At 74.6% G+C, this 55,142-nt stretch carries 52 protein-coding genes and 1 pseudogene (2 of these 53 only partly in view); 25 read left to right on the top strand and 28 right to left on the bottom strand.

Annotated features, from left to right (window positions below; all coding sequences use genetic code 11):
* A protein-coding gene (locus AB0E62_RS00900) for an alpha/beta fold hydrolase (RefSeq protein WP_362186036.1) crosses the window boundary here: on the top strand, positions 1–969 show its 3' portion. It extends 330 nt beyond the left edge of the window; only the last 969 of its 1,299 coding nucleotides appear in the window; the start codon falls outside the window, past its left edge; the stop codon is at positions 967–969.
* A 35-nt stretch (positions 970–1,004) separates the two neighbouring features.
* Positions 1,005–1,853, top strand: a complete 849-nt coding sequence (locus AB0E62_RS00905; RefSeq protein WP_362186039.1) for a pentapeptide repeat-containing protein — start codon at positions 1,005–1,007, stop codon at positions 1,851–1,853.
* Here the strand turns inward: AB0E62_RS00905 and AB0E62_RS00910 are convergent.
* Positions 1,815–3,374, bottom strand: coding sequence for a cytochrome P450 (locus AB0E62_RS00910; RefSeq protein ID WP_362186042.1), 1,560 nt, complete (start codon positions 3,372–3,374; stop codon positions 1,815–1,817). The two genes, AB0E62_RS00905 and AB0E62_RS00910, sit on opposite strands and share 39 nt — an antisense overlap.
* Positions 3,375–3,493: 119 nt before the next feature.
* Between AB0E62_RS00910 and AB0E62_RS00915 the strand changes: the two genes are divergently transcribed.
* Together AB0E62_RS00915 and AB0E62_RS00920 are read left to right on the top strand one after the other, a co-directional pair.
* Entirely contained in the window at positions 3,494–4,108 is a 615-nt protein-coding gene (locus AB0E62_RS00915) for a TetR/AcrR family transcriptional regulator (protein WP_362186045.1), read from the top strand.
* 84 nt (positions 4,109–4,192) lie between these two features.
* Entirely contained in the window at positions 4,193–4,918 is a 726-nt protein-coding gene (locus tag AB0E62_RS00920) for a DUF2470 domain-containing protein (RefSeq protein WP_362186048.1), read from the top strand.
* On the opposite strand, the gene AB0E62_RS00925 is transcribed toward AB0E62_RS00920, so the two are convergent.
* From AB0E62_RS00925 to AB0E62_RS00940, 4 genes are all read right to left on the bottom strand, one after another.
* Positions 4,886–6,103 (bottom strand): lactonase family protein, encoded by a 1,218-nt coding sequence (locus tag AB0E62_RS00925; RefSeq protein WP_362186051.1) that lies wholly within the window; start codon positions 6,101–6,103, stop codon positions 4,886–4,888. The two genes, AB0E62_RS00920 and AB0E62_RS00925, sit on opposite strands and share 33 nt — an antisense overlap.
* 85 nt (positions 6,104–6,188) lie before the next feature.
* Positions 6,189–7,439: an FUSC family protein gene (locus AB0E62_RS00930; protein ID WP_362186054.1), complete on the bottom strand. Its 1,251-nt coding sequence runs from the start codon at positions 7,437–7,439 to the stop codon at positions 6,189–6,191.
* Between the two features lie 93 nt (positions 7,440–7,532).
* Positions 7,533–8,027, bottom strand: coding sequence for an FBP domain-containing protein (locus AB0E62_RS00935; protein WP_362186057.1), 495 nt, complete (start codon positions 8,025–8,027; stop codon positions 7,533–7,535).
* Positions 8,028–8,140: 113 nt separating this feature from the next.
* The gene (locus AB0E62_RS00940; RefSeq protein WP_362186907.1) at positions 8,141–8,779 is read right to left on the bottom strand and encodes a PAS domain-containing protein; all 639 of its coding nucleotides are present in this window, start codon (positions 8,777–8,779) and stop codon (positions 8,141–8,143) included.
* Positions 8,780–9,743: 964 nt separating this feature from the next.
* Between AB0E62_RS00940 and AB0E62_RS00945 the strand changes: the two genes are divergently transcribed.
* Positions 9,744–12,923 (top strand): cytochrome P450, encoded by a 3,180-nt coding sequence (locus AB0E62_RS00945; RefSeq protein WP_362186060.1) that lies wholly within the window; start codon positions 9,744–9,746, stop codon positions 12,921–12,923.
* Between the two features lie 218 nt (positions 12,924–13,141).
* Positions 13,142–14,431 carry an ROK family transcriptional regulator gene (locus tag AB0E62_RS00950; protein WP_362186063.1) on the top strand — a complete coding sequence of 430 codons (1,290 nt, stop codon included), beginning with the start codon at positions 13,142–13,144 and terminating at the stop codon, positions 14,429–14,431.
* A 61-nt stretch (positions 14,432–14,492) separates the two neighbouring features.
* Here AB0E62_RS00950 and AB0E62_RS00955 read toward each other — a convergent pair whose 3' ends face one another.
* Both AB0E62_RS00955 and AB0E62_RS00960 read right to left on the bottom strand, forming a co-directional pair.
* The gene (locus AB0E62_RS00955) at positions 14,493–14,771 is read right to left on the bottom strand and encodes a hypothetical protein (RefSeq protein WP_362186066.1); all 279 of its coding nucleotides are present in this window, start codon (positions 14,769–14,771) and stop codon (positions 14,493–14,495) included.
* Positions 14,772–14,809: 38 nt separating this feature from the next.
* Positions 14,810–15,841 (bottom strand): SDR family oxidoreductase, encoded by a 1,032-nt coding sequence (locus AB0E62_RS00960; protein WP_362186068.1) that lies wholly within the window; start codon positions 15,839–15,841, stop codon positions 14,810–14,812.
* 215 nt (positions 15,842–16,056) lie between these two features.
* Here AB0E62_RS00960 and AB0E62_RS00965 point away from each other — a divergent pair, with 215 nt between their 5' ends.
* Positions 16,057–16,392 (top strand): hypothetical protein, encoded by a 336-nt coding sequence (locus AB0E62_RS00965; protein ID WP_362186910.1) that lies wholly within the window; start codon positions 16,057–16,059, stop codon positions 16,390–16,392.
* A gap of 97 nt (positions 16,393–16,489) precedes the next feature.
* Here AB0E62_RS00965 and AB0E62_RS00970 read toward each other — a convergent pair whose 3' ends face one another.
* The 6 genes from AB0E62_RS00970 to AB0E62_RS00995 all read right to left on the bottom strand — a co-directional run bounded on the left by AB0E62_RS00970 (position 16,490) and on the right by AB0E62_RS00995 (position 23,949).
* Complete coding sequence (locus AB0E62_RS00970) at positions 16,490–16,678, bottom strand: hypothetical protein (protein ID WP_362186071.1); 189 nt, start codon at positions 16,676–16,678, stop codon at positions 16,490–16,492.
* A 30-nt stretch (positions 16,679–16,708) separates the two neighbouring features.
* A complete protein-coding gene (gene grpE / locus AB0E62_RS00975) occupies positions 16,709–17,290 on the bottom strand; it encodes a nucleotide exchange factor GrpE (RefSeq protein ID WP_362186074.1) in 582 nt (193 codons plus the stop codon).
* The gene (dnaK, locus tag AB0E62_RS00980) at positions 17,287–19,185 is read right to left on the bottom strand and encodes a molecular chaperone DnaK (RefSeq protein WP_362186077.1); all 1,899 of its coding nucleotides are present in this window, start codon (positions 19,183–19,185) and stop codon (positions 17,287–17,289) included. The genes grpE and dnaK overlap by 4 nt, the downstream gene beginning before the upstream one ends.
* A gap of 437 nt (positions 19,186–19,622) precedes the next feature.
* Complete coding sequence (locus AB0E62_RS00985; protein ID WP_362186912.1) at positions 19,623–20,438, bottom strand: VOC family protein; 816 nt, start codon at positions 20,436–20,438, stop codon at positions 19,623–19,625.
* Positions 20,439–20,650: 212 nt separating this feature from the next.
* Positions 20,651–23,137, bottom strand: a complete 2,487-nt coding sequence (locus AB0E62_RS00990) for an FtsX-like permease family protein (RefSeq protein ID WP_362186080.1) — start codon at positions 23,135–23,137, stop codon at positions 20,651–20,653.
* Positions 23,134–23,949 carry an ABC transporter ATP-binding protein gene (locus tag AB0E62_RS00995; protein WP_362186083.1) on the bottom strand — a complete coding sequence of 272 codons (816 nt, stop codon included), beginning with the start codon at positions 23,947–23,949 and terminating at the stop codon, positions 23,134–23,136. The genes AB0E62_RS00990 and AB0E62_RS00995 overlap by 4 nt, the downstream gene beginning before the upstream one ends.
* A gap of 404 nt (positions 23,950–24,353) precedes the next feature.
* Between AB0E62_RS00995 and AB0E62_RS01000 the strand changes: the two genes are divergently transcribed.
* A complete protein-coding gene (locus tag AB0E62_RS01000) occupies positions 24,354–25,547 on the top strand; it encodes a PP2C family protein-serine/threonine phosphatase (RefSeq protein WP_362186086.1) in 1,194 nt (397 codons plus the stop codon).
* Positions 25,548–25,662: 115 nt separating this feature from the next.
* Here the strand turns inward: AB0E62_RS01000 and AB0E62_RS01005 are convergent, their stop codons facing one another.
* Positions 25,663–26,370: a phenylalanine--tRNA ligase beta subunit-related protein gene (locus AB0E62_RS01005; RefSeq protein WP_362186915.1), complete on the bottom strand. Its 708-nt coding sequence runs from the start codon at positions 26,368–26,370 to the stop codon at positions 25,663–25,665.
* 55 nt (positions 26,371–26,425) lie between these two features.
* On the bottom strand, positions 26,426–27,073 hold the full coding sequence (locus AB0E62_RS01010) for an FMN-binding negative transcriptional regulator (protein ID WP_362186089.1): 648 nt from the start codon (positions 27,071–27,073) through the stop codon (positions 26,426–26,428).
* 189 nt (positions 27,074–27,262) lie between these two features.
* Between AB0E62_RS01010 and AB0E62_RS01015 the strand changes: the two genes are divergently transcribed.
* Positions 27,263–27,847: an XRE family transcriptional regulator gene (locus AB0E62_RS01015; RefSeq protein WP_362186092.1), complete on the top strand. Its 585-nt coding sequence runs from the start codon at positions 27,263–27,265 to the stop codon at positions 27,845–27,847.
* Positions 27,848–28,115: 268 nt separating this feature from the next.
* Here AB0E62_RS01015 and AB0E62_RS01020 read toward each other — a convergent pair whose 3' ends face one another.
* Together AB0E62_RS01020 and AB0E62_RS01025 are read right to left on the bottom strand one after the other, a co-directional pair.
* On the bottom strand, positions 28,116–28,772 hold the full coding sequence (locus AB0E62_RS01020) for an HAD family hydrolase (RefSeq protein ID WP_362186095.1): 657 nt from the start codon (positions 28,770–28,772) through the stop codon (positions 28,116–28,118).
* A gap of 24 nt (positions 28,773–28,796) precedes the next feature.
* Entirely contained in the window at positions 28,797–29,861 is a 1,065-nt protein-coding gene (locus AB0E62_RS01025; protein WP_362186098.1) for a PHP domain-containing protein, read from the bottom strand.
* 376 nt (positions 29,862–30,237) lie between these two features.
* Between AB0E62_RS01025 and AB0E62_RS01030 the strand changes: the two genes are divergently transcribed.
* Positions 30,238–31,026 carry an SDR family oxidoreductase gene (locus tag AB0E62_RS01030; RefSeq protein WP_362186101.1) on the top strand — a complete coding sequence of 263 codons (789 nt, stop codon included), beginning with the start codon at positions 30,238–30,240 and terminating at the stop codon, positions 31,024–31,026.
* A gap of 53 nt (positions 31,027–31,079) precedes the next feature.
* A complete protein-coding gene (locus tag AB0E62_RS01035; RefSeq protein WP_362186104.1) occupies positions 31,080–31,325 on the top strand; it encodes a hypothetical protein in 246 nt (81 codons plus the stop codon).
* A 9-nt stretch (positions 31,326–31,334) separates the two neighbouring features.
* Here AB0E62_RS01035 and AB0E62_RS01040 read toward each other — a convergent pair whose 3' ends face one another.
* On the bottom strand, positions 31,335–32,567 hold the full coding sequence (locus AB0E62_RS01040) for a family 16 glycosylhydrolase (RefSeq protein ID WP_362186107.1): 1,233 nt from the start codon (positions 32,565–32,567) through the stop codon (positions 31,335–31,337).
* 369 nt (positions 32,568–32,936) lie between these two features.
* Between AB0E62_RS01040 and AB0E62_RS01045 the strand changes: the two genes are divergently transcribed.
* From AB0E62_RS01045 to AB0E62_RS01070, 6 genes are read left to right on the top strand one after another with little or no spacing between them, the layout of a single operon-like run.
* Positions 32,937–33,131, top strand: coding sequence for a hypothetical protein (locus AB0E62_RS01045; protein ID WP_362186110.1), 195 nt, complete (start codon positions 32,937–32,939; stop codon positions 33,129–33,131).
* Complete coding sequence (locus AB0E62_RS01050) at positions 33,128–33,580, top strand: MrpF/PhaF family protein (protein ID WP_362186113.1); 453 nt, start codon at positions 33,128–33,130, stop codon at positions 33,578–33,580. The genes AB0E62_RS01045 and AB0E62_RS01050 overlap by 4 nt, the downstream gene beginning before the upstream one ends.
* Positions 33,573–33,833, top strand: a complete 261-nt coding sequence (locus AB0E62_RS01055; RefSeq protein ID WP_362186116.1) for a hydrogenase subunit MbhD domain-containing protein — start codon at positions 33,573–33,575, stop codon at positions 33,831–33,833. The genes AB0E62_RS01050 and AB0E62_RS01055 overlap by 8 nt, the downstream gene beginning before the upstream one ends.
* The gene (locus tag AB0E62_RS01060) at positions 33,830–34,567 is read left to right on the top strand and encodes an MnhB domain-containing protein (protein ID WP_362186119.1); all 738 of its coding nucleotides are present in this window, start codon (positions 33,830–33,832) and stop codon (positions 34,565–34,567) included. The genes AB0E62_RS01055 and AB0E62_RS01060 overlap by 4 nt, the downstream gene beginning before the upstream one ends.
* 34 nt (positions 34,568–34,601) lie before the next feature.
* Positions 34,602–34,949: a sodium:proton antiporter gene (locus AB0E62_RS01065; RefSeq protein WP_362186918.1), complete on the top strand. Its 348-nt coding sequence runs from the start codon at positions 34,602–34,604 to the stop codon at positions 34,947–34,949.
* The gene (locus AB0E62_RS01070; protein WP_362186122.1) at positions 34,949–36,718 is read left to right on the top strand and encodes a complex I subunit 5 family protein; all 1,770 of its coding nucleotides are present in this window, start codon (positions 34,949–34,951) and stop codon (positions 36,716–36,718) included. Before AB0E62_RS01065 ends, AB0E62_RS01070 begins: the two co-directional genes overlap by 1 nt.
* A gap of 15 nt (positions 36,719–36,733) precedes the next feature.
* Here AB0E62_RS01070 and AB0E62_RS01075 read toward each other — a convergent pair whose 3' ends face one another.
* Both AB0E62_RS01075 and AB0E62_RS01080 read right to left on the bottom strand, forming a co-directional pair.
* Positions 36,734–37,117: an anti-sigma factor antagonist gene (locus AB0E62_RS01075; RefSeq protein WP_362186125.1), complete on the bottom strand. Its 384-nt coding sequence runs from the start codon at positions 37,115–37,117 to the stop codon at positions 36,734–36,736.
* 130 nt (positions 37,118–37,247) lie between these two features.
* Positions 37,248–37,619: pseudogene (locus AB0E62_RS01080) on the bottom strand (zinc-binding dehydrogenase); the annotation flags it as partial.
* Between the two features lie 176 nt (positions 37,620–37,795).
* On the opposite strand from AB0E62_RS01080, the gene AB0E62_RS01085 reads away from it, so the two are divergent.
* Complete coding sequence (locus AB0E62_RS01085) at positions 37,796–38,260, top strand: pyridoxamine 5'-phosphate oxidase family protein (protein ID WP_362186128.1); 465 nt, start codon at positions 37,796–37,798, stop codon at positions 38,258–38,260.
* Positions 38,261–38,836: 576 nt separating this feature from the next.
* Here AB0E62_RS01085 and AB0E62_RS01090 read toward each other — a convergent pair.
* Positions 38,837–39,148, bottom strand: coding sequence for a DUF4235 domain-containing protein (locus AB0E62_RS01090; protein WP_362186131.1), 312 nt, complete (start codon positions 39,146–39,148; stop codon positions 38,837–38,839).
* 28 nt (positions 39,149–39,176) lie between these two features.
* Entirely contained in the window at positions 39,177–40,193 is a 1,017-nt protein-coding gene (locus AB0E62_RS01095; RefSeq protein WP_362186133.1) for a glutathione S-transferase C-terminal domain-containing protein, read from the bottom strand.
* Between the two features lie 98 nt (positions 40,194–40,291).
* Here AB0E62_RS01095 and AB0E62_RS01100 point away from each other — a divergent pair, with 98 nt between their 5' ends.
* A complete protein-coding gene (locus AB0E62_RS01100; protein WP_362186136.1) occupies positions 40,292–41,554 on the top strand; it encodes a cation diffusion facilitator family transporter in 1,263 nt (420 codons plus the stop codon).
* 80 nt (positions 41,555–41,634) lie between these two features.
* On the opposite strand, the gene AB0E62_RS01105 is transcribed toward AB0E62_RS01100, so the two are convergent.
* The gene (locus AB0E62_RS01105) at positions 41,635–42,099 is read right to left on the bottom strand and encodes a nitroreductase family deazaflavin-dependent oxidoreductase (protein ID WP_362186138.1); all 465 of its coding nucleotides are present in this window, start codon (positions 42,097–42,099) and stop codon (positions 41,635–41,637) included.
* A gap of 268 nt (positions 42,100–42,367) precedes the next feature.
* Between AB0E62_RS01105 and AB0E62_RS01110 the strand changes: the two genes are divergently transcribed.
* The gene (locus AB0E62_RS01110) at positions 42,368–43,597 is read left to right on the top strand and encodes a cytochrome P450 (protein WP_362186141.1); all 1,230 of its coding nucleotides are present in this window, start codon (positions 42,368–42,370) and stop codon (positions 43,595–43,597) included.
* A gap of 12 nt (positions 43,598–43,609) precedes the next feature.
* Positions 43,610–43,816 carry a ferredoxin gene (locus tag AB0E62_RS01115; RefSeq protein ID WP_362186144.1) on the top strand — a complete coding sequence of 69 codons (207 nt, stop codon included), beginning with the start codon at positions 43,610–43,612 and terminating at the stop codon, positions 43,814–43,816.
* A 48-nt stretch (positions 43,817–43,864) separates the two neighbouring features.
* Here the strand turns inward: AB0E62_RS01115 and AB0E62_RS01120 are convergent, their stop codons facing one another.
* On the bottom strand, positions 43,865–44,707 hold the full coding sequence (locus AB0E62_RS01120; protein WP_362186147.1) for an endo alpha-1,4 polygalactosaminidase: 843 nt from the start codon (positions 44,705–44,707) through the stop codon (positions 43,865–43,867).
* Between the two features lie 149 nt (positions 44,708–44,856).
* Here AB0E62_RS01120 and AB0E62_RS01125 point away from each other — a divergent pair, with 149 nt between their 5' ends.
* Positions 44,857–45,825 (top strand): aldo/keto reductase, encoded by a 969-nt coding sequence (locus AB0E62_RS01125; protein WP_362186150.1) that lies wholly within the window; start codon positions 44,857–44,859, stop codon positions 45,823–45,825.
* A gap of 67 nt (positions 45,826–45,892) precedes the next feature.
* On the opposite strand, the gene AB0E62_RS01130 is transcribed toward AB0E62_RS01125, so the two are convergent.
* The 4 genes from AB0E62_RS01130 to AB0E62_RS01145 form a co-directional block, all read right to left on the bottom strand.
* Positions 45,893–46,414 carry a universal stress protein gene (locus AB0E62_RS01130; protein WP_362186153.1) on the bottom strand — a complete coding sequence of 174 codons (522 nt, stop codon included), beginning with the start codon at positions 46,412–46,414 and terminating at the stop codon, positions 45,893–45,895.
* A gap of 64 nt (positions 46,415–46,478) precedes the next feature.
* Entirely contained in the window at positions 46,479–47,756 is a 1,278-nt protein-coding gene (locus AB0E62_RS01135; protein ID WP_362186156.1) for an SLC13 family permease, read from the bottom strand.
* A gap of 67 nt (positions 47,757–47,823) precedes the next feature.
* Positions 47,824–48,525: a DUF4232 domain-containing protein gene (locus AB0E62_RS01140; RefSeq protein WP_362186159.1), complete on the bottom strand. Its 702-nt coding sequence runs from the start codon at positions 48,523–48,525 to the stop codon at positions 47,824–47,826.
* Positions 48,526–48,764: 239 nt separating this feature from the next.
* Positions 48,765–51,161, bottom strand: coding sequence for a SpoIIE family protein phosphatase (locus AB0E62_RS01145; RefSeq protein ID WP_362186162.1), 2,397 nt, complete (start codon positions 51,159–51,161; stop codon positions 48,765–48,767).
* 270 nt (positions 51,162–51,431) lie between these two features.
* Here AB0E62_RS01145 and AB0E62_RS01150 point away from each other — a divergent pair, with 270 nt between their 5' ends.
* The 3 genes from AB0E62_RS01150 to AB0E62_RS01160 form a co-directional block, all read left to right on the top strand.
* Complete coding sequence (locus AB0E62_RS01150; RefSeq protein WP_362186165.1) at positions 51,432–54,533, top strand: glycoside hydrolase family 2 TIM barrel-domain containing protein; 3,102 nt, start codon at positions 51,432–51,434, stop codon at positions 54,531–54,533.
* Between the two features lie 77 nt (positions 54,534–54,610).
* A complete protein-coding gene (locus tag AB0E62_RS01155) occupies positions 54,611–54,850 on the top strand; it encodes a hypothetical protein (RefSeq protein WP_344348827.1) in 240 nt (79 codons plus the stop codon).
* A 3-nt stretch (positions 54,851–54,853) separates the two neighbouring features.
* Positions 54,854–55,142 carry the 5' portion of a toxin Doc gene (locus AB0E62_RS01160; protein WP_189988967.1) on the top strand. It continues 89 nt past the right edge of the window, so only the first 289 of its 378 coding nucleotides appear in the window; its start codon is at positions 54,854–54,856; its stop codon lies off the right edge, out of view.

Below are 55,142 nucleotides of genomic sequence, written 5' to 3' on the forward strand. Positions count from 1 at the left end.
GACCACCTCACCCGCTTCCGCGCCGACTCCATCGTCCGCGACTGCGAGGCCATCCGCCCCCGCCTCACCGGCGGCGCCCCGTGGACCGTGCTCGGCCAGAGCTACGGCGGCTTCTGCACGGTGTCGTACCTCTCCCTCGCCCCCGAGGGCGTGCACACCGCGCTCATCACCGGCGGCCTGCCCTCCCTGCACGCCCACGCCGACGACGTCTACCGGGCCGCCTACCCGCGCATCGAGCGCAAGGTCGCCGCCCACTACGACCGCTACCCGCAGGACGTGGCGGCGGCCCGCCGGATCGCCGAACACCTCCTCACCCACGACGTGGTCCTCCCGAACGGCTACCGCTTCACCGTGGAGGCATTCCAGTCCCTCGGCCTGATGCTCGGCACGGGCGACGGCAGCCACCGGTTGCACCTGCTGCTGGAGGACGCCTTCGTGCGCACGCCGTCCGGCCGGGAGCTGTCCGACGCCTTCCAGGAGCAGGCGCAGTCCCTGCTGTCGTACGCCTCGCACCCCCTGTACGCCCTCGTCCACGAGTCGATCTACGGCCAGGACGCCCGCCCCACCGCCTGGGCCGCCGAACGCGTCCGCGCCGAGTTCCCGCAGTTCGACGCGGCCGAGGCGCTCGCCGGGGACGGGCCGGTGCTCTTCACCGGCGAGACCGTCCACCCCTGGATGTTCGAGACCGACCCGGCCCTGCGGCCCCTGCGCGAGACCGCCGGGCTGCTCGCCGCCCGCACCGACTGGTACCCGCTGTACGACCCGGCCCGCCTCGCCGCCAACGAGGTCCCCGTCGCCGCCGCCGTCTACCACGACGACATGTTCGTCGACGCCACCCACTCCCTGGAGACCGCCGCCGCGATCCGCGGCCTGCGCCCCTGGGTCACCAACGAGTACGAGCACGACGGCCTGCGCACGGCACCCCGGGTGCTGGACCGGCTGCTGTCCCTGGTCCGCGACGAGCTGTGAACGAGGGAGCTTCCGCAGGTCAGTAGGCTGTCCCCATGCCGGAGAAGACAACCGACCCCGCCGACCTGCGGGGCGACTGCGCACAGTGCTTCGGACTGTGCTGCGTCGCCCTGCCCTTCGCCCGCTCCGCCGACTTCCCGGTGAACAAGGCCGCGGGCACCCCCTGCTCGAACCTCCAGGAGGACCACCGCTGCGGCATCCACGCCCGCCTGCGGCAGCGGGGGTTCACCGGCTGCACGGTCTACGACTGCTTCGGCGCCGGCCAGAAGGTGTCCCAGGTCACCTTCGGCGGGCAGGGCTGGCGCGGGGCACCGAAGGAACACGCGCGCCGCATGTTCGAGGTGTTCCCGGTCGTCCGGCACCTGCACGAGCTGCTGTGGTACCTCACCGAGGCGCTGGGCCTGCCCGCCGCCGCGCCCGTCCACCCCGGGCTGCGGCAGGCGCTGGAGGAGACCGAACGGCTCACCCGGCTCGGCCCCGAGGAGCTGGCCGCGCTGGACGTGGCCGCGTACCGGCAGGAGGTCAACGTGCTGCTGCTGCGCACCAGCGAGCTGGTCCGGGCCGGCGCCACCGGCAAGGGCAAGGGGAAGGCGAAGGGCAAGGACCGGCGGGGCGCGGACCTGATCGGCGCCCGGCTGCGGGGCGCCGATCTGCGCGGGGCGAGCCTGCGCGGCGCGTACCTCATCGCCGCCGACCTCACCGGGGCCGACCTGCGCGACGCGGACCTGATCGGCGCGGACCTGCGGGACGCCGACCTCACCGACGCGGACCTGACCGGGGCCTTCTTCCTCACCCAGCCGCAGGTGAACGCCGCGCGGGGCAGCGCCGGGACCCGGCTGCCCGGGTCAGTCGCCCGGCCGGTGCACTGGGCAACGGCTCGCTGACCGGGACCGTGCCGGGTGCTCCGGCCGGCCGGCCGCGGATTCCTCCCGGGCCGGGCGCGCGCCTTCGGGGCCCTGCCGTCGCCTCTCCAGCCGCAGCCGCAGCCCCTCCGGCATCAGCGTCAGGCGTTCGGTCACCGTCAGGCGGTAGCCGGGGTCGGCGTGCAGCTCGTAGCGGCGCAGCAGCAGGCCGAGGACCAGGGTCGCCTCGTGCAGGGCGAACTGCCGGCCGATGCAGGCGCGGGCCCCGGTGCCGAACGGCTTGAAGGTGTGCTGCGGACGGGCGCGTACGGCGGCCGGGGCGAAGCGGTCCGGGTCGAACCGCTCGGGGTCCGGGCCCCACACCTCCGGCGCGCGGTGCAGCATCGGCGTCAGCACCAGGGCCCACGCGCCCCGGCGCATCGGATGCTCGCCGGCGAGGACCGTGTCCTCGCGGGCCTCGCGGGCGAAGGCGGGCGCGGTCGGCCACAGCCTGAGCGACTCGTCCAGCACCCGGCGGACATAGCGCAGCCGGGCCACCTGGTCGTAGCGCGGACGCGGGTCGTCGCCCCAGACGCGGTCCACCTCGGCCCGGGCCCGGGCGGCGATCTCCGGATGCCGGGCGAGGTAGTACAGCGCGAAGGAGAGCGCGCCCGAGGTGGTCTCGTGGCCCGCCACCAGGAACGTTATGACCTGCTTGCGGACGTTCTCGGCGGACAGCCGCTCCCCGGTCACCGGGTGCGCGGTGGCCAGCATGCGGTCCAGCAGGTCCCCCTCGCCGTCCCCCGAGCGGCGCCGGGCCGCCACCAGCTCGTCCACCGTGCGGTTCAGGCAGGCCATGTCGGCCGCGTTGCGCCGGGCCGCGGTGCGCAGCAGCAGCGGGGCCAGCGGCGCGGGGACGCTGTTGAGCCGCTGGGCGTAGCCGAGGGTGCCGACCATCGCGGTGACGAAGGGGTGCGGGCGGTCGCGTTCGAAGGAGCCGAAGTCGTGCCCGAAGCCGGTCCGCGCGATGGTCTCCAGGGTCAGCCGCGTCATGTCGCCGGGCACGTCCACCGTGCGCCCGGCCGCGAGCCGCCGGTCCCAGTGGTCGGTGAGCCGGCCGGCCACGGACAGCATCATCCCGTGGTAGCCCTCCATGGCCTCCCGGCTGAACCCGGGTGCCAGGACGTCGTGCGCCAGCTGCCAGTTCGGCTCGTGGTTGTAGGCGGTGAACAGGCCGTCCCCGGCCACCGGACGCAGATTGGCCACGCCCAGCCCGACGTGCTTGGCGAACCGCGACTCGTCGGCGAGGTCGGCGACCAGCCGGGCCCCCCATACGAGCACGAACTCGTTGCCGAAGACCCGCCGCCGGAAGATCGGGCCCAGCGCGCGGGCGTGCCGCAGGGAGTCCTGGAGCGGGCGGTGCCGGTCGATGCCGAGCACATCGCCGAGCAGCGGCAGCCGGCGCGGCGGGTGCGGTATGCGATGCAGCTCGGGCCAGCCCCGCTCGGCGCTCCGGAAGCCCTTCGGCGGCCGGTTCCCCCTGGTCTTCGTCGTCTCCGCCATGCGTGATCCCCCTTGATCCAGCGGATGGTTGACGCCGCCCCCGCACGTGTTGGACGTGGGTTCAACAACGCGTTTCAGTGTGGTGCCCTATTAGAACCGACGTCAAGTAGAGTGACGCCATGCCCGCGAACGAGGGGGAGCGCGCCCGGCGCCGGCTCAGTACCGAAGAGCGCCGTGAGCAGCTGCTGTCGGTCGGCGCGCAGCTGTTCTCGGAGAGCGCCTACGACGATGTGTGGGTGGAGCGGGTGGCCGAGATCGCGGGAGTTTCGCGGGGGCTGCTCTATCACTACTTCCCCACCAAGCGGGACTTCTTCGCGGCGGTCGTGGAGCGCGAGAGCGAGCGGATGCTGCGGATGACGGCGGCCGTGCCCGGGGTGCCGGTGCGCGAGCAGCTGACGGCCGGTCTCGACGCCTATCTCGGCTATGTCGAGGACCACGCGCAGGGCTTCCGCGCCTTCCATCGCGCCGACGCGGCGGGCGACCCGGCCGTGCGCCGCGTCTACCAGCGGGCGCTGGCCGCGCAGGAGCGGCAGATCCTGGCCGCGTTCGCCGCCGATCCCGAGTTCGGGCCGATCGTCGAGGCCGCTCCCGAAGTGTGTCTGGCGGTGCGCGGCTGGCTCGCCTTCACCACCGCCGTCTGTCTGGAATGGCTGGGCGGAGAGGGCATGTTGTGCCGCGAGCGGGTGCGCGACCTGTGCGCCCGCGCGCTGCTGGGCGTCCTCGCGCAACCCTGACGACTCCGTGCGCCGGTGGGATGCGGTTGGCGCACGCCCCGGACTCAGATGAGTTAGGCAAGGCTTACCTAAGGAGGTCTCGGGATGGGTGACACACAGGACTGGACGGCCGCCCCCGGCGCGGCGGAACGGGCACGGTCGGTACTGTCCGTCGCGTGGTCGTGCGCGGTGACCGCGGACGGCATGCGCGAGGAGTACGCCGGAGCGCACACCGTGACCGAGGACGGCCGGGTGCGACTGACGGTGCCCGACGACAGCGCCCTGTTCGCCGCGGCCCTGTGCGCCCCGCGCCAGGAGCCCTCCGCCCTGCTGGAGTTCGCCGACGTCGCCCCCGTACCGGTGCGCCACCGCGTGCGCGCCCGGCTCTGGCTCTCCGGCCGGCTCGCCCTCGCGGAGGGCGACCTGATCTTCCACCCCGCCCGGGTGGTGCTCCGGCAGTCCTCCGGCCCGGTGGTCGTCGCCCTCGACGAGTTCGCCGCCGCCCGGCCCGACCCCCTCGCCGAGGCCGAGTCCCGGCTGCTCACCCACCTCGCCGACGCCCACCCCGACGCCGTCGAGCGGCTCAGCCGCCTGGTACGGCCGGAGAGCCTGCACGCCGCGACCCGGGTGGCACCGCTCGCCGTCGACCGGCACGGACTGACCCTGCGCATCGAACGCACCCGCGCCCACGGCGACGTACGGCTGCCCTTCCACACGCCCGCCGACGACGTGCCCCAGCTCACCGAGCGGATGCACGCCCTGCTGGCCCAGGCCGCCGCGACCGCCTGCCCCCGGGCGCTACAGCGGCAGCGCGCAGACGGCGACGGGTGACGCGAACGGCTCGCCGGCCGGGCTGAGACCGCCCCCGTCGGCGTCGACGTGGAAGACGGTGACCGTGCCGGAGCGCTGGTTCGCCGCGAACAGCAGCCGGCCGTCCGGGGAGAACGCGATCTGCCGGGGGAAGTCCCCGCCCACCGGCACCGTGCCCAGCAGCCGCAGCCGGGCCCCGGCCGACTCCACCGCGTACCGGGCCAGGCTGTTGTGCCCCCGGTTGGCCAGGAACGCGAACCGGCCGTTCGCCGTCACCAGGAGCTGCGCCGGATAGTTGGTGCCGCCGTCCGCTCCCGTCGGCTGCGGCGGGCCGACGCGCAGCCGGCCGGAGCGGGGATCGTAGGCGCAGACGGCCACCGTGTCGTCCACCTCGTTGGCGAGGTAGGCGTACCGGCCGCCGGGATGGAAGGTCAGATGACGGGGCCCCGCGCCGGGCCGGGTCTGCGCCCGGGCGACCTCCGTCAGTGTCCCGCGCACCGGGTCGAGACGGTAGGTGTAGACGGTGTCGGTGCCCAGGTCCACGGCGAGGACGTGCCGTCCGTCGGGACTGGTGACGAACTGGTGGGCGTGCGGCCCCTGTTGCCCCGGCCCGGGCGGCGGGGAGGTGTGCGTGACCCGGTCGGTGCGCTCGGCGAGGGCGCCCGAGGCGTCGATCGGGTGCACCGAGACGCTGCCCGAGCCGTAGTCCGCGCTCAGCAGCCAGCGGCCGGTGGGATGCACCGAGAGATGGCAGGGCCCCGCGCCGCCGGTGCTCCGGCTGCCGAGCACCCGCCGGTCCGCGAGGCGTACGGCCGTCACCGCGCCGTCCTGCCGCTCGGCCACCGCGTACAGCGTACGGCCGTCCGGGTGCACGGCGAGGTACGACGGGTCGGGTACCCCGGTGAGCGTCCCCGCCCCGGTGATCCGGCCCGACCGGGGATCGTACGACGCGACGCCGATGCCGGTGCCGCCGCCCGCCACGGAGGTGTAGGTGCCCACGTACAGGGGGCGCGGCCCGGACGGCGCACGCGGCGGGGCGGCGGGCTCCGGCGCCCTCCGGGTGTCCGGGGCGTCCGGTGACGGGACCACCCGGGCCGTGCACGCGGTGACCGCCGCCGTGCCGGCCACCGCCCCGACGAACCGGCGCCTGGTCCACCCGTCCCCGTGCTCCCGGCTGTGCGGGGAGGTCCGTGACTGCGTCTGCATGCCCCACCTCAGGTCGTCGGCCGGCCCGCTCCTGACAGGACACCTTGGCCCGCACCCGCCTTCGGGGGCAAGCCCGGGGCGCGCCTCACCGGGACCGGCTGCCGAGGCCCGCGCGGTTGCGCCACAGCTCCTCCTGGACGCCGAGCCAGTCGCGCAGCCGGGCCGGCCGGGGGAGCTTCGCCCGGTGCTCGCGGGACACCCGGTCCAGCTCCTCCAGCAGCCGCCGGGTGCGGTGCTCGGTGTTCAGCTCGTCGATGATCCTGGTCGTCTCGGTCAGTACCGCGCCCAGCAGCTGCCAGTCCGTCCAGTCCTCGGCGATCTCCTCCCGGAGCAGTTCGGCCAGCCGGTCCCGGGTGCCGGCCGCCGTGTGCAGCTCGGCCGACAGCCGGGCTTCGGCCGACTCGGCGTCCTCGCTCAGATCCGTGGTCACCAGCACCGCGAAGCTGACCACCGCGTCGGCGATCTCCGACAGCAGCTGCTCCACGGTCGCACCCACCCGGGGCGGGAACAGGTCCTTTCCGCCCCGGGCCTTCGCCAGGTCGGTGAACGAGCGGGCCAGGACCCGCAGCACCACCGTGCAGATCTCCAGCGTGTCCAGACCGGTGCGCAGCACCACCCGGTGCAGCAGCCCCTCCTTGACGCGCGGATTGAGCCGCAGACTGTCCTCCGCCTGCCGCAGCGCCGCGTCCACCCCCGTGATGTCGTGGTCCAGCCGGCGCGCCTCGTGCAGCCGCTCGGCCGCCTGCTGCCAGGGGACGCGGCCCGCCGCCTCCTCGCCCATCCGCAGCATCAGCTGGCGCACCCGCCGGGCCAGGCCCTCGATGGACCGGCCCGCCTCGTCCACCCACACGGGCGGTGGCAGCAGCAGGTTGCAGGCGGTGCCGACGGCCGCGCCGATCAGCGTCTCCACGATCCGCGCCCACGCGGTGTACCCCACCGTGGCGCCGAGCACCAGCATCGCGCTGATCGCCACCTCGGCCACGTACTCGTCCACCCGCACCAGCCGTCCCACGGCCAGCGCGGCGATGATGAGCAGCGCCAGGCTCCACCAGGTCAGCCCCACCAGCACACTGAACGCGATGGCGACCAGCACCCCGGCGACCACCGCGTTCACCCGGCGGATGCCGTTGGTCAGCGTCGCGTAGAACGTCACCTGGACGACCAGCAGCGCGGTCAGCGGCGCGGTGAGCGGGGCCGGCTCCGGACTCAGCCGGAGCGCGATGACGTAGGCGACCGACGCCGCGGCGGCGGACCGCAGCGTCTGGACGACCACCGGTTCCCGGCGACGCCTCAGCACACGCTGCAGTCCCGAGGTCCACTTCCGTACGTTGATCATCCTTTGGCCTGTTCCCGTTCCTCGGGCAGGTCGAACGTGGCCGTTCGCGGGCTGTTTCCGGCCACGGTCGTCACGGGGTGGGCCGGGCGGCCTTCACGCGTCCAGCTTGTCCAGGAACGCGAAGAGGTTGCCCCGGGTCCGGGCGATCTGCTCCTCCAGGGTCAGGCTCTCCTCGAACCGCACCCCGGACTCCGGTACCTTCCGGCCGCGCACGTACAGCGAACACGCCAGGTCGGTGCACATGTACAGCCCGACCGAGTTCCCCTCCCGGCCGGCCGTGCCCGCCTTCCGCGCGGTCATCAGCGACACCCCGCCGCCGGGATGCGTGGTCAGGCACACCGAGCACAGGCTGCGGTGCAGGAAGCCGCGCTGCGAGGACGGGAAGCGCAGGGTCACACCGACGAGCCGGCCGTCGCGTTCCGTGACCAGATAACTGCGGTCCGGAGCCCCGGAATCGCGCCAGCCGAGGAAGTCCAGGTCGCCCCACGGACGTTCACCGAGATCGCGCGGCACGGCCAGACGCTTGGCCTCGCCCTTGGAGCAGTTGACGAAGGAGGCGCGGATGTCCTGCTCGGTGAGCGGTCTCATGGGTGGTCCTTCCGGATGACGACGACGGCGTATCTGCCTAGGAACCCTAGGCAGATGACTATCGTATGTAGCCTCACAGGGGTGGGCTAATGGTTTTCCGGCAGGGCCGAGGGCTACTCGAAGTCCCCGGGCCGCGCCCGCGGCGGCCAAACCCCGGGCAGCAGCACGCCCAAGGCATAGGCCCGGGCGACCAGTTCGGTGCGGTTGGCGGCGCCCCAGCGGGCCGACAGCCGGCGCAGGTGATAGCTGACCCCGTCCCTGCTCAGACCCAGCTCACGGGCGGCCCGGTCGGTGGTGGCACCGCCGGCCAGCAGCGCCAGCACCTGCCGCTCGACCTCCGTGGTCCGCGCCGGCTCCGGCCCCGGCGCCCGCTCGCCCAGCACCCGGAGCATCACCAGCAGGGCCGGTGTCTCCTCGGCGCTGTCGCTCACCGGATCCGCGGTCAGCTCCCCGTACCGCTCCGCCCCGCCGGGCGCTTGCCAGCACACCGACACCTGGTAACGGGAGCGGTGCCGCAGCCGCAGTGCCTCCGCGATCCGCTCCACCTGGCCGGCCTCCTGGGGCCGGAACAGCTCCAGCACCTGCCGGCCGCGCAGCCCGCCCGGGGTCGTACCGCACTCCGTGGCCATCGCCGGATTCGCCAGCACCACCCGGCCGTACACATCGCACACCGCCACCGGTACCGACACGCGGTCGAACACCAGCAGCGCGCGGTTGCGCCACGTCACCGCGTCGGCCCGTCCCGCCTCCATCGCACCTCCCGGTCCGCCGGCCGCCCGCCCATCAAAGAGGAAGAGGCAGGTCAGCGGCAACTCGGGGAGCGACGGGGGCGGCAAGGCGCCCTCGGCCCCGAACGCCTCGATCACCAGCGCCACGGAGGCCGCGAGCGCGGCGGCCGGACCCGCCGCCCAGCAGGTCCCCGCCGGGTTCCGTGCCCACCCCCTCGATCGTCCGGCCGCCGCCCGGCTGGCACACCCTGGGCTCCTCGCCGCCTCCGGCAGCCGACGGTGACCGGGATCGGCCGCCGGTGGGGGCGGGTGTCTTCGGCAGGCGATCGGCCGGCGGTGGCTGGCTGCGGTTGTGGGCGGGGTGGTGTGTCGCTGGGCGGGCGGGGGTGGGTGGTGTCCTCGGCAGGCGATCGGCCGGCGGTGACCGGCTCCGGCCGCCGGTGGGGGCGGGTGTCTTCGGCGGGCGGCGGCCGGCGGTGGCTGGCTGCGGTTGTGGGCGGGGTGGTGTGTCGCTGGGCGGGCGGGGGTGGGTGGTGCCGGTTCCGGTTGTCGGCGGGGGTGGTGCCCGGGCGGGTGACTGGCGGGTGGCGGGTGGCGGTTGGCCTCGGTTGTCGGCGGGGGGCGGGGGTGGTGTCTTCGGCAGGCGGCGGGCGGCGGTGGCTGGCTGCGGCTGTGGGCGGGGGAGCGGTGTGCCGCCGGGCAGGCGGACGGCGGGTGGTGACCGGTTCCGGTCGCCGGCGGGGGGCGATGGCCGGGCGGGCGGCGGTCGGTGGTGATCGGCGCGGACGGCCGGCGGACTCGGCACGCGGTAGGTGACGGCCGGCTGCGGTCGGACACCGGGTGGGGCGGCCCGGTCACACAATGGTGGCGCAAGGGCCGTCTACGACTTTCCACTACACGATCGTGTAGTGCCGTGGCACGGGTCCGGGCCGCCCGTCGACCACCCTGGACCGCAGGAGTCCGTTCTCGCGAAAGGCAGTTGTCGCGCATGCCCCCCACCACACTGCACTCCGAGCCCGCCGCAGCCCTGCCCGGCGTCCCCCTCGTCGACATCACCGCCACCGGCCCCGGCCGCACCCCCATCCAGCAGCTGATGGAGCTGATGGGGGAGCACGGCCCGGTGCTGGTGCGCCGGCTGCACGGCCGGGACGCCCTGTTCGTCGCCGACGCGGACCTGGTCGCCGACCTCGCCGACGAGGAGCGGTTCGCCAAGCACGTCGGACCCGCCCTGGAGAACGTCCGCGAGTTCGCCGCCGACGGCCTGTTCACGGCGTACAACGACGAGCCCAACTGGGCCAAGGCGCACGACATCCTGATGCCCGCCTTCGCGCTCGGCTCGATGCGCACCTACCACCCGGTGATGCTGAAGGTGGCCCGCCGCCTCATCGACTCCTGGGACCGGGCCGCCCGGGACGGCCGGCCCGTCGACGTGCCCGACGACATGACCCGCATGACGCTCGACACCATCGGACTGGCCGGCTTCGACTACGACTTCGGCTCCTTCGAACGCGCCGAGCCGCACCCCTTCGTGGAGTCGATGGTCCGCTGCCTGGAGTGGAGCATGACCCGCCTGGCCCGCACCCCCGACGGCGACCACACGGCCGCCGACGCCGCCTTCCGGGCCGACGCCGGCTACCTCGCCCAGGTCGTGGACGACGTGATCGCCGCCCGCACCGGCACCGACCAGAGCGGCGCCGAGGACCTGCTCGGGCTGATGCTCAGCGCCCCGCACCCCGCCGACGGCACCACCCTGGACCTCGCCAACATCCGCAACCAGGTCATCACCTTCCTGATCGCCGGCCACGAGACCACCTCCGGCGCCATGTCCTTCGCCCTGTACTACCTCGCCAAGCACCCCGCCGTGCTCCGGCTCGTCCAGCGCGAGGCCGACGCGCTGTGGGGCAGCGACCCCGACCCCGAGCCGACGTACGACGACATCGGCCGGCTCGCCTACACCCGGCAGGTCCTGGGCGAGGCGCTGCGGCTGTGGCCGACGGCCGCCGCGTTCAGCCGGCACGCCCGCGAGGACACCCTGCTCGGCGGCCGGATCCCGCTGCGCGCCGGCCAGGCCGTCACCGTCCTCACACCGATGCTGCACCGCCAGGCCGTGTGGGGCGACAACCCCGAGCTGTTCGACCCCGAGCGATTCACCCCCGAGGCCGAGGCGGCCCGCCCGGTGCACGCCTACAAGCCGTTCGGCACCGGTGAACGCGCCTGCATCGGGCGACAGTTCGCGCTGCACGAGGCGACCATGCTGCTCGCCCTGCTGGTCCACCGCTACCGGCTGCACGACCACACCGGCTACCGGCTCACCGTGAAGGAGACCCTCACCCTCAAGCCCGAGGGCTTCACCCTCACCCTCACCCCGCGCACCGCCGCCGACCGGGCGCACGCCCCGCTGCCCGGCACCGCCCCCGCGCCCGCCCAGGACTCCCCGGCCGCGGACACCCTCCCGGCCCGGGTCCGCCCCGGCACCCGCGCCCTGTTCCTGCACGGCAGCAACTACGGCACCTGCCGCGACTTCGCCGCCCGGCTCGCCGACGAGGCCGCCGCCGTCGGCTGCGCCACCGAGGTCGCCGCGCTCGACGCCTACGCGGACGGCCTGCCCACCGACCGGCCCGTGATCATCACCGCCGCCTCCTACAACGGCCGCCCCACCGACGACGCCACCGCCTTCACCGCCTGGCTCGACGGCACCCCTGACCTGACCGGCGTGACCTACGCCGTCCTCGGCGTCGGCGACCGCAACTGGGCCGCCACCTACCAGCAGGTCCCCACCCGCGTCGACGCCCGCCTCGCCGAACTCGGCGCCACCCGGCTCACCGAGCGCACCGCCGCCGACGCCTCCGGCGATCTCACCGGCGCCGTACGGGAGTTCACGGACCGGCTGCGCACCGCGCTGCTCGCGCGGTACGGCGACCCGGACGCCGGGCCCGGCACCCCGGAGGAGCCCGCCCACGCCTACGCGGTGCGCACCCTGACCGGCGGCCCGCTGGACGCCCTCGCCGAACGGCACGGCCTGGTCCCGATGACCGTCACCGAGGCACACGACCTCACCGCGCCCGGCCACCCCCGCACCAAGCGGTTCCTGCGCATCGCCCTGCCCGAGGGCGTCACCTACCGCACCGCCGACCATCTGACCGTGCTGCCCGCCAACGCCCCCGGACTGGTGGACCGCGCGGTCGCCGCGTTCGGCCTCGACCCCGACGCGGTCCTGGACATCCGGGCCACCCGCCCGCGCCGCGACAGCCTCGCCGTCGACCGGCCGCTGACGGTACGCGAACTCCTCACCCATCACGTCGAGTTGCAGGAGCGGCCGACGGACCGGCAGCGGGCCCTGCTCGCCGAGGCCAACCCGTGCCCGCCCGAGCGCGCCGCCCTCGCCGCCCTGACCGGCGACGACCCGCGCACCCTGGTGGAGCTGGCCGAGGACCACCCCGCGCTGCGCGGCGCCCTCGACTGGGCCGTGCTGCTCGACCTGCTCACCCCGCTGCGCCCCCGGCACTACTCCATCTCCTCCGCGCCCGCGGCCGACGCCCGCCACGCCGACCTCATGGTCTCCGTGCTCGACGCCCCGGCACGCTCCGGCAGGGGTCGCTACCGGGGCACCGGCTCCGGCCATCTCGCCGCCCTGCGGCCCGGGGACACCGTGTACGCCCGGGTCCAGCCCTGCCGCGAGGCGTTCCGGATCGACGGCTCGACGCCGGTCGTGATGATCGCCGCGGGCACCGGCCTCGCGCCGTTCCGGGGTGCCGTCGCCGACCGGCTGGCCGCCCTCCGCTCGGGTGCCGAACTGCCGCCCGCGCTGCTGTACTTCGGCTGTGACGCGCCCGACGCCGACTATCTGCACGCCGACGAACTGCGGGCCGCCGAGCGGGCCGGCGCGGTCGCGCTGCGGCCGGCCTTCAGCGCCGCCCCCGTGCACGGCGCCGCCTTCGTCCAGCACCGCATCGCCGCCGAAGCGGGCGAGGTGTGGCGGCTGCTGGGCGCCGGGGCACGGGTGTACGTGTGCGGCGACGGCGCCCGCATGGCACCCGGAGTCCGTGCGGCGTTCCGTACCCTGTACCGGGAACACACCCCCGGCGCCGACGCGGCAGCGGCCGAGCGGTGGCTCGACGCGCTGATGGCGGACGGACGGTACGTGGAGGACGTGTACGCGGCCGGCTGAGCCCGACCACGGGGGAGGGGCACGGTGGCAGACGCCGGAGCGGGTACCGGAGGGCTCGCCGGACCGGGCCCCGGCGCCCGGCTTCCTCCCCCGGCCCTGCTGGAAGACATCCCGCGTTCCGCTTAGCTCATAGCGTGAACTAAGGCGTGGGGTAATGTCGCGCCCCGCTGCCCGAAGGGGTATGTTGCAGGTCGGGCACGGTTCGTGAAGGGAGCCACATGGCGGGGCGCAACGGGCGCACGGTACGCGACCTGAGACGAGGCAACCGCACGGCGGTGCTCCAGCGACTGTACTTCGACGGCCCGCTCAGCCGATTCGAGCTGGGCCCGGCCACCGGCCTCAGCTCCGGCTCGGTCAGCAACGTGGTCGCGGACCTGATCGCGGACGGCCTGGTCGAGGAGGCCGGCAGCGTCGACTCCGACGGCGGCCGGCCCCGCACCCTGCTGCGGGTCGCCCCGCACAGCGGACAGATGATCGGCGTCGACGTCGGCGAAACCCGTGTACGCGTCGAGCTGTTCGACCTCGCGCTGAGCGAACTGGCCCGGGTGGAACGGCCGCTGACTCCGCAGGGCTACGACGTCGACGTCATCGCCGGTCACATCCGCGACGGCGTCGCCGAGGTCCTCACCGCCGGACAGGCCGCCCCCGAACGGCTGCTGGGCGTCGGCGTCGGCGTCCCCGGCATCGTCGAGCACACCCCGGACCGGGGCGCCGTCGTCCACGGCCAGACCATCGGCTGGGACGCCGTCCCGCTGGAGCGGCTGCTGCGCTCCGCCTCCCCGCTCCCCGAAGGGGTGCCGTACCTCATCGACAACGGCGCCAAGACCCTCGGCCAGGCCGAGATGTGGTTCGGCGCCGGGCGCGGCGCCCGCAACGCCGTGGTCGTCCTCTTCGGCTCCGGTGTCGGCGCCTGCCTGGTCACCCCCGAGGTGGAACACGGGCGGGCCGTGGAGTGGGGCCATCTGACGGTACGGGTGCGCGGCCGGCGCTGCCGCTGCGGTGCCCCCGGCTGCCTGGAGGCGTACGCCGGCGCCGAGTCGCTGCTGGCCCGCTGGCGCGAGGAGGGCGGCCGGCCGCCCGAGGACACGGACGAGGAGACCGCGCTCACCGCGATGCTCGCCGCCGCGTACCCGCCCGAGGGCACCGCGCCGGACCCGGTCGCGCTGGCCGTCCTGGAGGAGACCGCCGAGTATCTCGGCGCCGGCCTGTCCGACCTGATCAACCTCTTCCAGCCCGAGCGGATCCTGATCGGCGGCTGGGCGGGCCTCCAGCTGGGCACCCGCTTCCTGCCCGCCGTCCGTCGGCACGCCGCGACGTACGCCCTGCGGCACCCGGGCGACCAGGTGACCATCGACCTGGGGCGGCTCGGCCCGGACGCGGTCACCGTCGGCGCCGCGATCCTCCCGCTGGCCGACTTCTTCGCCAGCGGCGGCCGCCGCCCGGAACCGGCCACCGAAACGCCGCCGCCCGCCTGGCACACGGCCCTGCGGGGGCGCGCCCCGCACTGACGGGGGGCAGTCGGTTCACGTGGCCGGGGCCGCGCCCGGCAGCACCTGCCCGGGCCTGCCCCTACCCCGGTGACTCGTCCGGGCCGGGATGTTCCGGGTGCACCGCGCCGGTCCGGGGCGCTCCCCGGCGGCCCGTGCCGGCCTCGTCCGTGTCCGGCACGGTCGTGTCCGGCGCGGCGTCCTGACCGCCCTCGCCGGGCGTCTCGCCGGGCGTCTCGTCGGCGGGCCGCTCCGGGGTGGCGACGTCCCACCGGCCGTCCTCGGCGCCGGTCTGCTGGTCGGGCATTTCCCTGGGCACCGGCCGCTGCCCGTCGTCGGACCCTGGTTCCCGCACTGCCATGACGTGTCTCCGCTCCTCCGGCGGGCCCGGAAGCCCGCTCAGCCGACCTTCCGTCCCCGCATCGGCTCGGTCTCCATCCCGCCGCCCTGCCGCAGGCCCGCCAGGAACTCCTGGATCACCTCGGTCGCCGTACGCCGGGGACGCCAGCCCAGTTCCGTGTGGGCCCGGGCGCAGTCCATCAACGGCAGCCGCAGCACGGCGTCGAACAGGTGCGGGGAGGCGGGCAGCAGGTGCAGCCCCCAGGCGGCGGCGATCGCCGAGCGGGCCGCCGTACGCGGCAGCCGGAACGGCCGGGAGCCGAGCAGCTCGGCGAGGACGCCGGCGTCCAGCGGGGGATCGGCGGCCAGGTTGAAGGCGCCCCGGGCGTTGTCCGAGCGCACCGCGAGCCGGTAGGCCTCGGCCGCGTCGTCGGTGTGCAGGGCCTGCACCCGCAGTCCCGGGATGTCGGGCAGGAACGGCAGCGACTCCGGCCGGGCCAGCGGACCGGGCAGGAACCGCCCCCCGAAGATCCGCCGCTGCTCGCTCGCCGACTGCCACTTGAACAGGAACGCCGGGCGCATGCGCACCACCCGTATCTCGGGGTGGTCCCGCTCGAACACGTCCAGCGTGCGCTCCAGATAGGCCTTCTCCCGGCAGTACGCGGCGTCCGGCCAGCCGTGGGTGGGCCAGGACTCGTCCACCGCGCGGTCCTTCGGCCCCGGCGAGTAGGCGCCGACGGAGGAGGCGTGCACCAGCACCGGCACCCGGGCCGCGGCAACCGCCTCGAACACCCGGATGCTGCCCAGCACATTGGTCCGCCAGGTGCTGACCGGGTCGTGCGTCGGCTGGAACGCCCAGGCGAGATGGATCACGGCGTCCGCGCCCTCGAACCGCTCGGCGAGGTCCTCCCGGTCCGAGCCCAGGTCGACGGCGGACCACTCGGTCTTCGGCGGCGCCCACTCGGGCGTCCGCCGGGCCAGCCCGTGCACCGATCCGACCTCGGGGTCCTCGGAGAGCAGGCGCACCACACTGGTCCCGACATTGCCGGTGGCACCGGTCACGACCACCCTGCTGCCCGCTGAACTGCTCACCCTGGGCTCCTCTCCTCGACACGGCGGGGCTGCGACGAGCGCCCGGGTACCCGGACACCCGGCACGCACACGCGGCGCGGCGGCGGCCTCCTCGCCCCGGCTTCCCGCCGTTCCGGCAGGTGGGCCCCTTATCGCGTTGTGGCCCCGAGGAGCACGGACATAGGGTCACCGGCATGTCCCTACGTCTTCGTATGCGTCAGGCCCTGCCGGAAGCGATGCGTGCCCGTGACAAGGCCGCCGTGAGCGCCCTGCGCGCGACCCTCGCCGCGCTGGACAACGCCGAGGCGGTGCCCGTGGACGAAGCCGCACCGCGGGGCGTGGCCATCGAGCAGTCGCCGGTCGGCGCCGGCACCACCGAAGCCGAACGGCGCGAGCTGAGCGAGCCCGACGTGATCGACGCCGTGCGCGCCGAAGCCGCCGAACGACTGGCGGCGGCCGAGCAGTTGACGGCACCGGCACACGCGGACCGGGCCGCGCGGCTGCGCGCGGAGGCCGCCGTACTGCTCGGGTTCCTCGACGGCCCCGAACCCGCGAGGACCGCACCGCGGTGACGTCCCGGCCGAAGCGTTCCACGTCGGGAACCGGCCCCGCAAGACGAACTCGCGTCACCACCGGGGCCGGGTCGGCCCGCCCCTCCTCGTGCCACGGTCACCGGCGGCGGAACCGACGCCACAGGGACGCGCACCGCGTGGTGGGGGCCGGCCGGGTGCGCACGGAGGGCCGGGCCGGGGGCAGCGGCAGCCGGGTCCGGCGGACGTAGGCCTTCCAGTCCTCGTACACGCCGGGCGCGAGGACGACGGCGAGCAGTATCACGGGGATCACGACGGCGGACAGCACGGCGACGACTCCTTCCTCGCGGCCAGCGGCTCACAGACGGTCCGGTTCCGCCACCTCCACCTGGGCCGGCCGCAGGAGCTGATCGCCGACCCGGTAGCCGGGGCGCAGGACGACGGCGCAGACGGGCCGGGGGACGTGGGGGGAGCGGGCGCAGGAGACGGCCTCGTGCAGGGCCGGGTCGAACGGATCGCCCGGCGCGCCGAACGAGCGCAGTCCCAGGGCCGCGAGCCGGCTCTCCAGCACCTCGGTCACCCGCTGGAAATCACCGGTGACCTCTCCCCGCGCACGGGCCTGGCCGATGGCGTCGAGGACGGGGAGGAGCCCGGTGAGCACGTTGGCCACGGCTATCTCGCGGACCGCCAGGCGGTCGCGGCCGACCCGCGCGCGGTAGTGGTCGTACTCGGACGTCACGCGGTGCAGCTCCGCCGCGCACTCGCGCAGCCGGGTGCGCAGCAGGGCGGACTCGTCACCGGCCGGGGCCGACCGCGGGGCGGGCTCCACGTCGCCGCGGCGGCGGGGCTCCAGACTGCTTCCCGGACCGGACCGCCGGGTGTCGCCGACGACCGACAGCGAAGGCCTGCCCCGGCGGTCGGTGCCGCTCGGACCGGTCATCCGGCACCGTCCTGCCGCTTGTCCTCGTCGACGATCTCGGCGTCGACCACGTCGTCGTCCGGGCCGCCCGCACCGGACCCGCCACCGCCCGCGGCGCCGGCGCCCGCACCGCCGCCGGCCGCCTGCGCGCCCTGCGCCTGCTGCGCCTGGGCGTACATGGCGGTGCCCACCTTCTGGGCGGCGGCGGTGACCTTGTCCGTGGCCTCCCGCAGGGCCGAGCCGTCCGCCGGCTCCGCCTTCAGCGCCTGCTTCAGCTCCGCCAGGGCGCCCTCGACCTCGCCCCTGATGTCGGCGGGGATCTTGTCGGCGTTGTCGGTCAGGAGCCGCTCGGTCTGGTAGGCGACCTGCTCGGCCCGGTTGCGGGTCTCGGCGGTCTCGCGCCGCAGCCGGTCCTCCTCGGCGTGCTGCTCCGCCTCCCGCATCATGCGGTCGATGTCGTCCTTCGGGAGCGAGGAGCCGCCGGTGACGGTCATCTTCTGCTCCCTGCCGGTGCCGAGGTCCTTCGCCGCGACGTGCATGATGCCGTTGGCGTCGATGTCGAAGGAGACCTCGATCTGCGGCACGCCGCGCGGCGCCGGCGGCAGACCGGTCAGCTCGAACATGCCCAGCCTCTTGTTGTACGCCGCGATCTCCCGCTCGCCCTGGAAGACCTGGATCTGCACCGACGGCTGGTTGTCCTCCGCCGTGGTGAAGATCTCCGAGCGCTTGGTCGGGATCGTGGTGTTGCGCTCGATCAGCTTGGTCATGATGCCGCCCTTGGTCTCGATGCCGAGGGACAACGGGGTGACGTCGAGCAGCAGGACGTCCTTGACCTCGCCCTTGAGGACACCGGCCTGCAGAGCCGCGCCGACGGCCACGACCTCATCGGGGTTGACGCCCTTGTGCGGGTCCTTCCCGGTCAGCTCCCGTACGAGACCGGTCACCGCCGGCATCCGGGTCGACCCGCCGACCAGGATGACGTGGTCGATGTCGGACACCTTGATCCCGGCGTCCTTGACCGCGTTGTGGAACGGGCCCTTGCACCGCTCCAGCAGATCGGCGGTCAACTGCTCGAACTGGGCGCGGGTGAGCTTCTCGTCCAGGTGCAGCGGGCCCTCGGCGGACGCCGTGATGTACGGCAGGTTGACCGAGGTCTCCGAGGACGACGACAGCTCGATCTTCGCCCGCTCCGCCGCCTCCCGCAGCCGCTGCACCGCCATCTTGTCCTTGGCCAGGTCGACGCCGTACTGGTTCTTGAACCGCTGGACCAGATGGTCGACGACCCGCTGGTCCCAGTCGTCGCCGCCGAGCCGGGTGTCGCCGTTGGTGGCCTTGACCTCGACCACGCCGTCGCCGATCTCCAGCAGGGACACGTCGAAGGTGCCGCCGCCGAGGTCGAAGACGAGCACCGTCTGGTCGTTCTCCTTGTCCAGGCCGTAGGCCAGGGCGGCGGACGTGGGCTCGTTGATGATCCGCAGCACCTTCAGGCCGGCGATCTCCCCGGCCTCCTTGGTCGCGGTGCGCTGGGAGTCGTTGAAGTACGCCGGTACGGTGATGACCGCGTCCGTGACGTCCTCGCCGAGGTACGCCTCCGCGTCCCGCTTCAGCTTCTGCAGCACCCGCGCGGAGATCTCCTGCGCCGTGTACCGCTTGCCGTCGACGCTCCCGGTCTCCGGGAACCTCCACTGGGCGTCACCCACGTGCCGCTTGACCGAGCGCACGGTGCGCTCCACGTTCGTCACGGCCTGGCGCTTGGCGACCTCGCCGACCAGCACCTCGCCGTTCTTGGCGAACGCCACCACCGACGGGGTGGTGCGGGCACCCTCCGTGTTCGTGATGACGGTCGGCTCGCCGCCCTCCAGGACCGACACCACCGAGTTCGTCGTGCCGAGGTCGATTCCTACCGCGCGTGCCATGCCCTCCTCCTCCCTCCGAGGTCCAGACCCGGCGCGGACACACGTCACTGGGAGCCTGGACGCAGTCCCTCGTCCAGGTTGTCAAGAAATGCGGGTTTCCACCTCTTCGCAGGCTTTTACGGAGGGCGGTGACCGGGGAGGCGGGCCAGGCCGGAAGGAGGAGAGCCGGTCCTCCTGCGAACCCGGGGGCGCCCCGGCCTGCCCGCCCGCTGTGCGGCCCCCGCTGGGCGGGCCGTCTCGCCGCCCGCGGGCCCGACCCCGTCTCGCCCGGCCCGGCCGCGGCTCACCACGCCCCGTGAGCGCTGCCGCGCCGACCGGCATGCCGCACCGCCGCTGGACGCGGACACCCGCGAGCGGCCCCGGGACAGCCCGGCGGGCGCCGCGCCCCCGGCGAGTCCTGCACCCGCCGGACCACCACCGTGCGCCCCGCGGCCCGCTCAGCCGGCCTGCGGCAGCCCGGTGGTCGAGGCCACGGTGAACCGGGCGCCGTCGGGGTCGCGCAGGACGGCCTCGTGCGCGCCCTCCTCGAGGACGCTGCCGCCGTGCCGCTCCGCGGCCCGTGCGCAGCCCGGCACGTCGGCCACCAGGAAGGTGACCTGCCAGTGCGGCCGTACCGAGGGGTCGGGAGCCGTGTCCGACTCGCCCGATTCGACGCGCGCGACGACCAGGCCCTGGCTGCGCAGCAGCACCTCGTCGGCCTCGTACTCGACCTCGCAGCTGCCGGGGCGGCCCGAGGCCCAGTCGAGGACGCCGCCGTAGAACAGGGCGGCGTCGAAGGCGTCCCGGGTGTGCAGGGTGAGGACGGTCGGTGCCGCGCGCCGCCAGGCGTCCCAGCGGCCGAACAGCTCACCCTCCCAGATGCCGAAGGTGGCCCCGTGCCGGTCGGACAGGAGCGCCGCGCGCCCGGGCGGCAGCCGCAGCGGGCCGACGCCCGCCGTGCCGCCGCGCTCCCGGGCCCGCGCCGCGGCCACGTCCGCGTCGGGGACGGCGAAGTACGGCGTCCAGGCCACCCCGGTCTGCCGCAGCGCGGGCAGGACGGCGATCCCGGCGACCGGCACCGTGTCCGCCAGCGCGATGCGGAAGTGTTCGCCCACGGTGGCCGGGCGCCACCGCCAGCCGAGCACCGCGCCGTAGAAGCGCTGGGCCGCCTCCAGGTCGTGGCTGGTCAGGCTGACCCAGCAGGGTGCCCCGCACACGGAGGCCGTGGAGAGGGCATCCGTGGCCCCGGGGGACTGTGTGTTGCCGTGATCCATGGCCATCGCGCCCGGCCTCCTGTGTCCCAACCGCCAGCGCTCCGAGACCGATGTCCGACGGGAATGCGAAACCTGAAGCGTCAGCGTACCCACAGCACCCTCCCGGAAACGGCCCCCCGCGCCCCGTTCGGCGGGTCGCCCGGGCCGACGGCGGCGCGGAGGACCGCAGGACCCCCCGGGGAACGCGGAGTGGTCCGGGCGGCCGGGGCGGCTCAGCGGCGCAGCGCCGCCCGCCCCGGCAGGGTCACCGCCAGCAGCCCCAGTCCCACCGCGCCCGCGACGAAACCCGCGTACACCGGCGACGGCACGTACGGGTCCGCACCGAACAGGCCGTGCGTCATCGGGATCAGCGTGGCCGCGGCGATGGCCGTGCCGAGGACGACGCCGGCCACCGCCACCAGCAGCCCTTCCCAGCGCAGCATCGCCATCACCTGGCGCCGGGTGGCGCCGACGAGGCGGAGCACGCCGAGTTCCCGGCGGCGGTCGAGGACGGTCATCACCAGGGTGTTGACGGCCGCCACGGCGGCGAAGCCGCCCAGGACCGCGGCCATCGTGTAGTTGGCCCAGGCGTTCAGCTCCCGGCCGGCGTCCTGCCCGGCCGCGTAGCCGGCCGCGCCGGTGACCCGGCCCAGCGGGGCGAGGTCCCGCGCGTGCCCGCCCCGTACCAGCAGCGTGCCGGAGAAGCCCGAGGTGACGTGGGCGGCCAGGGACGCGCGGTCCATGGTCACGGCCGGGAGGCCGAGCCCGCGGCCGTAGACGGCGACGACCTCGGGGCGGACCGCGGTGCCGTCGGGGAGGTGCATCGGCAGCTTTTCGCCGACCGCGACCCCCGCCGACGCGGCGAGCGTCGCGTCGACCGCGATCCGGCCCCGGCCGATCCGGTCCACGCTGCCGCCGCGCACCTGAAGGTCCTGCACCTCGGCGAGCTGCGCGCCGGAGCCGGAGACGCCCTGGGCCGCCGCCTCCTCCAGCCAGCGGTCGCCCCCCGACCCGACCGGTACCAGCACCCGCGTGTCGAGCAGGGCCACGGCCGCCCGGACGCCGGGGGCGCGGGCGGCGCGGCCGACGGCGTCGGCGGGCAGCCCGGCGGGGTGGGTGACGACGTGGTCCGCGACGATCCCGGCCCGCGCCTGCCGGCCGGCGACATGGCTCTCGCTGGTGTGCAGGAAGGTGAGCGTCGAGGCGAAGGCCATGGCCAGCACGATCGGGGTGATCGCGGAGGCCAGTCGGCGGGCGTTCGTACGGGAGTTGGCGGCGGCGAGCGAGGCCGCGGCACCGAGAGGGCGCAGCAACGCCCCGGACAGGGCCGCGCAGAGCCGCGCCACCAGCGGGCCGAGCAGCGCCACCGCGAGCATGAACAGCATGACGACGCCGAGGGCCGCGTCGGCCGCGTCCTCCCCGGACGAACGGGCGGCGAGGACGGTGAGGGACCCGCCGCCGGCCACCGCGCCCAGCCCCAGCACGGTACGGATCACGCCCGGCCGGCGCCGCTCCAGCGACGCCTCGGTGAGCGCCTGCCCCGGCTTGGTCCTCGCGGGCCGGCGCCCGGCCGCCCAGCCCGCGACGAGCGCCGTCAGCAGCCCCGTACCGACGGCGACGACGAGCGGGATCCACGAGATGTGCAGGCCCACGGCCTCCGGGACGGCCCCGCGGTCCTTCAGCTGCCCGAACCACCAGTGCGCGAGCGCGGAGCCGGGCAGAGTGCCGGCCAGCCCGGCGACGGGCGCGACGAGCAGCGCCTCGGCGGCGACCGCGCGGCGGATCTGCCGCGGCGTGGCGCCGACGGCGCGCAGCAGCGCGAACTCCCGGGCGCGCTGGGCGACGGACAGGGCGACCGTGCCGGCGGCGGTGAAGACGGCCACCATGGCGGCGATCCCGCCGAAGGAACCGCCGAGCCCGGTGAGCGTCTCCCGGGCGTAGGCGACCCCGCGGTTCTCCACGGCGCCGCGGTCGTCACCGGTGTACACCGTGGCGCCGGAGCCGGCGAGCGCCTTCCTCACCCCGGCGGCGACCGCGCCGGTGTCCGCCCCGTCGTCCACCAGCACGGCGAGGGCGTCGGCCTGCCCGGGATGCCCGGCGAGCACGGGGGCCTGGGCGTCGGCGAACCAGCCCGTGGCGCCCCGGGCCCCCTCGCCGGAACCGGCCCGCGCCAGCCCGGAGACGCGGAAGCGGGCGCGTCCGGCGGCGGTCTCCAGCGTGACGGTGTCGCCGGCGCGGGCGCGCGCGGCCCGGGCGGCCGCGGCGTCCAGCACGACCTCGCCGGTGCGGGGCGCGGTCCCGGAGGTGAGCGCGGCTCCGGTGAAGGCGTGCGATCCCCAGCCGTGGCCCGTCAGCGCGCGGTCGCCCCGGAGCACGGGGAACGTGAAGTCGGGTACGGCCGCCCGGACGCCGGGGGCGCGGGCCGCCCGGCGGGCCGGCGCGAGCCCCACGCGGGCGGTGTCCGGCAGCGGGGTCGCCGACTCCGACCGGCTGTCCCCGCTGCCCGTGACGAGGCGGGCGTACTGGTCCGCCGCCGCGACGACCGGCGCCTTCGCGTACCGCGTGGGCGGGACCGAGGCGCGCACGCCCGTCTCCAGGAGGATGCCGCAGGCGGAGACGATCAGCGAGGCCATCATCAGCGCGACGAAGGTCCCGGCGAACGAGGCGGGCCTGCAGCGCACGGCCGCGCGGGCGAGGCCGTTGGGGGCGAAGCTCCTCACGCGGCGGCCACCGCCGTCGCGCCCGTGCGGGAGGTGAGGACGGCCATGCGCGCCGCGATCTGCTGCGCCGTGCCCCGGTCGAGGCCGTCGGCGAAGCGGCCGTCGGCGAGGAACAGCACCCGGTCGGCCCAGGCGGCGGCGGCCGGGTCGTGGGTGACCATGACGACGGTGGCGCCGAGGGAGTCCACGGCCTGCCGGAGCAGGCCGAGGATCTCGGCGGCGGTACCGGTGTCGAGGGCGCCCGTGGGCTCGTCGGCGAACACCACGTCCGGGTCGGTGACCAGGGCGCGGGCGACGGCCACGCGTTGCTGCTGGCCGCCGGAGAGTTCGCCGGGCCGGCGCCGGGCCTTGTCGGCGAGGCCGACGCGCGCGAGCATCGCCTCCGCCCGCCGGCGGTCCTGGCGCTGCCCGGCCAGGCGCATCGGGAGCAGGACGTTCTGCTCCACGGTGAGGGAGGGCAGCAGGTTGAAGGCCTGGAAGACGAAGCCGAGGCGGCTGCGGCGCAACTCGGTGAGCTCGTTCTCCCGCATACCGGTGATCTCCGTACCGCCGAGGCGCACGGAGCCGGCCGTCGGCCGGTCGAGGCCGGCCGCGCACTGCAGGAAGGTGGACTTGCCGGAGCCGGACGGACCCATGACGGCCGTGAACGTGCCGCGGGGCAGGGCGAGGTCGATGCCCGCGAGGGCGCGCACGGCTCCGGAGCCGCGGCCGTACTCGCGCCGTACGCCGCGCAGTTCGACGGCGGGACCGGGCGTGCCCGGGGGCTCCGGCCGGTCGTCCGCCTTCTTCCGCTTGCCGCCCCGCAGCCTCATGGTCCGTCCTCTCGCGAGCTTCTCCAGCCGACGACCCGACGCTACGGATCACGCTCCTCGCGGGACATGGAGGCTCCCGGCGGATCGGGGGTGGGGATATCCCGAGGACGTCGATCGGGGCGGCCCGGCAGGGGGGTGCCGCCATGCCCTTCGTCGAGCGCGGCCCGGTGCGTCCGCCCGGACGGCGCTTCCTGCCGCCCGTCACGGCCGGGGGTAGGCTGACCTCACCGAGAGCTTTTCGGGTGTACGGCCATGGCGGCGCCGTTCCCGGCGACGGACGCCGGCAGCCGCGAACCGCCGGAAGGCCGCGTGTCCCGGCCCGCTCCCACCGGACCCGGGGGAGGCGGAAGGAGGACACGGACTCAGGCGAGGACCCGACTCCGCGGATCATGGCGGGAGAACGGATGACGTCCGAACGGCGTGCGGACCGCTCCGAGAGCTTCGGGGAAGCGTTGCTGGGAGAGGTTCTCGACCGCGCGCACGAGCTGCCTCCCCATCTCATCGGGCCCCTGGTCACCGCGGTGGTGGCGCGACTGGGCGGCCGGCGTCCGCAGGTGCTGCTGCAGGACTACGGTCAGCAGGTCCTCGTCCCCCTGACCGGTGACGGCCTCGTCCACGGGGCACCGCACGGGATCGACGACTCCCCGGCGGGCCGCTGCTTCCTCGACGCCGTCCCCGTCGAGTTGCCCGAGGACGACGGCGTACGGGTCCATCTGCCGCTGCTGGACGGCGGCGACCAGGTGGGGGTCATGGCGGTGACGCTGGACGGCGTCGACGACGACGACCGGCGCCTGCTGCTGCGGATCTCCGGGCTGGTGGCCGACCTGCTGGTGACGAAGCACGGCTACTCCGACCTGTTCTTCGGCGTCCGGCGCCGCGAGCCGATGAGCGTCGCCGCGGAGATCCAGTGGTCCCTGCTGCCGCCCCTGGCGATGATCATGCCCCGGGTCGCCGTGGCCGGGATCCTGGAGCCCGCCTACGACGTGGCCGGGGACAGCTTCGACTACGCGCTCAACGGGGACATCCTGCACGCCGTCATGATCGACGCGATGGGTCACGGGCTGGACGCGGCCACCCTGGCCACCGTGGCCATCGGCGCCTACCGCCACGCCCGCCGCCTGGGCATCGGACTGCCGGCGATCTACGACTTCATGGACCGCGCCGTCGCGCGGCAGTTCGGTCCCGAGCACTTCGTCACCGCGCAGATGATGCAGCTGGACACCACGACCGGACGGATGCAGTGGGTCAACGCAGGGCATCCGCCGCCGATCCTCGTCCGTGACCACCGCGTCGTACGGCGCCTGATGGCCCCGACGACCCTCCCGGTCGGCCTGGGCGGCCCGAAGCCACGGGTCAGCGGGCTGGGGCTGGAGCACGGGGACCGGGTGCTCTGCTTCACCGACGGGCTGATCGAGGAGCACGAGCGGGGAGGGGAGGAGTTCGGGGAGAGCAAGCTGATCGACCATGTGAACCGGCTTGAGGCGACCGGCCGCGGGATCCGTGCGGTGACGCGCTCCCTGTCCCACACGCTCAAGCGGGCCCGTGGCGGACACACCACGGACGACGCGACCCTGCTCATGCTGGAGTGGCGCGGCTGACGCCCCCGGTACGGACCGGGGCCGCGGAGCCGGCCGCACCCGCCGGTAGCGGAGCGAGGCGCGGCCGGCGGACAACACCCTCCACATCGGGCGCACAACCAGCGCACGAGCTGCGTCAGACGGTGACGTGGGGCTGGGCGGGGCTGAGGTAGTGGACTGTCGTCCGGGCGGCGTGGGGGGCGAGCAGGTCCTGCAGTTCGTCCGCCGCGGTCTTCAGGAGGTGGCCGTCGCGGGTGGCGTGGAGGGTTTCCAGGACGAAGGCGACCCGCGTCGAATCCTCGGTGACGCGGGTGCGGTGGGCGTCGCGGTGGTTCCAGTGCCGGGTCAGCACGCCGGTGGTGTCGGCGTAGACGATCTCGCCGGGCCTGGGGGACTCCACCGTGCCGGGCTCGCCGAGGGGGGTGAACTCCTCGCCGCCGTCCGCGTGCCGGATGTCGACGTCGCCGGTGACGTGGTCGAGGTCGAAGGCGCCGGCGGGCAGGCCGTGGCGGACAGAGACGGCGTTGTACGAGTCGACGGCCGGGTTGATGCGCGGCAGGCCGCCCTTCTTGGCCATGCGGCGGCCGAGCGCGTCGACGCTGGGGCGCATGCGGCGGGGGTTGGTGCCGAAGGAGCGGTAGGCGGTGTGCCACGCCTCGACGCGCGGGTCGGTCTCGTCGGCCGGCTGCCAGGTGCCGTCGGCGAGTTGCCGCTCCAGGTCCGCCACGGCCGTGCCGGTGGCGGGCCACGGCTCGTGGCCCCGCAGTCCGGTGACGGTGACCAGGGCGATGAGCGTGTCGGGGAAGGCGTCGGCGACGGCGGGGCTGATGCGGAAGGCGGTCAAGGCGGTCATGGCGAGTCCTGTGTCGTGCGGGGCGGGGCGCGAGGGAATGGTGGGGTCAGGAGGTCCAGGTGCCGACGCGGTCCAGCCGGCGCAGCTGCCCGCGCGCGGTGGGCAGGTCGAGGCCCTCGCCGCGCCGGGTGAGGCGGTCGGCGACGGCGGTGCGGTGCTCGACGGGCTTGTGGTCGTCGTACTTGAACTTGGCCCGTACGTCGACGACGTCCAGCCGCAGGCCGCGGATCCCGGGGAGCATCCGGCCGTACGGAGGCCCGTCGGGGTCGACGGGCGCGTGGTCGCCGTCGGGCTGGAAGTGGGCCAGCTGGCGGCGCAGCAGGTCGGCCTTGGCCTCGGGGTCGTCGACGATGCGGGCGCGGCAGGTGAACTGGACGGCCGCGTAGTAGCTGGTGGGGACGCCGTCCGTGGGCGGGGTGTCCGGCTTGGCGCGCCAGGTGCCGGGGATGAAGGCGTAGTCGCCGATGACGGTGAAGATCACGTTCGGGTCGTGCTCGACCGCCGTCCACACCGGGTTGGGCCGGGCGAGGTGGATCAGCAGACGGCCGTCGTCGGGGGTGAAGTGGGTGGGGACCACGACGGGCGGCCGGCCCGGCGGGCCGTTCACGCAGAGCTGGCCGAAGTCATGGCCGTCGGCGATCCACGCCTGCCATTCGGCGTCGTCCAGGGCGGAGTCCCAGGGGTGGATGAACATGTGGTCGTCCCTGTGTGCAGGAGGCGGTGGCGGAGGGGGTGACGGACCTGCCCGGGGCCGGGGGCGGAGCGTTCGCGAGGCGATCCCTTACCATCAATGGAACGACTGAACCGTACAACGTACCGACCGGATCGTGTCAACCGAACGACCGAGCGGTGCAGTGCAGTGGCCCATTGAGGAAGTGATCGGATGGCAGAGACCGAGGCGGCCCTGCGGACGCTCGCGCGCAACGTCCGGGCGGCCCGCACCCGCGCCGGCCTGTCGCTGGACGAACTCGGCCGGCGGGCCCAGGTCAGCAAGGGCGCCCTGGTCGCGCTGGAGAAGGCCCAGGGGAATCCGAACTTCGCCACCCTGGTACGGCTGGCCGACACCCTCGGCGTCTCCGTCTCCGCGCTGCTGGAGGGCCGGACCGAAGGACGCGTACGGGTCGTGGCCGCCGGTGATCTGGCCCCGCTGTGGACCGGACCCCGCGGAAGCGCGGCCCGGCTCATGCTGACCACCTCCGGTCCGGCCCCGGTCGAGGTCTGGCGCTGGGCGCTGGAACCGGGCGAGGAGTATCCGAGCCACCCCCACCAGCCCGGCGTCGTGGAGACCGTCAGCGTCACCTCCGGCCGGATGACGCTGATCGTCGACGGCGGGGAGTACCCCGTGGAGGCCGGTCAGACCGCCGCCTTCGACGGGGACGCCCCGCACACCTACCGGGGCGCGGGCAGCGGGACCTGCCACCTGATCATGACCGTCCACCTCCCGCCCGGCCCCGGCACCACGGCCTGACGCGGGCCGGCCGGGAGATCCGGTGCCGGCACCCGCCGACGGCATGGAGACGCCCCGGCCGTGACGGGGGACTCACGGCCGGGGCGGTCGGTGGTGGGCGCGGACGGCGGTCGCCTCGCGGCGAAAGGCTCCACAGGGCTTCAGCCGAACGATCGTCCCTGTGGGCGAATGGTGAGGCCCGGGGACACTGTCCCGTCCACACCCACGGTTTGTTCAACGGGCAACCACAGTGGGGTGTTCCGTTCCCCCGCGTGACCTGCGTCACCGCTCACCCCAGCGGGCTCCCCGCCAGCCGCGCCAGCAGGTCGGCGGGATCGGCGTACACCGTCTCCGCCCCGGCCTCCTCCAGGTCCGCCCGGGGGATGCCGCCGCACAGCAGCCCCACACAGCGCACCCCGGCCTTGCTGCCCGCCCGCATGTCCCACACGGTGTCCCCGACGAACACCGCCCGCGAGGCCGGGACCCCGGCCAGCTCCAGGGCGTGCTCCACGGGTTCGGGGGCCGGCTTGCCCTGCTGGACGTCGTCGGAACTGGCCGTGGCCGTGATGGCGTCGTCCGCGCCGATCGCCCGGCGCAGCGCGCCCAGTTCGGCGCCGCTCGCCGATGTGGCGAGGACCACCGTCCAGCCGTCCCCGCGCAGCCGCCGCAGCAGCTCCCCGGCGCCCGGCAGGGCGGGCAGCCGGTCGAAGTACTGGCCGTACAGCGCCGTGTGCGCGGCGCTCAGCTCACTGTCCTGGTCCCGGTCGCGGCCGTCACCGAGCAGGTGGGCGATCAGGTCGGTGGAGCCGAGGCCGACGGCCCGGTGCACGGCGTGCATGGGCACCTCGTGCCCCGCCTGGCGGAACGCCTCCCACCAGGTGACGACGTGCAGGTGGTTGGTGTCGACGAGGGTTCCGTCCACGTCGAAGACGGCGGCGCGTTCCATGCGGGGATCCTTTCTGGCGCTCGTTCAGGACCGGGTACCACGCCGGGCCGCTCGGGAACCCGTCGTCCGGGCCGGGAGGCGGCCCTCGCGGGTCCAGGCCAGCAGTTCCCCGGCGGTCCAGGTGGTCACCACCCGCTCGGGCGGCACCCCGCACTCCTCGGCCCGGGCGCAGCCGAGGATCTGCCAGTCCAGCTGGCCGGGCGCGTGCGCGTCGGTGTCGACGGCGAACAGCGTCCCCGCCTCGACCGCCCGGCGCAGCAGCCGCCGCGGCGGGTCCAGCCGCTCCGGGCGGCTGTTGATCTCCACGGCCGTTCCCGCCTCGGCGCACGCGGCGAACACCTCGTCCGCGTCGAACACCGACTCCGGCCGCCCCCGGCCGGTCACCAGGCGCCCGGTGCAGTGCCCGAGGACGTCGGCGTGCGGATCGCGCACGGCGGTCACCATGCGGCGGGTCATGGACCGGGCGTCCATCCGCAGCTTGGAGTGGACCGAGACCACGACCACGTCGAGCCGCTCCAGCAGCTCCGGCTCCTGGTCCAGCGAGCCGTCCTCCAGGATGTCGCACTCGATGCCGGTGAGCAGCCGGAACGGCGCCCAGCGCGCGTTCAGCTCCGCCACCACGTCCAACTGCTCCCGCAGCCGCTCGGGCGACAGGCCCCGGGCCACGGTCAGCCGGGGGGAGTGGTCGGTGAGCGCCGCCCACTCGTGTCCCAGCCCTGCCGCCGTCCGGCCCATCTCCTCGATCGGGCTGCCCCCGTCGGACCAGTCCGAGTGGGTGTGGCAGTCCCCGCGGAGCAGCGTCCGCAGACCGGCCCCCGGGCCCTCGGGCGGCGCTCCGGCCTCCTCCTCCAGCCGGCGCAGATACCCGGGCACCTCACCGGCCAGCGCCTCGCGCGCCACCTGCGCGGTCTTCGGCCCGACCCCCTTCAGCGACTCCAGTGTCCCGGCGGCGGCCCGCCCGGCCACCTCGTCCCCGGGCAGCGCGGCCAGCGTCCGGGCGGCGGTACGGAAGGCCCGTACCCGGTAGGCGGGCGCGAGCGCCCGCTCCAGCAGAAACGCGATCCGGTCGAGCGCGGCGACGGGGTCCATGCCCCCAGGTTCACACCGGGACCCCCACGGCGGCACGGCGAACGCCGAGGGTCCACGCGTTCCGCCGTGACGCGCCGAGCGCCGAGCGCCGAGCGCCGGGCGTCCACGCGCCCCGCGGCGGCGCGGCGGCGCGGCAGACCGCACGAGCGGCACGGGGGAAGGTCCGCCCGCCACAGCGGCGACGGCGTGACAGCACGAGCGCCGGTGCCACGACGAGCGGCGGCCACCGTACGAGCGTCCATGGCCACCACGAGCGGCGGCGGCCACCGTACGAGCGCCCGTGCGCCCCACCGCGCTCCCTTGCTCCCGCAACGGCCCCGTTTGTCCCCCGCGACCGCGGGTAGTGCGAAGCCCACGCTCACGAGAGGAGGCGATCATGCCCAGGGCAGCCATCGTCACCGGCGCGGACTCCGGTATCGGCCGCGCCACCGCCGTACGCCTGGCCGAGGCGGGTCTGGACGTCGGGATCACCTGGCACACCGACGACAAGGGCGCCGAGGAGACGGCCGAGCTGGTCCGCGCGCACGGCCGCCGTGCCGCCGTCACCCGGCTGGACCTGACCCGCCCGCCCGAGGCCGCCGACACCGTGGACGAGCTGTGCGAGGAGCTGGGCCGGATCGACGTCCTGGTCAACAACGCCGGTACGGGCACGATGACCCCGTACCTCGACCTGACCCTGGCCGATGTGCGCCGGGTCCTGGACGTCGACCTCGTCGGCCCCTTCCTGCTCGGACAGCGGGCCGCGCGCCGCATGATCGAGCAGGGCGACGGCGGCCGGATCGTCAACGTCACCTCGGTGCACGAGCACCAGCCCCGGGTCGGCGCGGCCCCGTACTGCGCGGCCAAGGGCGGGCTCGGCCTGCTCACCCAGGTGATGGCCCTGGAGCTGGCCGAGCACGGCATCACGGTGAACGCGGTGGCGCCCGGTGAGATCGCCACCCCGATGACCGGCCAGGAGGACACCGACGTGCACACCGTGCGACGCCCCGGCGTGCCGCTCGGCCGGCCCGGCGACGCCCGGGAGGTCGCCGCCGTGATCGCGTTCCTGGCGGGCCCGGACGCCTCGTACGTCACCGGCGCCTCCTGGAGCGTCGACGGCGGCATGCTGCGCATGGGACCGCAGGCCGGATCCCATCTGACCAGCGACGACTGGCGCCGCCCCTGACCACGCGCCGGTGGACCGCCCGTCGGCCCGCCGGGCGTTCTACGCTCGATTGCATGACCGAACAAGCAGCTCCCCACATCTCCCACCCGCGGATCCTGGTCCTCGGCGTGTGCCCGGGCAAGCCGGGCGAGCCGCCGTTCCGGATCATGGAGATCGACGGTCAGGTGGTCGGTGAGGCCAGGAGCGTCACCGATGTCCTGGAGTCGGCCGCCTCCCACGGCATCACCATTCACGATCTCGACGATCCGGACGTGATCCGGTTCGTGGGCGGGGACAAGTACACCTGGCGGCCCCGCTGAGCGGACCGCTCAGCCGACCGTCCACTTCTGGTTGGCGCCGCCGGTGCAGGTCCAGATCTGCAGCCGTGTCCCGTTGGCCGAGTTGCTCCCGGTGACGTCGAGGCACTTGTTCGCCTGCGGGTTGACGATGTCGCGGGCCGCCGGGAGGGCCCACTTCTGGGCGGGGCTGCCGTTGCAGTCCCACAGCTGGACGGGGGTGCCGTCGGCGGTGCCGCCGCCGCTGACGTCCAGGCACTTGCCGAGCGCCCGCAGCGTGCCGTCCGAACCGACGGTCCACGCCTGCGCGTTCGTGCCGTTGCAGTCGTAGAGCTGGACCGGGGTGCCGTTCGCGGGGTTCGCGCCGGCCACGTCCACGCACTTGCCCGCCAGGCCCCGGATCGGCACCCCGGCGGCGCTGTCGCTCGTCGTCACCGACACCGAGTCCACCACCAGCGTCTGCGGGAACTGGGTGGAGCCGTCCGGGTCGCCGGGCCAGTAGCCGCCGACCGCGAGGTTCAGGATCAGGAAGAACGGCTTGTTGAACACCCAGGTCCTGCCGCCGAGATCGGCGGGGGTGCGGCGCTGGTAGACGTTCCCGTCCACCGACCAGGTGATCGAGTCGGGCGCCCAGTCGACGGCGAAGGTGTGGAAGGCGTCCGCGAAGGCCTGGCCGTTCGGCAGGGTGTAGCCGGCGCCTATGCCGCCCGAACCGGAGTAGCCCGGGCCGTGGATGGTGCCGTGCACGGTCGACGGCTCGAAACCGACGTTCTCCATCACGTCGATCTCGCCCGAGTCCGGCCAGTTGACCGGGGTGCCCAGCATCCAGAACGCCGGCCACATGCCCTGCCCGCGCGGGATCTTCATGCGGGCCTCGACATGCCCGTACTGGGCGGTGAACTTCCCGGCGGTGTTCAGCCGGGCCGAGGTGTACTGGCAGCTGCCGTACCAGCACTGGTAGCCGGCCGGGTTCTCCTTGCGGGCCGTGATGACCAGGTGGCCCTGGCCGTCCAGGGCCGCGTTCTTGGTGCCCGAGGTGTAGTACTGCCGCTCGTGGTTGTTGACGTTGTCGCCGGTCTCCAGTGTCCACTTGGAGCCGTCGACCGCCGCGCCCGCCGGCCCGTCGAAGGTGTCGGAGAAGACGGTGGCGGCCGCGGCCGCCGGGGCGGCGCCCTCGGCGCGCGCCGGACCGACGGCGGCGGAGCCGATCAGCGCCGCGGACAGGGCGGCGAGGAGACATCTGCGGAGCAGGCGTGGGGAGGCCATGGCTCTCCGTTTCTCGTGGGGTCTCGTGGGGGAATCCCGTGGGGGATGCGTGTCTTGATTTAAGGGGTGAGATAAGGGGGCGTCAATAGTCTGGTACGGACCAGGTGGCCGGCGCTCGGCGCCGCGAGCCCCACGGCCGTTCCGGCGGCGCCTCCCCGGTGCCGGGCACCGGCCTGCCCCGCAACTTCCCGGCCCGGCCCGCCGGTTGCCCCCGCGGGACACGGCGGTTCCGTTCACGCCTCCGGGGCACTCCGGGCGCGGACCCGCGTGCCGCCGCTCCCGCGCGGGCCCGGCGGTGCTTGGATGCCCTCAGCGGCATACCGGACATATCGCCGCGGAATCCGGTGCGACGGACCGAGGAGGTGCCGCATGAACCCCCGTACGGCCCCCCGCGCGGCCCTCGTGGCCGCCGGTGAACTCCTGGCCTGGTGGGCGGCGCTGGCGCTGCTGTGGCTGGTGCTGATCACGACCGTCGACACCCTGGAACGGATCGTCGGCGCGGGCTGCGCCGCCGTGGGCGCGGTGCTGGCCCGGGCCGGCCGGCGGGCGGTGACCTGGCGGTGAACGGCTGGAGCGGCGCGGCGGCCGTCCTGCTCGGCGGCGGCGGGACCGCCGCGCTGTGGGGCGTGACCACCGGCCCGCCGGCCCGCCGGGTGATCGCCCAGAACCTGACCACCTCCGCCGTCTGCCCGGCCCTGCTGCTCCTCGCCCAGGGCTACGGCCGCCCCGCCTACGTGGACCTCGCCCTGCTGCTCGCCCTGCTCGGCCCGGTCGGCACGCTGGTCTTCGCCCGGCTGCTCTCCGACGACCTGGCCGGCGAGCATCCGGGCGCCTGGGGGCTGACCTGGTCGGCGGCGGCGGTCGGTGCGGTCGCCGTGATCGCGCTGTGCGTGGCCGCCGGTCCGGGCCGCGCCCTGGTGAAACTGCTGGTGACCGGGGCCCTGCTGATCGGCGGCAACGTCGTCGCCTCCCGGGCCCTGGCCGGCGGATTCCGGGGGGTGCGGGGTGGCTGACGCGCTGATCGTCGTCACCCTGCTGCTGGTCGCCGCCTCCGCCACCGCGGCCGTGGCCCAGCGCGACCCCGCCCGGCAGGCGCTGGTGCTGTCCGTCATGGGCGTACTGCTGGCCGCGCTGTTCACCGTGGACCAGGCCCCGGACGTCGGCCTGTCCCAGCTAGCCGTCGGCTCGGTCCTCACCCCGCTGCTGATCATGCTGTCGGTGCGCAAGGTCCGGCGGCGGGGCCGCGCGAAGAAGGACACCGGGTGAACCGGCTGCGGCTGTGGCTGCTGGCCGTGGGCGGCGCCGGGCTCGGCGCCCTGCTCGTCGCCGCCTGCCTCGAACTGCCCGGCTTCGGCGGTGCACACCACCCGTACGGCGACCGGGCCGTGCACGCCTCCCTCCTGCGGCACACCGCCAACACCGTCGCCTCCGTCAACTTCGACCAGCGTGCCTACGACACCCTCGGCGAGATGAGCATCCTGTTCGCCGCCGTCCTCGGCTGCGTGGTGCTGCTGCGCCAGGCCCGCGACGAGCACCGCGCCCCGCCCGAACCCGCCGAGGCGGCCCGCCCGGTGCGCCGCTACGCCCTGCTCACCCTGCCCGTCGCCCTGGTCACCGGCCTCTACGTCATCGCCCACGGCCAGCTCAGCCCCGGCGGCGGCTTCCAGGGCGGGGTCGTCGCCGCGACCGCCCTGCACCTGCTCTACCTCGGCGCCGACTACGGCGCCCTGGAACGCGTCCGCCCGCTCGGCCTCTACGAGACCACCGACGCGGTCGCCGTCTGCGCCTTCCTCGTCCTCGGCCTCGCCCCGGTCCTGGCCGGCACCGCCTTCCTGGCCAACACCCTGCTGCCGTACGGCACGTTCAACACGCTGTCCTCCGGCGGCACCGTCCCGCTGCTGAACGCGGCCATCGGCGTGGAGGTGGCGAGCGCGGCCGTCGTGCTGCTCGCCCACTTCCTGGACCAGGCCGTCGAGATCGAGGAGGAGCAGGGCAGTTGAACACCGCGGAAGACTCCGGAAGGCGCGCCCCGTGATGCACGTCCTGCCGTACCTGGTGGCCGCCTACCTCTTCCTGGCCGGCTGCCTCGGCCTCGCCACCAGCCGCAACCTCATCCACGCCGTGGGCTGTCTCGCGGTGTGCCAGTCCGCCACCTACGTCCTGCTGCTCGCGGTCGGCTACCGCGACGGCGGCACCGCGCCCGTCTTCTCCGACATCGAGCCCGGCTCCCGTCCGGTGGTCGACCCCGTGGTGCAGGCCCTCACCCTCACCGACATCGTCGTGGGCGCCACCGTCACCGCGCTGCTGCTCGCCCTCGTGCTGCAGATCGCCAAACGGCACGGCACGGTCGACCCCGACGAACTGCGGGAGCTGCGCGGCTGATGCGCCATCTGCTCCCGCTGCTCGTCGCCGTCCCGCTGCTCGGCGCCGCCCTGCTCGTGGCCACCGGCCGCCGGCTGCCCCGGCTCGCCGTGGAGATCACCGGGTTCGCGGTCTCCGGCGGCACCGCCGTCCTCGCCCTGGTCCTGCTGCCGCACTCCGCCCCGCCGCTGACCGAGTGGGTCGGCGCCTGGCCGCCCGCCGGCCGGGAGAGCGTCGGCATCCTCGTCGTCGGGGACGGCCCGGCCCTCGGCACGGCCGCCCTCGCCTCGCTGCTCACCCTCGCCGCCCTCGCCTACTCCTGGCGCTACTTCGACGCGCCCCCGCACGGCCACACCGGCGCGTTCACCGCGCTGATGCTGGTCTTCCAGGGCGCCATGTGCGGTTTCGCCCTCGCCGGCGACCTGTTCAACGCGTTCGTGTTCTTCGAGCTGATGAGCGTGGTGGCGTACGCCCTGACCGGCTACCGCATCGACGAGGCCAAGGCCGTCCAGGGCGCCCTCACCTTCGGCGTCGTCAACTCCCTCGGCGCGTACGCCCTGCTGACGGGCATCGCCCTGCTGTACGCCCGTACCGGCGAACTGGCCATGACGAGGATCGGGCACGGGCTCGACGCGACCGGGACCGCGGGGCCGGACGCGCTGGTCCTGGCCTCCTTCGTGCTGGTGCTCACCGGGCTGCTGGTCAAGGCGGCGGCCGTGCCCTTCCACTTCTGGCTGCCCGACGCGCACGCCGTGGCCCCGACCCCGGTGTGCATGCTGCTGTCCGGTGTCATGGTCGAGCTCGGCGCGTACGGCGTCTGGCGCGTGTACGGCACCGTGTTCGCCGGACCCGGTGGCATCCCCGCCGCCGCCCTGACCCGGGCGCTGGTCACGCTGGGCTCCCTCACCGCCGTGACCGGCGCCGTCATGTGCTGGTACCAGCGGCACATCAAACGGCTCCTCGCCTACTCCACCGTCTCCCACACCGGTCTGTTCCTCGTCGGGCTCGGCGTGCTCACCCCCGGGGGAGACGCCGGAGTCGCCCTCTACCTCCTCGGCCACGCCGGGGTGAAGGCCGCGCTGTTCGCCTGCGCGGGCGCCCTGCTGGACCGGTTCGGCAGCGTCGACGAACACACCCTGCACGGCCGGGGCCGGCCGCTGCGCGCCACCGGCGTGATGGTCGCCGTCGGCGCCCTGGGCCTGGCCGGCCTGCCGCCGTTCGGCACGGCACTCGGCAAGGCGGTCGCCGAGGAGGCGGTCGGCGCCCCGCTCACCGTGGTGTACGTGGCCGCCTCCGCGATCACCGCGGGCGCGGTGCTGCGGGTCGCCGCCCGGGTCTTCCTCGGCCTCGGACCACGCCCCGGGGACGCCGCCTACGAGACCAGCGGCTCGGACGAGGAGCCCGAGACCACCGGCCTGCTGCGCCGGATCCCGGACACCATGACGACCGTGCCCGCCGTGCTGCTCGCCGCCGCCCTCGCCATCGGGACGGTCCCCGGCTTCGGCGCCCTCGTGGCCCGCTCCGTCGCCGTCGCCTACTCCGGCCCGGGCGGCGCGCCCGCCGCCGGGCAGTGGACCGCGCACGGGGTCCTGCTGGGCCTCGCCTCCACCGCGCTGGCCGTGGCGCTCGCCGGCCTGGCCGTCACCCGCCCTGCCTGGACCTCCGCCCCCGGCTGGGCCGCGCCCCTCAGGCGCCTGCAGTCCGGGCACGTCGGCGACTACGTGGCCTGGCTGCTGGTGGGCACGACCGTGCTGGGCGCGCTGGCCCTGCCGGGGGTGCTGGGCTCCTGAGCCGCAGCGGGCGCTTCACCCGCCGTGCCCGGGCATCCGCTCCGGGCCGTCCAGGGCGGCGTCCAGGCCCGGCTGCGGGGGCAGCAGCCGGGCCAGGCCGGTGACCCGGAGGACCCGGAGCGTCAGCGGGTGGGTGCACACCAGGTGCAGCTGCCCGCCGTGCTCCAGCACCCGGGAGCGGGCCCGGTACAGCAGCCGCAGCCCCGAACAGTCGAAGAACTCCACCGGCCGCAGATCGAGCACGGCCCGCACGCCGGCCCGGCCGGTGACCCGGTCGACGAACGGGCCGATCTCCTCCGCCGCGACGAGGTCGATCTCACCCCGGAACTCCAGCACGGTATGCCCGCGGTAGGCGTACATGCCCAGTTGCCGGGTGAGGGACACGGGTTCGTGTCGCACCTCGGCACCACCTCCCACCCGCACGCCGGCAACGTTTTCCGATCACCAAGTTACCGTCGGCGCAAGGGATTTGAGCAAGTTCGTTTGACATATGCCGTCGACTTCGAGGCATGTCGCGGGCGCGGCCCGGTCAGTCCGCCAGCAGCACCAGCTTCCCCGTCGTCCGGCCCGTCTCGCCCAGCTCGTGCGCCTTCGCGGCCTCGGCCAGCGGGAACGCCCCGGCGACCGCCGGCGTCAGCCGCCCGGACGCCGCCAGTTCCGCGATCGCCCGCATCCCGGCCCGGTCGGCGTCCACCAGCATCCACGCCGCCCGCACGCCCAACCGCTCGGCCTCGGTGCGGAACTCGTCCGAGGCCGGCGGCAGGATCGAGACCACCACCCCGCCCGGCCGCACCATCCGCAGGGACCGCACCGCGTTGTCACCGCCGAGCGTGTCCAGGACGACGTCCACGTCCCGCACCGCCCCGGTGACATCGGTGGACCGGTAGTCGACCGGCTCGTCGCCAGCACCTGCACGCGGCGATCGGAGTGTCCCCCCAGGCCTACCGCCGCACCTTCCGGCAGCCGCGCTGAAGTCCACCGCCGCCGCACCGGTCCGCCGGGGGACGCCGTGCGGGCGCCGGGGACCCATGGCCACACTGAACGGAGCGAGCAGCGAAGAACAGGAGGCCGTACGCCATGACCCCACCTCCCGCCCGTTCCGCCGCGCAGCGCACGAAGGACACCCTCCACCGGCTGGAGAACGACGTCGACGCGTGGGTCGCCACCGCCGCCCCCGACGGCGCGGAGCCCTGTCTCGTGCCGCTGCCGTTCGTGTGGGACGGCACCTCGCTGCTGATCGCCACCGAGGCCGACAGCCCCACCGGCCGCAACCTCGTGGCCACCGGCAGGGCCCGGATCGGGATCGGCTTGGCCCGGGACGTCGTCCTGATCGAGGGAGCGGCCCAGGCGGTGACCCCCGAGGAGCTCCCCGAGGAGGACGCCGAGGTCTTCGCCGGCAAGACGGGCCTGGACCCGCGCCGGCTGGCCGACCGCTACCTGTACTTCAGGGTCGTCCCGCAACGGGTCCAGGCCTGGCGGGACGGGGACGAACGGGACGCCACCGACCTGATGCGGGCCGGACGGTGGCCGTCCGCCGGCTGAGCCCGGGAACGGGACCGGACGCGGGAGAGCGGATGGGGTGGCGATGGTGCGGCCGGTGCGACCGGGCTGGGTGGGGGCTGGTGGCTGAGTGCCCGCCGAGTACGCCGTCATGGCGGCCGGAGGCCCACCGGGCCCGCGACGCGACGGGGACGTGGCCGGCTGGTCCGTACCACGCCCCCACCCCACCACGGCCCCCCGGACGGCCCACCGACCGGCCCCGGCCGTCTTTGCCGTGCCCGCTGGCCGGTCCGGGCCGCTTTGGCCGCGTCCGCCGGTCGGCCCGGGCCGCCTGTGCCCGTGTCTGTCGTCGGTCCGGGTGGTCTTGGCCGTGCTTGCCGGTCGGTCTGGGCTGGCTTTGCCGTGTCCGGTGGCCGGTCCCGGTCGGGTGCGCCGTGTCTGCCGGTCAGTTCCGGTCGGCTTCGGCGTGTCTGTCGTGGTCCGGCCGGCGGGGGCGGCGCCGCCGGTCAGGGCTGGTCCGCCTTCGCGCCGCCTGCCGATCACCCCGGCCGGGACTGGCCGGCCGGTCCCGGCCGCCCCTCGGGCGGCGGCCGGGCCGGCGCTCCGCGCCGGGGAAGGTCAGTCCCGGCCGCCCTTGTCCGTCGTCGGCCAGACGCCCGTGGAGCGGGCGATGGCCTTCGCGCCGGTGCGGTCCACGGCGCTGCGGACCACTGCGAAGATCGCCCCCTGGACCGCCGCCGCCAGCAGGATCTCGCCCCAGCCGCGGTCCTGGTCGAGCGCGTCGGGGGCGTCGTCCTCGTGCCGGATCGCCTTCCACGCCTTGCGGAACGCAAGCCCGGCCAGCGCGCCGCCCGCCCAGCTCAGCGCGAATCCGAACGGCTGGTACACGAGCGGGAGCTTCTGCTTCTTGTGCTTGTCTTTCTTGGCCATGTGTGACTCCTTCCTCGTCGGGCGGTCCTCATGCGGGCCGTCCCCGGGGGGCCACCCGTTCGCCCAACGGCACCGGTCCGGGCGGGGAGCCGGCACCGAACGGCCGCCCGCCCAGCTCCGCCCGGTGGTGCTCGGTCAGCCAGCCGCCGAGATCCGGGCCGAGCGGCACGATCCCGGTGGGGTTGATGCCGGTGTGCACCTGGTAGTAGTGCCGCTTGATGTGGTCGAAGTCGACCGTGTCGCCGAACCCCGGCGTCTGGAACAGGTCACGGGCGTACGCCCACAGCACCGGGTGCTCCGCCAGCTTCCAGCGGTTGCACTTGAAGTGGCCGTGGTAGACGGCGTCGAACCGGACGAGGGTGGTGAACAGCCGGATGTCCGCTTCCGTGAGGGTGTCGCCGACCAGATAACGCTGCCCGGACAGCCGCTCACCGATGATTTCCAGCCGCCGGAAGACGGCCGCGCACGCCTCCTCGTACTCCCGCTGGTGCGTGGCGAACCCGGCCCGGTACACCCCGTTGTTCACGTCCTCGTACACCTCGGCCATCACCTCGTCGATCTCCGCGCGCCGGCCGGCCGGGTACAGGTCCGGCGCGCCGGGGCGGTGCAGGGCGGTCCACTCGGTGGCCAGGTCCAGGGTGAGGCGCTGGTAGTCGTTGGTGACCAGCCGCCCGCTGGGTACGTCCACGATCGCGGGCACGCTGACCCCGCCCGGATGACCGGGCTCCCGCTGGTCGTAGGCCTCGCTCAGGAACCGGATGCCGAGCACCGGGTCCCGGCCGTCCGGGTCCAGGGTGAACCGCCAGCTCCGGTCGTCCTGGACCGGATCGGCGACCGCCAGCGAGAGCGCGTCCTCCAGCCCCAGCAGCCGGCGCGAGATCACCGCCCGGCTCGCCCAGGGACAGGCGCGGGAGACCACCAGCCGGTAGCGGCCCGCCGCCACCGGCCAGCCGTCCCGGCCGTCGGCGGTGATCCGGTCGTCGAAGTGGCTCCGGGACCTGGTGAACGTCCGGTGTCCGTAGGCGCTGTTGCCGTCGCCGCCCATTGTCTCCTCCTCGCCGGCCGGTCCCCCTGGCCCACGCGTTCCCCGTTTCGCGCGGCCCGCACGGTGTGAGCCGCCCGGTCGGGGGCAGTCGGCGAGAGGTGAGCGGAACATCCTCGAACCGGGAGACGACGGCCGCGCGGACGGCCGGCAGCAATGCCCACCGAACGGCCCACGGCGCGCCTTCGGACGGGCCACGGCCCCATGCCGGGCCCGGCGGCCCGCCGGACCGCAGGGACGCGGACGGCGGCCACGCCGGCCCCGAGGGGCACCCCGGGCACGGCACCGGCCGGCACACCGCCCCGGGCGCCGACGGCCACGCCGCCCGTCACCCCGGCCCCCACGCCGGCCCACGGACCCCTCAGGGCACCGGCAGCGGGCCCACCGGCCGTGACACCGGCGCCGGCCCGGGAGCCGAGGGCGACCGTTCCACCCGCGTCACCGTCCTCGTCGCGCTCGCGGCCAATCTGGTGATCGCCGTGGCCAAGGGGGCCGGCGGGGTCCTCGCCGGATCACCCGCGCTGCTGTCGGAGGCCGCGCACTCGGTCGCCGACAGCCTCAACGAGGTCTTCCTGCTGGCCGCCCTGCGCCGCAGCCGCCGCCCGGCGGACACCCGGCACCCGTTCGGGTACGGCAAGGAACGCTTCTTCTGGTCCCTGCTCGCCGCCGTGGGCATCTTCGTCATGGGCGGCTGCTTCTCCTTCTTCCAGGGCATCGAGGCGCTGCGCGGCGGGGCCGAGGAGGAGTTCAGCGGCTATGTGGCGGGCCTGATCGTGCTGGGCGTGGCGCTGGCCGCCGAGGCCGGTTCGCTGCTGCGGGCCCTGTACCAGGTGCGGCGGCAGGGCGGCGGCCTCGGCGGGCTGCGCGACCCCGCGCTGCGGACGGTGGTGGCCGAGGACGGCACGGCGGTCCTCGGCGTGACCTTCGCCCTGATCGGCATGGCCCTGCACATGGTGACCGGGCAGGTCGTCTGGGAGGCGTCCGCCTCGCTGGCCATCGGCGTGCTGCTGGTCTACGTCGCCTACCGGCTCGGCCGCGACGCCCGCGACCAGCTGATCGGGGAGGCCGCCGACCCGGAGCTGAGCGGCAGGATCCGGGCGCTGCTGCGGGCGCAGCCGGAGATCGACAGCGTGGAGGCGCTGTTCACCATGAAGCTGGGCCTGGACTCCACGCTCGTCGCGGCCCGCGTCGACCTGGTGCCGGGTCTGGACAGCGAACGCGTCGAGGAGGTCGCCGACCGGATCAAGCGGTCCCTCACCCGGACGTTCCCCGACGCCGGACAGGTGTTTCTCGACGTCACGGACCGGCGCGCGGGCGGGACACGGGAAAGCCCCGCCGCGACGGGGGAACGCGGCGGGGCCTGAACGACGAGTGCCCGGAGCCGGGCCGGTTCACACGTTCCGGAAACAGATTTTTCTGAAACGCAGCGGTCCCCGGCCGGAAATCAGCTCTCGCCGGGGGAGTCCCCGTCGACGGGTTCCAGCACGAAGACGGGGATCTCCCGGGAGGTCTTCTCCTGGTAGTCGGCGTACGACGGGTACGCGGCCACGGCCCGCTCCCACCAGTCGGCCTTCTCCGCCCCGGTGACCTCGCGGGCCCGCATGTCCCGCTTCACCGGGCCGTCCTGCAACTCGACGTGCGGGTCGGCCTTGACGTTGAAGTACCAGACCGGATGCTTGGGCGCACCGCCCAAGGAGGCGACCACCGCGTACCGGCCCTCGTGCTCCACCCGCATCAGCGGGGTCTTGCGGAGCTTCCCGCTCTTCGCGCCCCGCGTGGTCAGCACGATCACCGGCAGTCCGGTGTCACGCAGCGTCGTCCCCTTCGTCCCGCCCGAACTCTCGTACAACTCGACCTGGTCGCGCACCCACTGTTCCGGGCTGGGCTCGTACTCGCCCTCAAGAGGCATGGGATCCGATTCCTTTCATCCGTCCGGCGGACCATCACCACGGCTGTCAACCACCGCGGCCGCCGGAAACATCCGTACCGCGCGCGGGAGGGAAACATCCCCCTGTGCCGCTCGCGGGAGTGGCCGGTTCCCGACCCTCGCAGCCGGGGTACTCCGGCCAGATGACGAAGGCCGCGGAAGTGGCCGAACTTCCCGTCGACCTATAGATGCCTGGGGCATCTAATGAAGATCGGCACGACGCACCTCCATTCGTCTGCGAGGTCTTTCCATGACGGAACTGACGGACATCACCGGCCCGGCTGCCCAGGCCGACCCCGTCGCATTCCCCCAGGACCGCACCTGCCCCTTCCATCCCCCCACCGGATACGACCCGCTGCGCGACGGGCACCCCCTGTCCCGCGTCACCCTCTACGACGGCCGCGAGGTCTGGGCCGTCACCGCACAGGCCACCGCCCGCACCCTGCTCGCCGACCCCCGGCTGTCCACCGACCGCCGCCGTGACGGCTTCCCGGTGCCCACGCCCCGCTTCGAGGTCGGCCGCTACCGCAAGCTGGCCCTGCTCGGACTGGACGACCCCGAGCACCACCAGCAGCGCCGGATGCTGATCCCGTCGTTCACCGTCAAGCGCGCCACCGCGCAGCGCCCCTGGATCCAGCGGATCGTCGACGAACTGCTGGACGCGATGATCGCCCGGGGGCCGGTCGCCGACCTCGTGTCCGCCTTCGCGCTGCCCGTGCCGTCCATGGTCATCTGCGAACTGCTCGGCGTGCCCTACGCCGACCACGAGTTCTTCGAGGAGCAGTCCCGCCGGCTGCTGCGCGGCCCGACCGGCGAGGACACCGTGGACGCCCGGGACCGGCTGGAGGAGTACCTCGGCGAGCTGATCGACGCCAAGGCCAAGGAGGCCCAGCCCGGCGACGGCATCCTGGACGACCTGGTCCACCACCGGCTCCGCGAGGGCGAGCTGGACCGGGCCGACCTGGTGTCACTCGCCGTGATCCTGCTGGTCGCCGGGCACGAGACGACCGCCAACATGATCTCCCTGGGCACCTACACCCTGCTCCAGCACCCCGACCGGCTGGCCGAGCTGCGTGCCGACCCCACGCTGCTGCCCGCCGTCGTCGAGGAACTGCTGCGGATGCTGTCCATCGCCGAGGGGCTGCAACGGGTGGCGCTGGAGGACATCGAGGTCGACGGCACCACCATCCGGGCCGGCGAGGGCGTCCTCTTCTCCACCTCCGTGATCAACCGGGACACGGCCGTCTACGACGGCCCCGACGACCTGGACTTCCACCGTGCCGACCGGCACCACCTGGCGTTCGGCTTCGGCATCCACCAGTGCCTGGGCCAGAACCTGGCCCGCGCGGAACTGGAGATCGCTCTCGGCAGCCTGTTCACCCGGCTGCCCGGGCTGCGTCTCGCCGCTCCGGCCGAGGAGATCCCCTTCAAACCGGGCGACACGATCCAGGGGATGCTGGAACTCCCCGTGACCTGGTAAGAGGCTTCGCTCATGCACATCGACATCGACATCGACAAGGACGTCTGCATCGGCGCCGGGCAGTGCGCGCTGGCGGCGCCGGGCGTCTTCACCCAGGACGACGACGGCTACAGCACGCTGCTGCCCGGCCAGGAGGACGGCGTCACCGACCCGATGGCCCGGGAGGCGGCCCGCGCCTGCCCGGTCAGCGCGATCAGCGTGCGCGAGCGCACCGCCTGAGGGCACGACGGTACGGCGGCCACGGCCGCCGTACCGCCGTCCGCTCCGCTACCGCACGGCGCGGACGTAGGCCGCGCTGCCCGGGGTGGACACGTCCCGGTCCCGGCGGACGATGCTCAGCCGGCCGCCCCAGCGGGCCCGGGCCGCGTCGAGGCCGCGGTCGGTGTACTCGATGTCCACCACCCGGTCGTGGAACGCCTTGGCGTACACCCCGCACTCGTCGTACTGGCCGCACTCCTCCGTCACCGCGAGGTCCAGCCCGGCCCGCTCGCGCAGCCCGGCCAGCTCCGCGGTGTTCTTCTGCGCGATGGCCAGCCCCCGGGCGTGCGCGTGCCGGGACAGCAGGCTCATGAACGCGGTCGCGTCGGCCGTACCGAGCAGCCCCCCGGAGCGGGTGTAGCTGTCGTAGTTGTCGGGCTCGACGGCGTCGAAACCCTTGTCCGCGCAGTCGTCGATCCAGCCGTTCACCCGCTCGGCCACCCGCTTCCGCTTGGCCGGGGTGCGGATGTCCAGCAGCGGCTCGTCCCAGTCCTCGTCGATGACGAGCCTGCCGCGCGCGTCGCGCAGCAGCAGATCGGCCGGCCAGGAGGAACGCTCGGCGGGCTGGGACTGGAACGCGTTGACGTAGCAGATGTTGTACAGGCCCCGGGCGGGGGAGTCGGAGCGGTCGCGGCTGACCACGCGCACGCCCTCGGGCGGAGGATAGGCGCCGCCGATCTGGTAGTCGAAGCCGGCGCCCTTCGGGGGCAGCCGCACCGCGGCGGGCTTGCCGGAACCGTCTTCGTCCCGGTCGCCGGAGGTGCAGCCGGCCAGCGCAGGCACCGCGACGGCCAGGGCCGCCGCCAAGGCGCCCAGGGCCCTGCGCGGCCCCGGGGCGCGGAGAACAGCCATCGGGGGCACGTCCGCTCCATCCTGCCCACGCCGGGCGGCGCGGCACGTTCCAGGATCAAAGCGTCCGTGTGCTCCCGTCGTCAAGTCGGGTCCCGGGCCACGTCGTAGGCTCGCTCCTGATCATCGTCTCGACGGCAGGAGCAGCAACGATGCAGTACGTGAAGCTCGGTTCGACGGGCCTGGACGTGTCGCGGATCTGTCTGGGCTGTATGACGTACGGGGTGCCGGACCGCGGCACGCACGAGTGGACCCTCGACGAGGAGGCGTCCCGTCCGCTGATCCGGCAGGCGCTGGAGGCGGGCGTCACCTTCTTCGACACCGCGAACATCTACTCCGACGGCACCAGCGAGGAGATCGTCGGCAGGGCCCTGCGGGACTTCGCCCGCCGTGACGAGATCGTGCTGGCCACGAAGGTGAACGGCCGGATGCGGCCGGGCCCCAACGGCGCCGGTCTGTCCCGCAAGGCCATCATGACCGAGATCGACCACAGCCTGCGCCGCCTCGGCACCGACTACGTCGACCTCTACCAGATCCACCGCTACGACCACGCCACCCCGGTCGAGGAGACGATGGAGGCGCTGCACGACCTGGTCAAGGCGGGCAAGGTCCGCTACATCGGGGCCAGTTCGATGTACGCGTGGGAGTTCTCCAAGGCGCAGTACACCGCCGAGCGGCACGGCTGGACCAAGTTCGTGTCCATGCAGAACCACTACAACCTGCTCTACCGCGAGGAGGAGCGGGAGATGCTTCCGCTGTGCGCGGACCAGGGGGTCGGCGTGCTGCCGTGGAGCCCGCTCGCCCGCGGCCGGCTCACCCGCGACTGGGGCACGGTCACCGGACGCAGCGCCACCGACGCCTTCGGCAGCGGGCTGTACCTGGAGAGCGACCGCGCGATCGTCGAGGCGGTCACCCGGATCGCGGCCGGCCGGGGCGTGCCGCGCGCCCAGGTGGCCCTCGCCTGGCTGCTGCACCAGGCCACCGTGACGGCACCGATCGTCGGCGCGGCCAAGCCGCGGCACCTGGAGGACGCGGTGGCCGCGGTGGAACTGGAGCTGAGCGACGCGGAGCTGGAGGAGCTCCAGCAGCCGTACACGCCGCGCGCGGTCAGCGGCCACTGACCGCCGCGCGGGGCCGTCCGGTGGGAACGCGCCGAGCGGGGACGGGACTTCCCGCCGGGCCGCCGGTTCACTCCCGGTGGTGCGGGGGCGGGGGCGGGATCGTGGTGAGGCCGGGGGCCGGTTCCGGCCACACCAGCAGGACCGGGCAGGGCGCGTGGTCGACGGCGAACCGGACGGCGGGGCCGAGGCTCCTCGGCCCGAGCCGGGACCGGTCCCCGTCCCGCGCCAGCACCAGCAGCCCCGCCCCCGCCGCGGCCGCCACCACCTCCCGCTCGGCCCGGCCCGACCGCTCCTCGCGGACGCAGGGCCGGCCCAGCCGCCGGGCCGCCGCGTCCAGCAGCGCGGACGCCGACGTGCCGCCGAGCGCCTCCAGCCGGTCCCCCGGATCCCGCTCCCAGCCCTCGGCCGGACGGTGACCCGGCCGGTGGCCCCGGCCCAGCAGCCCGTCGAAGGCCCCGTGCGCCACCGCCGGCACCTCGGGCCCGCTCACATGGAGCAGCACCACCTCGGCGGCCCGCGGCGCGTGCGCGCGCACCGCGTCCACGCAGGCCGGCCAGGTGCCCTCCACCAGCCAGGCGATCACCCGCATCCGCCGCACCTCCCGCCGCCGCGCGCGTTCGCGCGGCGGAACCCGCTCGTCCCTCGGACAACCTTCAGAGAACCCGCAACGATCCCCACAGTGCCACCACCGCGACCGCGAGGGACGACGGCACGGCGAGCAGACCGAGCCGCGTGAACTGCCCGAGGTTCACCTGGTGCTCGTGCTGGTGCACGATCCGCCGCCACAGCAGCGTCGCCAGCGAACCGGCGTAGGTGAGGTTCGGGCCGATGTTCACCCCGAGCAGCACCGCGAGGACCGCGCCCGGACCGGCCGGGGCCGCCAGCGGCAGCAGGACCAGCACCGCGGGCAGGTTGTTGATCAGGTTGGCCAGCAGCGCGGCCAGGGCGGCCGTCCCCAGCAGCGCGACGAGCCCGGTGCCGTCCGGCACCACATGCCCCAGCACGTCCGCGAGCCCGTTGTCGACCACCGCGCGCACCACGACACCCAGGGCCAGGACGAACGCCAGGAAGGCCGGGGCCGCCGCCCGTACGACCGTCAGCGGGGTCGCCCGCCGCCGTACCAGCGCCCGCCCGGCCAGCACCAGCGCGCCCCCGGCCGCCGCCCAGGCCGGTTCGACGCCGAACAGCGACGCCACCACGAACCCGGCCAGTGTGCAGCCCACCGTCACCAGGGCGAACAGCGGCAGCCGCGGCGGGGTGCCGGCGGCCCGGTCCGCCGGGGCCGCCGCGGCGAGGTCGCGGGCGAAGAACCGCCGGAACACCAGGTACTCGACGCCGATCGCGGCCACCCACGGCAGCGCCATCAGCGCCGCGAACCGGGTGAAGCTCAGCCCGCTCGCCGCGAACGCCAGCAGGTTCGTCAGATTGGACACCGGCAGCAGCAACGAGGCGGTGTTCGACAGGTGCGTGCAGGCGTACACATGCGGTGTGGGCCGTACGCCGCTACGCGCGGCCGTGGCGAACACCACCGGGGTGAGCAGCACGATCGTCGCGTCCAGGCTGAGGACGGCGGTGATGGCCGAGGCCAGCGCGAACACGGCGGTCAGCAGCCGTACCGGCCGGCCGGCCGCCCACCGGGCCGTCCAGGCCCCGCACGCCTGGAACAGCCCTTCCACGTCGCAGAAGTGGGCGATCACCAGCACCGCCGCCAGGAAGCCGACCACCGGCCCGAGCCGTTCGGCCTCGGCCCGGGCGTGTGCGAGGGAGATGGCGCCGGTGGCCACCGCGATCCCGGCGGCGGGCACGGCCATGGCCGCCTCCGGCCACCCGAAGGGCCGTACGACGGCCCAGGCCAGCACGGCGACCAGCAGAGCGGCGGACAGGGCCGCGGCGAGCGGGGTGTTCAGGGCGGGTCCTTCCGAAGTGATCATCGGGGTTGCCCGCCCATGTAAACAGACCGGCGGCCGGGGACCGGTCAGGGGCTCGGTGAGGGCCCGGTCAGGGTCCCGTGCCCGGGGCGAGGACCGTCAGCCGGGCGGCGGAGGCATTGCCGGAGACCGGGACCGGGCCGCCCGGCCAGCGCACCCGCAGCGGGTCGCGTTCGTCCGGCGGGGTGACCAGCAGGGCGGCCGGGGTGGCCGGCCTCGCCCCGCTGACCTGCGGGTTGGAGAACGTCAGCCCGGCCCAGGCGCTCTGCCCCGGCCGGACCGTGACGGTGACCGGGGTGTCCGGTGTGCGCCCGGGGTCGGCGCCGAGCTGACCGCCGGAGGCGCTGACGAAGGCCGCGCCCGGATAGCCGCGCAGGGTGCAGGTGCGGCCGGACGTGTTCGTGAGCACCACCGGGAAGTTCTCCTGCCCGGCGCCCGGGTCGTTGCGGCCCACCGAGGCCCGCAGCTCGGAGGTGTGGCAGCGGGAGCCGGCCGCGCTCGTCGCGGGCGCGGCCGGCGCGCCGCCGGAGGGCGCCGTCGTCCTCGGCGGGGCCGAGGAGGCGGTGCGGACGGGCACGGAGGGGGCGGCCGGGGCGGAGGCCGGGGGGCTGGGGGTCTCCCGTGCGGAGGCGGCCGTACCGGAGGAACTGGCCGGCGGATCGGCGCGGACGGCGTCGCCGCCGCCGTCGCCGCAGCCGGCCAGCAGGCCCAGTGCGGCGGCCGTGCTCACGAGCAGGGCCCCGCGCCGCGCGGACCGGGGGGTGTGCACCATGTCGCTCAACACTCCTGAAGGGTCGTGGCACGCGACCGGGGGGCGTGCCTGGGGCGCCGGGTGCGCCGTTCTCCCCGTCCGATGCGCGGACCGCCGGAAAAGTTCGGGGCACGCGGGTTCTTTTCCCCATTTCGCCCCCATGCAGGCGCCGTTCAGGCCACGCGCGGCGAACGCGGTACGCCGTCGGCCGTATCGCCGTCATCCCGCCGGCGTAGTCGCTCCCACGCCTGCGGCCGGGACTACCGGTCCTGTTCGAACAGCGGCAGCTCGGCCCAGATCGTCTTGCCCTCCGACGTGTGCCGGCTGCCCCAGCGCTGGGTGAGCTGGGCGACCAGCAGCAGGCCCCGGCCGCCCTCGTCGAAGACCTTGGCCCGGCGCAGATGCGGGGCGGTGTGGCTGGCGTCGAAGACCTCGCAGGTCAGCGTGGACGCGTCGTGGATCAGCCGGAGCCGGATGGGATGGGAGCCGTACCGGATGGCATTGGTGACCAGTTCGCTGACCACCAGCTCGGTCGTGAACGACGCCTCGCTCAGCGACCAGTCGGACAGCTGTTCCACGACCTGCTTGCGGACCGGTGCGACCAGCGCCGGGTCGGCCGGGATGTCCCAGGTCGCCACCTGTGAGGCGGGCAGAACCTGGGTGCGGGCCAGCAGCAGCGCCACGTCGTCGGGCGCGCCGCCGTAGGGGAGCAGGGCGTGCAGGACGCGGTCGCAGGTCTCGTCCAGCGATCCGGCGTACGCCCCGAGCGCCGCGTGGAGCATCTCCCGGCTGGTCTCCGGGTCCCGCTCCCGGGACCACACCAGCCCGTCCGTGTACAGCGCGAGGACGGTGCCCTCCGGCAGCTCCACCTCGGCGGACTCGAAGGGCAGCCCGCCCAGGCCCAGCGGGGGACCGGCGGGCAGGTCCAGCGCGCGGGGCGGGCCGCCCGGCTCCAGGACCACGGGCGGCGGATGCCCGGCGCGGGCCAGCGTGCAGCGCCGGGACACCGGGTCGTAGACGGCGTACAGGCAGGTCGCGCCGACCTCGCCGGGGCTGCCCGCCTCGTCGGCGCTCGCGGTCCCGGACTCGTCCGAGAGCCGCAGCACCAGGTCGTCCAGGTGGGTCAGCAGCTCGTCCGGGGCCAGGTCGATGTCCGCCAGGGTGCGCACGGCGGTGCGCAGCCGGCCCATGGTGGCCGAGGCCCGGATGCCGTGCCCGACCACGTCACCGACGACCATCGCGACCCGCATCCCGGACAGCGGGATCACGTCGAACCAGTCGCCGCCCACCCCGGCGCGGGCGGCCGGCAGATAGCGGGAGCATGCCTCCAGCGCGGCCGTCCGCGGCAGCGAGCGGGGCAGCAGGCTGCGCTGGAGCGCGAGCGCCGTCTCCCGCTCGCGCGAGTAGCGGCGGGCGTTGTCGATGCAGACGGCGGCCCGCGCGGTGATCTCCTCGGCCAGCAGCACGTCGTCCGGGGTGAACGCGTCCGGGCGGCGGTGCCGGCACAGCACCGCGACCCCGAGGGTCAGTCCGCGCGCCTGGATGGGCACCGCCATCGAGCAGTGGACGCCGAACTCCCGCTCCCGCGTGCCGTGCCCGTCGTGCCGGGCCGGCCCTTGGCCGGCGGCGCCGGGCACCGGGAGGCCGGTGACGGTGCGGCCCGTGGTCAGCGCGTCGGCCCGCGGGGACGCCTGCGGGTACTGCTCCGTCCGGCCGAGGCCGACCGCCGACTCCGGGACACCGGGCAGCACCGACTGCTGGGCCATCCGGCGCAGCCGCACGGGCGCGGTGACGCGGGCCGGGGGCTCGCCCGAGCCGTCCCGCGGGTCGAGCAGGTCGATGGTGACGAAGTCGGCGAGCGCGGGCACGCACACGTCCGCCAGCTCCTGGGCGGTACGGGTGACGTCCAGCGTGGTCCCGACGCGCACACTGGCCTCGTTGACCAGTTGGAGCCGCTGGCGGGCGTGGTGGCTGTCGGTGATGTCGTGCGCGGCCATGGACACGCCCCGCACCCGGCCCGCCCGGTCCCGCACCGGTGCCAACCGGACCAGCCAGGCGTGCGCCCGGTCCTCGCCGCCGGTGCGCAGGAAGGCCTGCACGTCCAGCGGGCGGCCCGAGGTCAGCACCCTGAGCAGGTCCCCTTCCAGTTCGTCGGTCTGCGGTTTGCCGCCGATCTCCGCGATCCGCAGCCCCCTCACCCGTTCCTCGGGCAGTCCGACGACGGCGGCCATCGTCTCGTTCATCCGGCGCAGCCGCAGCCGGTCGTCGTACACGGCGATGGCGCAGGGGGCCTGGATCAGGCCCGCCTCGGCGAGCGGGTCGTCGGCGGCGGGCGGCTCGCTGCCGGCGAGCGGGGTGACCACGAGCCAGTCGCCCGGCCGGCCGTCGCGCGGCGGGCGGTGGTGGGCGAGCAGCCACACGGAGACGGTACGGCCGTCGCGGTGGCGCAGCGCGACGGTGCCCTCCCAGCGCGGGCCGGCGGGCGCGGCCGGGGCGGGGCCGGCGGCGAGCAGGGCGCCGGCGGGGCGGCCGAGGACGGCGTCCGGCGGGTGGCCGAGCAGGCGGACGGCTCCCTCGTTCCACTCCACGAGCGTGCCGTCGTCGCCGACGACCGCCCGGGCCGTGCCCGTGTCGTCGAACGGATAGACCCGGCTCATCGTCGCCGCTCCCCAGCGCACACTCTCGGTGAACAGGTGGCACCACTCGTGTTCCAGCGTAGTGCGTGATGCCCGTGGGCGGGCGACGGCGCCGGGGCCGGACGGCCGACCGGTCGAACACGGTCGGGCTCGGTCACCGGTCACATCCGGCCTGCTCACGGCCGGAGACAGCCGGACACGTCCGGACTCTTGACGATCGCGTGGAGCAGGACGTCAGAATCTGTTTGGTCCCGATCAATTCTGAGCAGTTCTGAGTGGGGAGAGCCGCGTATGACGGTCACGCGCAGGTCGGTCCTGGTGGCAGCCGCGGCAGCGCCCGCGGCCGGAACGCTCCCGGTCCTCGCGGCGGCCCCGGCCGCCCTCGCCGCCGGGGCGTCCGGCGCCGGCGGACGCCACACCGTGCCGTTGCGGGACGGCTGGCGGTTCCTCCTGGCCGACCCGGTCGGCGCCACCGACCCGACCGGCGGCCCGGCCCGGACCGCCGCCCCCGGCTACGACGACTCGGCCTGGCGCGCGGTGGCCGTTCCGCACGACTGGAGCATCGAGCAGACCCCCACCACCGAGCACAACACCACCAGCGGCACCGGCTTCCTCCCCGGCGGCCTCGGCTGGTACCGGCTCGCCTTCACCCTCCCGCGCGCCTGGGCCGGCCGGCGGATCTCGGTGGAGTTCGACGGCGTCTACATGGACGCCCACGTCTACTGCAACGGCACCGAGGCGGGCCGGCACCCCTACGGCTACACCGGCTTCGCCCTGGACCTGACCGATCTGGTGCACACCGACGGCAGCACGCCCAATGTCCTCGCGGTCCGGGTGCGCAACCAACTGCCCAGCAGCCGCTGGTACTCCGGCAGCGGCATCTACCGCGAGGCCCGCCTGGTGATCACCGACCCGGTGCACGTGGCCCGCTGGGGCACCCACGTCACCACGCCCGACGTCTCCCCGGGCCGGGCGCTGGTCCGGGTGCGCACGAGCGCGCGCAACGACTCCGGTGCCGCCACGGAGGTGGAGATCCGCTCCCGGATCACCGCGCCCGACGGCCGGACCGTGGCCCGTACGGCCACCGCGGTCGCCGTCGCCGCCGCCGGGGAGTCCGCCGCGACCCACGAACTGACCGTTCCGGACCCCCTGCTGTGGGACTTCGCCACCCCGGGACACCGCTACACCCTGCACACCGAACTGCGCGTGGCCGGCCGCACCACGGACACCTGCCGCACCCCCTTCGGCATCCGCACCTTCCGCTTCGACCCCGACGAGGGCTTCTCCCTCAACGGCGCCCCCGCCAAGATCAAGGGCGTCGACCTCCACCACGACCAGGGCGCCCTCGGGGCCGCGGTCAGCGCCGACGCCGTCCGCCGGCAGCTGCGCATCATGAAGTCGATGGGCGTCAACGCCCTGCGCACCTCGCACAACCCGCCCGCCCCGGAGGTGATCCGGGTCTGCGAGGAACTGGGCATCGTGCTGCTGGTGGAGGCCTTCGACTGCTGGCGCACCGGCAAGACGAGGTACGACTACGGCCGGTTCTTCGACGAGTGGTGCGAGCGGGACGCCACCGAGATGGTCCTGGCCGCCCGCAACTCGCCGGCCGTGGTGCTGTGGTCCATCGGCAACGAGATCCCCGACTCCACCTCCACCGCGGGCCTGGCCATGGCGGACCGGATCATCGGCGCGATCAAGGCCGCCGACGACACCCGGCCGCTCGTCATCGGCTCCGACAAATACCGGCGGCCGCCCGCCAAGGGCTCGGCGGCCGACCTGATGCTCGCCAAACTGGACGGCCTCGGCCTCAACTACAACACGGCCAAGTCGGTGGACGCCCTGCACGCCGCCTACCCGCACCTCTTCCTCTTCGAGTCCGAGTCCTCCTCGGAGACCTCCACCCGGGGCACCTACCAGGAGCCCGAGCACCTCAACACCGGCGAGAACCACACGCCGGGCAGGCGGGAGGTCTCCTCCTACGACAACAACCTCGCCTCCTGGACGATGAGCGGCGAGTACGGCCACAAGAAGGACCGGGACCGGAAGTGGTTCGCGGGCCAGTTCCTGTGGTCCGGCATCGACTACATCGGCGAACCGACCCCGTACGACGTCTTCCCCGTGAAGGCGTCCTTCTTCGGCGCCGTCGACACGGCCGGCTTCCCCAAGGACATGTACCACCTGTTCAGGAGCCAGTGGACGACCGAGCCGATGGTCCATCTGCTGCCGATGAGCTGGAACCACGAGGAGGGCGACACCGTCGAGGTGTGGGCGTACGCCAACGTGCCCACGGTCGAGCTGTTCCTGGACGGACAGTCCCTCGGGGTACGGGAGTTCGACGTCAAGAGGACCACCGACGGCCGCACGTACCTGGAGACCACCGAGGCCACCGGCGACGACAAGACCTTCACCGACGGTCCCTACCCGGGCAGTTACACCAGCCCCGGCGGCAGCGCCGGCAAACTCCACCTGACCTGGAAGGTGCCGTACCGGCCGGGGGAGCTGAGGGCGGTGGCCCGGCGGGACGGCAAGGTCGTCGCCAGTGACGTCCTGCACACGGCCGGCGCCCCGCACGCCGTACGCCTCACCGCCGACCGCAGGTCCCTCCCCGCGGACGGCCGTTCCCTCGCCTTCGTCACCGCGGAGATCACCGACGCGCACGGGGTCGTGGTGCCGGACGCCGCACACCTGATCGCCTTCGACGTCTCGGGCGGTTCCCTCGCCGGCGTCGACAACGGCCGCCAGGAGAGCGCCGAGCGCTACCAGGCGAGCACCCGCACCGCCTTCCACGGCAAGGCCCTCGCCATCGTCCGGTCCGGCGCGCGGCCCGGCGCCCTGAAGGTCACCGCCCGGGCGGACGGCCTGCGCCCGGGCACCGTCCGCCTGCACACCACCCCGGCCGGCCCGGCCGCCACCACCGAGCCCGCGGTGTTCCGGTCCGGCCACCCGGCGCCGCCCGGCCACCCGTACGCGGACGCGAGCTACTCGGGCCGCCCGGACACGCCGCCCGCCGCGATGCTGGACGGCGATCCGGCCACCGGCTGGTCCAACGCCTTCGTCAAGCAGGCCACCGCGCTGCTGCCCGCGTTCGACGGGGCCCGGCCCGAGGACTGGGTGTCGGTCGACTTCGGGCGCGCCCGGACCTTCGACCGGGTGGCCGTCTCCTTCACGGCCGACGCGGGCCACAGCCTGCCCGCGCGAGTCGAGGTCGCGGTGTGGGACGGGCACGCCTACGTCCCGGCGACCGGGGTGCGGGTGGAGTGGGCCACCGCCTCCGACAGCCCCACCGTCATCACCTTCGACCCGGTCCGCGGCTCCCGTCTGCGGCTGACCCTGACCAGCGCCCGCCCGGGCCGCCCGGAGGGGGCGGTGCGCATCGTCGCACTCGTGGCGTAAGGGCGGGCGGTACCGGGCGGCATCGCGTCCCACCTGGGGATATTTACGCGTGAGTACCCGCGCGGTACCGTGAGGGCATGCCAGCTCTCAACGTGGAGTTCAGCGAACGGGAACTAGAGGACCTGCGCCAGATCGCCAAGGAGCGCGGTACGTCGATGAAGGCACTGGTCCGCGAGGCCGCCGCCGCCGACATCGCCCGGCACCGCGCCCTCCAGGAGGGCGCCGAGGCCTTCCGCCGCTTCTTCGCCGGCCACGCCGAGGAGTTCGCGGCGGCCTTCCCGGACGACGAGCGCCCCCGCCGGGGCGAGGCCGCCTGACCGATGTCCTCCGTCATCCACATCGACGTCCCCTGGCTGCTCCAGCGGCACGAGGAGGTCCTGCCCGACCAGCCCGCCGTGGACGACTTCTCGGCACTGGTCGCGGCCGTCGCCCGGCACCGGGTGGACCCGCCCCGGCTCGGCGTCGACTCCGACGCGGCCTGGCGGGCCGCCGCGCTGCTGCACACCCTCGCCGTGCTCAAGCCGCTGCCCGCCGCCAACGCCCGCTTCGCCTGCGCCACCGCCGTCGCCTACATGTTCGTCAGCGGCGCCGGCATCGACCCGCCCTACG

Origin of the sequence: Streptomyces sp. NPDC038707 (assembly GCF_040636485.1) — a bacterium.
GTDB lineage: Bacteria > Actinomycetota > Actinomycetes > Streptomycetales > Streptomycetaceae > Streptomyces.

Bases quoted from the DNA above. Each gene is read 5' to 3' on its own strand.
- AB0E62_RS00905 (WP_362186039.1), top strand. From the start codon at position 1,005: ATGCCGGAGAAGACAACCGACCCCGCCGACCTGCGGGGCGACTGCGCA.
- AB0E62_RS00910 (WP_362186042.1), bottom strand. From the start codon at position 3,374: ATGGCGGAGACGACGAAGACCAGGGGGAACCGGCCGCCGAAGGGCTTC.
- AB0E62_RS00915 (WP_362186045.1), top strand. From the start codon at position 3,494: ATGCCCGCGAACGAGGGGGAGCGCGCCCGGCGCCGGCTCAGTACCGAA.
- AB0E62_RS00920 (WP_362186048.1), top strand. From the start codon at position 4,193: ATGGGTGACACACAGGACTGGACGGCCGCCCCCGGCGCGGCGGAACGG.
- AB0E62_RS00925 (WP_362186051.1), bottom strand. From the start codon at position 6,103: ATGCAGACGCAGTCACGGACCTCCCCGCACAGCCGGGAGCACGGGGAC.
- AB0E62_RS00930 (WP_362186054.1), bottom strand. From the start codon at position 7,439: ATGATCAACGTACGGAAGTGGACCTCGGGACTGCAGCGTGTGCTGAGG.
- AB0E62_RS00935 (WP_362186057.1), bottom strand. From the start codon at position 8,027: ATGAGACCGCTCACCGAGCAGGACATCCGCGCCTCCTTCGTCAACTGC.
- AB0E62_RS00940 (WP_362186907.1), bottom strand. From the start codon at position 8,779: ATGGAGGCGGGACGGGCCGACGCGGTGACGTGGCGCAACCGCGCGCTG.
- AB0E62_RS00945 (WP_362186060.1), top strand. From the start codon at position 9,744: ATGCCCCCCACCACACTGCACTCCGAGCCCGCCGCAGCCCTGCCCGGC.
- AB0E62_RS00950 (WP_362186063.1), top strand. From the start codon at position 13,142: ATGGCGGGGCGCAACGGGCGCACGGTACGCGACCTGAGACGAGGCAAC.
- AB0E62_RS00955 (WP_362186066.1), bottom strand. From the start codon at position 14,771: ATGGCAGTGCGGGAACCAGGGTCCGACGACGGGCAGCGGCCGGTGCCC.
- AB0E62_RS00965 (WP_362186910.1), top strand. From the start codon at position 16,057: ATGCGTGCCCGTGACAAGGCCGCCGTGAGCGCCCTGCGCGCGACCCTC.
- grpE (WP_362186074.1), bottom strand. From the start codon at position 17,290: ATGACCGGTCCGAGCGGCACCGACCGCCGGGGCAGGCCTTCGCTGTCG.
- dnaK (WP_362186077.1), bottom strand. From the start codon at position 19,185: ATGGCACGCGCGGTAGGAATCGACCTCGGCACGACGAACTCGGTGGTG.
- AB0E62_RS00985 (WP_362186912.1), bottom strand. From the start codon at position 20,438: ATGGATCACGGCAACACACAGTCCCCCGGGGCCACGGATGCCCTCTCC.
- AB0E62_RS00995 (WP_362186083.1), bottom strand. From the start codon at position 23,949: ATGAGGCTGCGGGGCGGCAAGCGGAAGAAGGCGGACGACCGGCCGGAG.
- AB0E62_RS01000 (WP_362186086.1), top strand. From the start codon at position 24,354: ATGACGTCCGAACGGCGTGCGGACCGCTCCGAGAGCTTCGGGGAAGCG.
- AB0E62_RS01010 (WP_362186089.1), bottom strand. From the start codon at position 27,073: ATGTTCATCCACCCCTGGGACTCCGCCCTGGACGACGCCGAATGGCAG.
- AB0E62_RS01015 (WP_362186092.1), top strand. From the start codon at position 27,263: ATGGCAGAGACCGAGGCGGCCCTGCGGACGCTCGCGCGCAACGTCCGG.
- AB0E62_RS01020 (WP_362186095.1), bottom strand. From the start codon at position 28,772: ATGGAACGCGCCGCCGTCTTCGACGTGGACGGAACCCTCGTCGACACC.
- AB0E62_RS01025 (WP_362186098.1), bottom strand. From the start codon at position 29,861: ATGGACCCCGTCGCCGCGCTCGACCGGATCGCGTTTCTGCTGGAGCGG.
- AB0E62_RS01030 (WP_362186101.1), top strand. From the start codon at position 30,238: ATGCCCAGGGCAGCCATCGTCACCGGCGCGGACTCCGGTATCGGCCGC.
- AB0E62_RS01035 (WP_362186104.1), top strand. From the start codon at position 31,080: ATGACCGAACAAGCAGCTCCCCACATCTCCCACCCGCGGATCCTGGTC.
- AB0E62_RS01040 (WP_362186107.1), bottom strand. From the start codon at position 32,567: ATGGCCTCCCCACGCCTGCTCCGCAGATGTCTCCTCGCCGCCCTGTCC.
- AB0E62_RS01045 (WP_362186110.1), top strand. From the start codon at position 32,937: ATGAACCCCCGTACGGCCCCCCGCGCGGCCCTCGTGGCCGCCGGTGAA.
- AB0E62_RS01065 (WP_362186918.1), top strand. From the start codon at position 34,602: ATGCACGTCCTGCCGTACCTGGTGGCCGCCTACCTCTTCCTGGCCGGC.
- AB0E62_RS01070 (WP_362186122.1), top strand. From the start codon at position 34,949: ATGCGCCATCTGCTCCCGCTGCTCGTCGCCGTCCCGCTGCTCGGCGCC.
- AB0E62_RS01085 (WP_362186128.1), top strand. From the start codon at position 37,796: ATGACCCCACCTCCCGCCCGTTCCGCCGCGCAGCGCACGAAGGACACC.
- AB0E62_RS01090 (WP_362186131.1), bottom strand. From the start codon at position 39,148: ATGGCCAAGAAAGACAAGCACAAGAAGCAGAAGCTCCCGCTCGTGTAC.
- AB0E62_RS01095 (WP_362186133.1), bottom strand. From the start codon at position 40,193: ATGGGCGGCGACGGCAACAGCGCCTACGGACACCGGACGTTCACCAGG.
- AB0E62_RS01105 (WP_362186138.1), bottom strand. From the start codon at position 42,099: ATGCCTCTTGAGGGCGAGTACGAGCCCAGCCCGGAACAGTGGGTGCGC.
- AB0E62_RS01110 (WP_362186141.1), top strand. From the start codon at position 42,368: ATGACGGAACTGACGGACATCACCGGCCCGGCTGCCCAGGCCGACCCC.
- AB0E62_RS01115 (WP_362186144.1), top strand. From the start codon at position 43,610: ATGCACATCGACATCGACATCGACAAGGACGTCTGCATCGGCGCCGGG.
- AB0E62_RS01120 (WP_362186147.1), bottom strand. From the start codon at position 44,707: ATGGCTGTTCTCCGCGCCCCGGGGCCGCGCAGGGCCCTGGGCGCCTTG.
- AB0E62_RS01125 (WP_362186150.1), top strand. From the start codon at position 44,857: ATGCAGTACGTGAAGCTCGGTTCGACGGGCCTGGACGTGTCGCGGATC.
- AB0E62_RS01130 (WP_362186153.1), bottom strand. From the start codon at position 46,414: ATGCGGGTGATCGCCTGGCTGGTGGAGGGCACCTGGCCGGCCTGCGTG.
- AB0E62_RS01135 (WP_362186156.1), bottom strand. From the start codon at position 47,756: ATGATCACTTCGGAAGGACCCGCCCTGAACACCCCGCTCGCCGCGGCC.
- AB0E62_RS01140 (WP_362186159.1), bottom strand. From the start codon at position 48,525: ATGGTGCACACCCCCCGGTCCGCGCGGCGCGGGGCCCTGCTCGTGAGC.
- AB0E62_RS01145 (WP_362186162.1), bottom strand. From the start codon at position 51,161: ATGAGCCGGGTCTATCCGTTCGACGACACGGGCACGGCCCGGGCGGTC.
- AB0E62_RS01150 (WP_362186165.1), top strand. From the start codon at position 51,432: ATGACGGTCACGCGCAGGTCGGTCCTGGTGGCAGCCGCGGCAGCGCCC.
- AB0E62_RS01155 (WP_344348827.1), top strand. From the start codon at position 54,611: ATGCCAGCTCTCAACGTGGAGTTCAGCGAACGGGAACTAGAGGACCTG.